This window comes from Methanococcoides seepicolus, from assembly GCF_023684405.1.
Lineage (GTDB): Archaea > Halobacteriota > Methanosarcinia > Methanosarcinales > Methanosarcinaceae > Methanococcoides > Methanococcoides seepicolus.
Genome location: NZ_JAGSOI010000014.1, coordinates 1 through 44,995 on the forward strand (window position 1 = coordinate 1; position 44,995 = coordinate 44,995).

Annotated in this window: 56 protein-coding genes, 1 tRNA gene and 1 pseudogene; 26 read left to right on the plus strand and 32 right to left on the minus strand. The window is 42.2% G+C overall.

Annotated elements, in window-relative coordinates:
* Together KDK67_RS04995 and KDK67_RS05000 are read right to left on the minus strand one after the other, a co-directional pair.
* Positions 1 to 231, minus strand: a pseudogene (locus tag KDK67_RS04995) (IS630 family transposase); the annotation flags it as partial.
* Positions 213 to 716 (minus strand): helix-turn-helix domain-containing protein, encoded by a 504-nt coding sequence (locus tag KDK67_RS05000; RefSeq protein ID WP_250867740.1) that lies wholly within the window; start codon positions 714 to 716, stop codon positions 213 to 215. The pseudogene KDK67_RS04995 and the gene KDK67_RS05000, both read right to left, overlap by 19 nt.
* Positions 717 to 979: 263 nt before the next feature.
* Between KDK67_RS05000 and KDK67_RS05005 the strand changes: the two genes are divergently transcribed.
* Entirely contained in the window at positions 980 to 1,342 is a 363-nt protein-coding gene (locus KDK67_RS05005) for a hypothetical protein (protein ID WP_250867741.1), read from the plus strand.
* Positions 1,343 to 1,361: 19 nt separating this feature from the next.
* On the opposite strand, the gene KDK67_RS05010 is transcribed toward KDK67_RS05005, so the two are convergent.
* The 10 genes from KDK67_RS05010 to ahbD form a co-directional block, all read right to left on the minus strand.
* A complete protein-coding gene (locus KDK67_RS05010; protein ID WP_250867742.1) occupies positions 1,362 to 2,141 on the minus strand; it encodes a dihydroorotate dehydrogenase electron transfer subunit in 780 nt (259 codons plus the stop codon).
* Entirely contained in the window at positions 2,141 to 3,043 is a 903-nt protein-coding gene (locus KDK67_RS05015; RefSeq protein ID WP_250867743.1) for a dihydroorotate dehydrogenase, read from the minus strand. Before KDK67_RS05015 ends, KDK67_RS05010 begins: the two co-directional genes overlap by 1 nt.
* Positions 3,044 to 3,066: 23 nt before the next feature.
* Positions 3,067 to 3,996, minus strand: a complete 930-nt coding sequence (hemC, locus tag KDK67_RS05020) for a hydroxymethylbilane synthase (protein ID WP_250867744.1) — start codon at positions 3,994 to 3,996, stop codon at positions 3,067 to 3,069.
* Between the two features lie 13 nt (positions 3,997 to 4,009).
* The gene (hemL, locus tag KDK67_RS05025) at positions 4,010 to 5,278 is read right to left on the minus strand and encodes a glutamate-1-semialdehyde 2,1-aminomutase (RefSeq protein ID WP_250867745.1); all 1,269 of its coding nucleotides are present in this window, start codon (positions 5,276 to 5,278) and stop codon (positions 4,010 to 4,012) included.
* Between the two features lie 72 nt (positions 5,279 to 5,350).
* Positions 5,351 to 6,325 carry a porphobilinogen synthase gene (gene hemB, locus KDK67_RS05030; RefSeq protein ID WP_250867746.1) on the minus strand — a complete coding sequence of 325 codons (975 nt, stop codon included), beginning with the start codon at positions 6,323 to 6,325 and terminating at the stop codon, positions 5,351 to 5,353.
* A 5-nt stretch (positions 6,326 to 6,330) separates the two neighbouring features.
* On the minus strand, positions 6,331 to 7,605 hold the full coding sequence (gene hemA / locus KDK67_RS05035; protein WP_250867747.1) for a glutamyl-tRNA reductase: 1,275 nt from the start codon (positions 7,603 to 7,605) through the stop codon (positions 6,331 to 6,333).
* Between the two features lie 93 nt (positions 7,606 to 7,698).
* Positions 7,699 to 8,379, minus strand: a complete 681-nt coding sequence (locus KDK67_RS05040; protein ID WP_250867748.1) for a precorrin-2 dehydrogenase/sirohydrochlorin ferrochelatase family protein — start codon at positions 8,377 to 8,379, stop codon at positions 7,699 to 7,701.
* Complete coding sequence (gene ahbB, locus KDK67_RS05045; RefSeq protein WP_250867749.1) at positions 8,380 to 8,859, minus strand: siroheme decarboxylase subunit beta; 480 nt, start codon at positions 8,857 to 8,859, stop codon at positions 8,380 to 8,382.
* The gene (ahbA, locus tag KDK67_RS05050) at positions 8,849 to 9,304 is read right to left on the minus strand and encodes a siroheme decarboxylase subunit alpha (protein WP_250867750.1); all 456 of its coding nucleotides are present in this window, start codon (positions 9,302 to 9,304) and stop codon (positions 8,849 to 8,851) included. Before ahbA ends, ahbB begins: the two co-directional genes overlap by 11 nt.
* 92 nt (positions 9,305 to 9,396) lie before the next feature.
* Positions 9,397 to 10,437 (minus strand): heme b synthase, encoded by a 1,041-nt coding sequence (gene ahbD, locus KDK67_RS05055; protein ID WP_250867751.1) that lies wholly within the window; start codon positions 10,435 to 10,437, stop codon positions 9,397 to 9,399.
* Between the two features lie 175 nt (positions 10,438 to 10,612).
* On the opposite strand from ahbD, the gene KDK67_RS05060 reads away from it, so the two are divergent.
* The 20 genes from KDK67_RS05060 (at position 10,613) to KDK67_RS05155 (ending at position 27,158) form a co-directional block, all read left to right on the plus strand.
* Positions 10,613 to 10,741 (plus strand): CcmD family protein, encoded by a 129-nt coding sequence (locus KDK67_RS05060; protein WP_250867752.1) that lies wholly within the window; start codon positions 10,613 to 10,615, stop codon positions 10,739 to 10,741.
* 12 nt (positions 10,742 to 10,753) lie between these two features.
* The gene (locus tag KDK67_RS05065) at positions 10,754 to 11,134 is read left to right on the plus strand and encodes a cytochrome c maturation protein CcmE domain-containing protein (RefSeq protein ID WP_250867753.1); all 381 of its coding nucleotides are present in this window, start codon (positions 10,754 to 10,756) and stop codon (positions 11,132 to 11,134) included.
* A gap of 39 nt (positions 11,135 to 11,173) precedes the next feature.
* Positions 11,174 to 12,058: a polyprenyl synthetase family protein gene (locus KDK67_RS05070; protein ID WP_250867754.1), complete on the plus strand. Its 885-nt coding sequence runs from the start codon at positions 11,174 to 11,176 to the stop codon at positions 12,056 to 12,058.
* A 5-nt stretch (positions 12,059 to 12,063) separates the two neighbouring features.
* Positions 12,064 to 13,257, plus strand: a complete 1,194-nt coding sequence (locus KDK67_RS05075) for a radical SAM/SPASM domain-containing protein (RefSeq protein WP_250867755.1) — start codon at positions 12,064 to 12,066, stop codon at positions 13,255 to 13,257.
* A gap of 247 nt (positions 13,258 to 13,504) precedes the next feature.
* Entirely contained in the window at positions 13,505 to 13,831 is a 327-nt protein-coding gene (gene ahaH, locus KDK67_RS05080; protein ID WP_250867756.1) for an ATP synthase archaeal subunit H, read from the plus strand.
* Positions 13,824 to 15,764, plus strand: coding sequence for a V-type ATP synthase subunit I (locus tag KDK67_RS05085; RefSeq protein ID WP_250867757.1), 1,941 nt, complete (start codon positions 13,824 to 13,826; stop codon positions 15,762 to 15,764). Before ahaH ends, KDK67_RS05085 begins: the two co-directional genes overlap by 8 nt.
* Positions 15,765 to 15,768: 4 nt before the next feature.
* A complete protein-coding gene (locus tag KDK67_RS05090) occupies positions 15,769 to 16,008 on the plus strand; it encodes a V-type ATP synthase subunit K (protein WP_250867758.1) in 240 nt (79 codons plus the stop codon).
* A gap of 52 nt (positions 16,009 to 16,060) precedes the next feature.
* Positions 16,061 to 16,612, plus strand: a complete 552-nt coding sequence (locus KDK67_RS05095; RefSeq protein ID WP_250867759.1) for a V-type ATP synthase subunit E — start codon at positions 16,061 to 16,063, stop codon at positions 16,610 to 16,612.
* A 7-nt stretch (positions 16,613 to 16,619) separates the two neighbouring features.
* On the plus strand, positions 16,620 to 17,693 hold the full coding sequence (locus KDK67_RS05100) for a V-type ATP synthase subunit C (protein WP_250867760.1): 1,074 nt from the start codon (positions 16,620 to 16,622) through the stop codon (positions 17,691 to 17,693).
* On the plus strand, positions 17,693 to 17,992 hold the full coding sequence (locus tag KDK67_RS05105) for a V-type ATP synthase subunit F (protein ID WP_250867761.1): 300 nt from the start codon (positions 17,693 to 17,695) through the stop codon (positions 17,990 to 17,992). Before KDK67_RS05100 ends, KDK67_RS05105 begins: the two co-directional genes overlap by 1 nt.
* The gene (locus KDK67_RS05110) at positions 17,983 to 19,719 is read left to right on the plus strand and encodes an ATP synthase subunit A (protein ID WP_250867762.1); all 1,737 of its coding nucleotides are present in this window, start codon (positions 17,983 to 17,985) and stop codon (positions 19,717 to 19,719) included. The genes KDK67_RS05105 and KDK67_RS05110 overlap by 10 nt, the downstream gene beginning before the upstream one ends.
* Before the next feature lie 2 nt (positions 19,720 to 19,721).
* Entirely contained in the window at positions 19,722 to 21,104 is a 1,383-nt protein-coding gene (locus KDK67_RS05115) for an ATP synthase subunit B (protein WP_250867763.1), read from the plus strand.
* A 20-nt stretch (positions 21,105 to 21,124) separates the two neighbouring features.
* Complete coding sequence (locus KDK67_RS05120; protein WP_250867764.1) at positions 21,125 to 21,745, plus strand: V-type ATP synthase subunit D; 621 nt, start codon at positions 21,125 to 21,127, stop codon at positions 21,743 to 21,745.
* 453 nt (positions 21,746 to 22,198) lie between these two features.
* Complete coding sequence (locus tag KDK67_RS05125; protein ID WP_250867765.1) at positions 22,199 to 22,414, plus strand: hypothetical protein; 216 nt, start codon at positions 22,199 to 22,201, stop codon at positions 22,412 to 22,414.
* Entirely contained in the window at positions 22,404 to 22,964 is a 561-nt protein-coding gene (locus tag KDK67_RS05130; RefSeq protein WP_250867766.1) for a DUF7287 family protein, read from the plus strand. Before KDK67_RS05125 ends, KDK67_RS05130 begins: the two co-directional genes overlap by 11 nt.
* Positions 22,906 to 23,580: a DUF7288 family protein gene (locus tag KDK67_RS05135; protein WP_250867767.1), complete on the plus strand. Its 675-nt coding sequence runs from the start codon at positions 22,906 to 22,908 to the stop codon at positions 23,578 to 23,580. Before KDK67_RS05130 ends, KDK67_RS05135 begins: the two co-directional genes overlap by 59 nt.
* Positions 23,581 to 23,593: 13 nt before the next feature.
* A complete protein-coding gene (locus tag KDK67_RS05140) occupies positions 23,594 to 24,430 on the plus strand; it encodes a hypothetical protein (RefSeq protein WP_250867768.1) in 837 nt (278 codons plus the stop codon).
* 10 nt (positions 24,431 to 24,440) lie between these two features.
* Positions 24,441 to 24,914 (plus strand): DUF7266 family protein, encoded by a 474-nt coding sequence (locus tag KDK67_RS05145; RefSeq protein WP_250867769.1) that lies wholly within the window; start codon positions 24,441 to 24,443, stop codon positions 24,912 to 24,914.
* Between the two features lie 21 nt (positions 24,915 to 24,935).
* A complete protein-coding gene (locus tag KDK67_RS05150; protein WP_250867770.1) occupies positions 24,936 to 25,718 on the plus strand; it encodes a DUF7289 family protein in 783 nt (260 codons plus the stop codon).
* Between the two features lie 12 nt (positions 25,719 to 25,730).
* The gene (locus KDK67_RS05155; RefSeq protein ID WP_250867771.1) at positions 25,731 to 27,158 is read left to right on the plus strand and encodes a DUF7289 family protein; all 1,428 of its coding nucleotides are present in this window, start codon (positions 25,731 to 25,733) and stop codon (positions 27,156 to 27,158) included.
* Here the strand turns inward: KDK67_RS05155 and KDK67_RS14530 are convergent.
* From KDK67_RS14530 to KDK67_RS05165, 3 genes are all read right to left on the minus strand, one after another.
* Complete coding sequence (locus KDK67_RS14530; protein WP_420846920.1) at positions 27,131 to 27,292, minus strand: ATP-binding protein; 162 nt, start codon at positions 27,290 to 27,292, stop codon at positions 27,131 to 27,133. The two genes, KDK67_RS05155 and KDK67_RS14530, sit on opposite strands and share 28 nt — an antisense overlap.
* A 112-nt stretch (positions 27,293 to 27,404) precedes the next feature.
* Positions 27,405 to 27,992 (minus strand): glycerophosphoryl diester phosphodiesterase membrane domain-containing protein, encoded by a 588-nt coding sequence (locus KDK67_RS05160; RefSeq protein ID WP_250867772.1) that lies wholly within the window; start codon positions 27,990 to 27,992, stop codon positions 27,405 to 27,407.
* A 69-nt stretch (positions 27,993 to 28,061) separates the two neighbouring features.
* A complete protein-coding gene (locus KDK67_RS05165) occupies positions 28,062 to 29,147 on the minus strand; it encodes a mechanosensitive ion channel family protein (protein WP_250867773.1) in 1,086 nt (361 codons plus the stop codon).
* Between the two features lie 270 nt (positions 29,148 to 29,417).
* Between KDK67_RS05165 and KDK67_RS05170 the strand changes: the two genes are divergently transcribed.
* Positions 29,418 to 29,741: a hypothetical protein gene (locus KDK67_RS05170; RefSeq protein ID WP_250867774.1), complete on the plus strand. Its 324-nt coding sequence runs from the start codon at positions 29,418 to 29,420 to the stop codon at positions 29,739 to 29,741.
* Positions 29,742 to 30,140: 399 nt separating this feature from the next.
* On the opposite strand, the gene KDK67_RS05175 is transcribed toward KDK67_RS05170, so the two are convergent.
* The 7 genes from KDK67_RS05175 to KDK67_RS05205 form a co-directional block, all read right to left on the minus strand.
* Positions 30,141 to 30,212 (minus strand) — tRNA-Thr (locus KDK67_RS05175).
* Positions 30,213 to 30,274: 62 nt separating this feature from the next.
* Positions 30,275 to 30,796 carry a chorismate--pyruvate lyase family protein gene (locus KDK67_RS05180; RefSeq protein WP_250867775.1) on the minus strand — a complete coding sequence of 174 codons (522 nt, stop codon included), beginning with the start codon at positions 30,794 to 30,796 and terminating at the stop codon, positions 30,275 to 30,277.
* A 33-nt stretch (positions 30,797 to 30,829) separates the two neighbouring features.
* Complete coding sequence (locus KDK67_RS05185; protein WP_250867776.1) at positions 30,830 to 31,141, minus strand: DUF5611 family protein; 312 nt, start codon at positions 31,139 to 31,141, stop codon at positions 30,830 to 30,832.
* Between the two features lie 51 nt (positions 31,142 to 31,192).
* Positions 31,193 to 31,444, minus strand: coding sequence for a sensor histidine kinase (locus tag KDK67_RS05190; protein WP_276575071.1), 252 nt, complete (start codon positions 31,442 to 31,444; stop codon positions 31,193 to 31,195).
* A 15-nt stretch (positions 31,445 to 31,459) separates the two neighbouring features.
* The gene (locus tag KDK67_RS05195; protein WP_250867778.1) at positions 31,460 to 31,774 is read right to left on the minus strand and encodes a histidine kinase; all 315 of its coding nucleotides are present in this window, start codon (positions 31,772 to 31,774) and stop codon (positions 31,460 to 31,462) included.
* A 16-nt stretch (positions 31,775 to 31,790) separates the two neighbouring features.
* On the minus strand, positions 31,791 to 32,876 hold the full coding sequence (locus KDK67_RS14435; RefSeq protein ID WP_250867779.1) for a PAS domain S-box protein: 1,086 nt from the start codon (positions 32,874 to 32,876) through the stop codon (positions 31,791 to 31,793).
* 420 nt (positions 32,877 to 33,296) lie between these two features.
* Positions 33,297 to 33,992 (minus strand): radical SAM protein, encoded by a 696-nt coding sequence (locus KDK67_RS05205; RefSeq protein WP_250867780.1) that lies wholly within the window; start codon positions 33,990 to 33,992, stop codon positions 33,297 to 33,299.
* 162 nt (positions 33,993 to 34,154) lie between these two features.
* Here KDK67_RS05205 and KDK67_RS05210 point away from each other — a divergent pair, with 162 nt between their 5' ends.
* Positions 34,155 to 34,457 (plus strand): hypothetical protein, encoded by a 303-nt coding sequence (locus KDK67_RS05210; RefSeq protein ID WP_250867781.1) that lies wholly within the window; start codon positions 34,155 to 34,157, stop codon positions 34,455 to 34,457.
* A 38-nt stretch (positions 34,458 to 34,495) separates the two neighbouring features.
* Here KDK67_RS05210 and KDK67_RS05215 read toward each other — a convergent pair whose 3' ends face one another.
* From KDK67_RS05215 to ala, 9 genes are all read right to left on the minus strand, one after another.
* Complete coding sequence (locus tag KDK67_RS05215; RefSeq protein ID WP_250867782.1) at positions 34,496 to 35,491, minus strand: methanogenesis marker 2 protein; 996 nt, start codon at positions 35,489 to 35,491, stop codon at positions 34,496 to 34,498.
* A 40-nt stretch (positions 35,492 to 35,531) separates the two neighbouring features.
* Positions 35,532 to 36,470, minus strand: coding sequence for a nitrogenase cofactor biosynthesis protein NifB (gene nifB / locus KDK67_RS05220; protein WP_250867783.1), 939 nt, complete (start codon positions 36,468 to 36,470; stop codon positions 35,532 to 35,534).
* A gap of 79 nt (positions 36,471 to 36,549) precedes the next feature.
* Positions 36,550 to 36,900 carry a 6-carboxytetrahydropterin synthase QueD gene (gene queD / locus KDK67_RS05225; protein WP_250867784.1) on the minus strand — a complete coding sequence of 117 codons (351 nt, stop codon included), beginning with the start codon at positions 36,898 to 36,900 and terminating at the stop codon, positions 36,550 to 36,552.
* On the minus strand, positions 36,900 to 37,616 hold the full coding sequence (locus KDK67_RS05230; RefSeq protein ID WP_250867785.1) for a 7-carboxy-7-deazaguanine synthase QueE: 717 nt from the start codon (positions 37,614 to 37,616) through the stop codon (positions 36,900 to 36,902). Before KDK67_RS05230 ends, queD begins: the two co-directional genes overlap by 1 nt.
* Positions 37,616 to 38,173: a DUF366 family protein gene (locus tag KDK67_RS05235; protein ID WP_250867786.1), complete on the minus strand. Its 558-nt coding sequence runs from the start codon at positions 38,171 to 38,173 to the stop codon at positions 37,616 to 37,618. Before KDK67_RS05235 ends, KDK67_RS05230 begins: the two co-directional genes overlap by 1 nt.
* Before the next feature lie 13 nt (positions 38,174 to 38,186).
* Positions 38,187 to 38,885 (minus strand): 7-cyano-7-deazaguanine synthase QueC, encoded by a 699-nt coding sequence (gene queC / locus KDK67_RS05240; RefSeq protein ID WP_250867787.1) that lies wholly within the window; start codon positions 38,883 to 38,885, stop codon positions 38,187 to 38,189.
* A gap of 204 nt (positions 38,886 to 39,089) precedes the next feature.
* Positions 39,090 to 39,239 (minus strand): hypothetical protein, encoded by a 150-nt coding sequence (locus KDK67_RS05245; protein ID WP_250867788.1) that lies wholly within the window; start codon positions 39,237 to 39,239, stop codon positions 39,090 to 39,092.
* 12 nt (positions 39,240 to 39,251) lie between these two features.
* Positions 39,252 to 39,872 carry a PEF-CTERM sorting domain-containing protein gene (locus tag KDK67_RS05250; protein ID WP_250867789.1) on the minus strand — a complete coding sequence of 207 codons (621 nt, stop codon included), beginning with the start codon at positions 39,870 to 39,872 and terminating at the stop codon, positions 39,252 to 39,254.
* Positions 39,873 to 40,108: 236 nt separating this feature from the next.
* Complete coding sequence (gene ala, locus KDK67_RS05255; RefSeq protein ID WP_250867790.1) at positions 40,109 to 41,089, minus strand: alanine dehydrogenase; 981 nt, start codon at positions 41,087 to 41,089, stop codon at positions 40,109 to 40,111.
* Positions 41,090 to 41,408: 319 nt separating this feature from the next.
* Here ala and KDK67_RS05260 point away from each other — a divergent pair, with 319 nt between their 5' ends.
* Together KDK67_RS05260 and KDK67_RS05265 are read left to right on the plus strand one after the other, a co-directional pair.
* Positions 41,409 to 41,729, plus strand: coding sequence for a DUF5658 family protein (locus tag KDK67_RS05260; protein ID WP_250867791.1), 321 nt, complete (start codon positions 41,409 to 41,411; stop codon positions 41,727 to 41,729).
* Positions 41,730 to 42,993: 1,264 nt separating this feature from the next.
* Positions 42,994 to 43,155 carry a hypothetical protein gene (locus KDK67_RS05265; RefSeq protein WP_250867792.1) on the plus strand — a complete coding sequence of 54 codons (162 nt, stop codon included), beginning with the start codon at positions 42,994 to 42,996 and terminating at the stop codon, positions 43,153 to 43,155.
* Positions 43,156 to 43,439: 284 nt separating this feature from the next.
* Here KDK67_RS05265 and KDK67_RS05270 read toward each other — a convergent pair whose 3' ends face one another.
* On the minus strand, positions 43,440 to 43,889 hold the full coding sequence (locus tag KDK67_RS05270) for a universal stress protein (RefSeq protein WP_250867793.1): 450 nt from the start codon (positions 43,887 to 43,889) through the stop codon (positions 43,440 to 43,442).
* 438 nt (positions 43,890 to 44,327) lie between these two features.
* Between KDK67_RS05270 and KDK67_RS05275 the strand changes: the two genes are divergently transcribed.
* Complete coding sequence (locus KDK67_RS05275; protein ID WP_250867794.1) at positions 44,328 to 44,774, plus strand: universal stress protein; 447 nt, start codon at positions 44,328 to 44,330, stop codon at positions 44,772 to 44,774.
* Positions 44,775 to 44,995: the final 221 nt, after the last annotated feature.

Sequence of the window (44,995 nt, forward strand, 5' to 3'; positions counted from 1 at the left end):
ATTTTTGTCTTTGATTTCAGCCAAAAATTCACAAACATCTTCTTTTTTTGAATGTTCTTTAAAATCAATAACTGAATTTCCATTCAATGTATAGAATCCAAACGAATTCGCCCTCAATTTTGTAGTATTCTTGTATATCGTTGGTTTTGTAAACGACCACAGTCGCTGAGTGTTTGATGTTGTTTGTGGAGATGATTCATCCAAGAAACCTATTACTGTGTCATCATCCATCTCCGGGACTTTTTTTTAAGTTGTTCTTCTGCATCATCAGGTCTGCGATAATCGTGAGAATAGGGTTTTGCAAGTTTCATTCCAAAATTATGGAGGATCACACGAACCTGCTTTAAACTATATTTGACATCAAATTCCTTGAAAATAAGTTCTCTGGCGGCTTCTGTTGTCCAATCGTCTCGTTTAGTAAGCATGATTTTTAATTGTTCCTTCTGTTTATCTGCAAGTTTTGATCGTCTTCCTCCTGAATATCTTGGTTTTAGTCCATCGTACCCATCTTGATTCCATCGCTCCTGCCATGTATATCCTGTTTGTTTTGAACTCCCTATTCTTTGTATTGATTCTTCAACACTCAATTCCCCATAACGATATTTGATGAAATATAGTCTTTTCAGGAGTGTTGCATTCTTCTCTAATTTTATCTGCTTGTCTAACTCTTCAACGGTCATATGCCGTTCAATAAAGATCCCCTCAGGTCTAACCATGGAACAGTCTATATAACGAATTAGTCTAATAATTTGGGGTTTTAACTATAATTGAACCTCCAAGATCATCCGAGAATTCTCAAATATGCAATTTTTTAGAAAAATGACATTTTCTAGAGATACAATATACCCCCAACCACCGCCAAAATTCCTTCCCAAAGAAAAACATATATATTGTGTGCAAAAGAATGTATAAATAGTACAATTGTCTCTGCAGATATTTCAAATCGTACCTTAAAATGCTAAAAGTGGTGGTGGTAACCATGATAGAAATTGATGGTATAGAAAGCTCTAGTGAAACAAAGACCTATGCAATGACATACTTGCACAACTGTAGGATCTCAAAGGAATACAGGAATCAATTGCTCAATTGGGTAGGCACGTATCTTGATGAGAATATGCTTGAGAACATTATTGTTTACAAGAATTCAGAACACTGGGACCAGCCCTTCGAATCCATAAAGAACGAGGCTGAAAATGACCTGGAAATTGCAGCTCTTTATGCACCTTCAAGTGAACACTTCAACATCGAGATGATGGTCTTTGAAGGTAATTTGCTGTCCATTTTCAACATATTGCTTTCCAAGACAGTAGAACATCTGGAAGAAAGGACAATAGCACACTAAAATAGGTGTACGGGGTCTATCAGACCCGTACTCTCTGACTGCTGGAATTCCTTTTGTGGTCGCCCAGTTCGGAATCAATGAGGAGGGAACCGTTTAGCACCGGGCCATCCTTACATACCCTCAGACCTTGAGGGTCCATACAGCAGGCGCCGCAAACTCCAATCGCACATTTGAAATACCTGTGCATACTGAACTCTGAGCGGTCAAGTGCATCTTTTTCCTGTAACACTTTCATTACATTGGCCATCATGATCTCAGGGCCGCAAACACATATCCTGTCATATACAGAAACATCCATGTCCGCAAGCACTGTAGTAACAAAACCGCATGTTCCGGCAGAGCCGTCATCTGTGGTGATATGAAGTTCACCCGCTGAAGAGAAACGGTCCTCGAAAACCAGTTCGTAACATTCCCTTGAACCCAGGATAGTAGTTACCTTTGCACCACATTCCGATGCATAGTCGGCAAGGGGTCCCAGAGGTGCAGCTCCAACACCGCCTGCGATTATCAGTATGTGCTCATCTTTTTTAGGCAAAGTGAAACCTTTACCGAACGGTCCTCGCAGACCCACAGAATCGCCAACCTTCATATCGAAGAGTTTGGAAGTAGCATCTCCCACCTTCTGCACGGTGATCCCGTTCAGGTATGAAGAGCCCATTGGAACTTCATCCACACCACGTACCCAGACCATGACAAACTGTCCCGGAAGGGCATCATCAAAGGAAACATCGAAACGGAACGTCCTAATGGAAGGGGATTCCTCGACGATCTCAACTATCTTTGCATCTACTGGTTTCATTAGAACACCTCATGGGAAAGACCAATAATATCCTCGACAGCCGAGTAACCTTTGTCCTGAAGGAAAAGGTCGATCCCTGATGCGATATCTGAAAATATATCCACACTTTCATGGACCGCTGAACCGATCTGAACTGCACTTGCGCCTGCCATCATCATTTCCACTGCATCTTCCCATGTGGAAACACCGCCAACCCCGATAACAGGAATATCGAGGGCTTCATAGAGATCATAGACACATTTAATTGCAACCGGTTTTACAGCCGGGCCGGAAAGTCCGCCAAAGCGATTGCCCAGTATAGGATAACCGGAATTGATATCGATGGCCATACCACGAAGGGTATTGATGGCCACCACTGCATCAGCACCGCCGTTCTGCGCTGCTTTTCCTATGGCCTTGATATCGGTCACGTTGGGCGTAAGTTTTACCCACACCGGCACGTCCACAGCATCACAAACAGCGGCTGTAATTGATTCCACCATACAGGTATCGGTTCCTATGGTGGCACCATAACCTTCCGCATGAGGACAGCTCACATTCAGCTCAAAAGCGGCCGGTTCGGAATCGGCAAGCCCTTCTGCGACCTTTACAAAATCCTCGGCATTGCCACCGAAGATGCTTGCTATCACCGGTACATCAGTGCCGGATCTAACTATCTTCATCTCATTATCAAATTCAGTATAGGAAGGATTTGGAAGGCCCATGGCATTCAAAAAACCGCATTCCAGTTCTATCATGCTGGGGTTCGGATGACCTGCCTTGGGCTCCGGTCCAATTGATTTGGTCACAACCCCACCTGCACCACATCCTGCAATGCGGAGCAGGGACGCCCCCGTAGTTCCCATTATACCGGATGCTAGCATGGTCGGATTCTTGAAATCTATACCTGTAATAGTTACCATAAGCTTCTACCTCCCATCATCAATCATTCATCATCGCAGCCGGACATCTGGCAGACCGCAGCCCGCACAAGCTCTTTCCCGCCCATCTCCACAAGCATCCTACCAATACTCTGAGCATGTTCGCGATAGTTCCTTACAGGAATATCATCCTCGATACGGACCTCACGTGTACCATCCACTGCGAGCACTTCCACGAGCACATGGATCTCATCGCCGTCCTCGTTCATCCGTGCAAAGGAACCAATAGGAACGATGCAACCGCCTTCAACCTCCGTAATAAGAAGGCGCTCCACTTCCGTCTCGATCCTTGAGCGTTCGTGGTTCAGAACAGAACATGCTCTCTCGGCTTCATCCTCAGCCCTTGTGACTACCACAATGGTCCCCTGATTCGCAGACGGACAGAAGCTTGAAGCAGGAAGGCGTTGTACATCCATTTCCCAACCCATGCGCTGAAGTCCTGCTTCTGCAAGCATGATTCCATCATACTGACCTGCTTCCAGCTTCTTTATGCGTGTATTGATGTTACCCCGAAGGTCCTCTACATTGATATCAGGCCGATACCTGAGAAGTTGTGCCCTTCTGCGCATGGACGTAGTTCCGATAATAGCACCATCCGGAAGCTCATCCAGAGTGGAACCGTCTGCTGTTAAAAGCACATCGTATGGAGAATCACGTTTCAAGACCGCAGCAATAGCAAGTTCAGGCGGTCTTACGGTTGGAAGGTCTTTCATGGAATGGACCGCAATGTCCACTTCGCCTTCGATCATCCTGTCATCGAGCTCACGTACGAAAACACCCACTCCGGCAACTTCATGGAGCGGACGGTCCGTGAACACATCGCCGGATGTTTTGATCACATTCCTTGTAAGTTCATGGCCTTTCTCTTCAAGCATCCTTGTAACAAGGTCTGCCTGAGCGATAGCCAGAGCACTTCCGCGGGTTCCGAGTATCATCTTGGCCATCTCCTTACTTCAAGTTAGCTGCATAAGCTTCGAGTGTTGTCTCGAGATCAGCTTCTGTGTGTGCGGTTGACAAAAAGTTCGTCTCGAACTGGGACGGTGGGAGGAAGACATTGCTGTCAAGCATGTCGTGGAAGAACTGCAGGTAACCGTCCTTATCACATTTCAGTACATCCTGATAATTCAAAGGTTTGTCACCGAAGAACACCTTGAACATGGATGCAATACCACCCACATGATAATCAAGTCCTTTGTCAGCGATTATATCAGTAAGACCGGCACGAAGCATATTCCCGGTAGCTTCGAGTTTCTCATGGACCTTCTCCTTTTCCAACACATCGACCGCTGCAATACCTGCTGCAACGGATGCCGGACTGCCACTGAACGTACCTGCCTGGTAAACTGAACCTGACGGGGAGATCATATCAAGTATCTCACGCTTACCGCCGAAAACACCGATAGGCAAGCCGCCTCCGACTATCTTTCCAAGAGTGGTCATATCAGGAGTCACACCGAAATATTCCTGTGCTCCGCCCATTGCGAGCCTGAAACCGGTGATGACCTCATCGAATATAAGGACAACATCGTTCTCTTCCGTTACCTTCCTTACTTCCTTGAGATAATCACCATCTGGAAGTATAGGACCAATGTTACCCAGAACAGGCTCCATGATAACAGCAGCCATATCATCCTGATTCGATTCGATGACCTCTGTCATTGCCTCGATATCATTGTAAGCCACTTGAAGGGTGTTCTTTGTGAAATCTTCCGGTATGCCAAGGGAATCCGGCTTACCATGTGTCGTTGCACCTGAACCTGCCTTAACAAGGACAGCGTCATGAGCACCATGGAAACCACCCTCGATCTTAACGAACTTGTTCTTTCCGGTAAAACCACGGGCAGCCCTGAGAGCGCTCATTGTAGCTTCGGTCCCTGTGGAAACAAATCTAAGCATATCAATGCTTGGATAAAGGGAAGCTATCTTTTCCGCAAGGGTCACTTCAAGACCTGTTGGCGTACCATAAAGCCAGCCTTTATCGAGCTGGTCGATGATAGCCTGTTTGATGACAGGATTTACATGTCCCAGAATATTAGGGCCGTATGCCAGACAATAATCAATGTACTCGTTCCCGTCAATATCCTTTATGCGGCAACCATTTGCGGATTCCGTATAGAATGGATATGGTTTGATAGCACGCACCGGACTGCTGACCCCGCCTGGAAGGATTGATCTTGCTTTGTCGAATAGGTCTTTGGACTTGTCTAAAGTAACCATGATAACACCATTTGATAATTTATTGTAAATTTTGTATTCCTTAGAAATATATCGTTTTTATATCCACAAAGCTCATTTAAGCATACGTGCGAGATCCTTTGCGAAATACGTGAGTATCATATCAGCACCGGCACGTTTGATGGACATGAGGGATTCGTACATTACCAAATTCTCGTCAAGCCATCCCTTTTCAGCTGCTGCCTTTAGCATGGAATATTCCCCACTGACATTGTACGCAGCAGTAGGCATCTTGAACTCATGTTTGATGCGATAGATAATATCCAGATAAGGAAGAGCAGGCTTTACCATAATGATGTCCGCACCTTCTAAGATGTCAAGCTCCGCTTCACGGATAGCCTCATTTGAATTTGCAGGGTCCATCTGGTACGTTGAACGATCACCGAACTGGAAAGCGGAATCGGCAGCCTCCCTGAACGGACCGTAGAATGCTGAGGAGTATTTGGCTGCATAGGACATGATAGGAGTGTTCTCAAAATGGTTTTCATCAAGAGCATTACGGATAGCACCTATCATACCGTCCATCATGCCTGACGGTGCAACTATGTCCGCTCCGGCTTCAACATGACTCGTGGCGATCTTGCCGAGAATATCAAGAGTAGGGTCATTTAGTACGTCCTCAGTGTCCATATCGACAATACCACAGTGGCCGTGATCGGTATATTCACACATACAGACATCGGTGATGACCACCATATCTTTACCAAGGTCTTCCTTGATGCTTCGGACCGCCTGTTGTACGATGTCGTCCTCACCATAAGAACAGGTTCCGACAGCATCCTTGTTTTTGGGAATGCCGAACAATACCAATGCCGGAATACCGAGATCTGCTGCTTCCTTTGCATCATCTACTACTTTGTCCAGCGGTAAACGCTGTACTCCGGGCATAGATGAGATATCCACGGAAGAATCAGTGGTCTCATCCACGAACATTGGATATATCAGGTCATCTACGCCAAGTGAGGTCTCCCTCACCAGATCGCGTATCTTACCACTTCTTAACCTTCGCATTCTAACCTGTGGGAACATTAGTATCAACTCTTATTTGTAATTTCATCGTTCTTCTTAATTGGTCGTATATCAAATAAACGAGATACGGAATCAAGGAACTTATCGTCATCATATTCCGCAGCGTTGCGTAATTTCTTGGTGGGTTCTGCAAGGATCTTGTTCGTGATCGCATGCGTGAGATCTTCAAGCACCTTGCGTTCAATATCGCCCATAGTATGGTAGGCACTCAGTTTATTAATGGCATGCTCCATCTCGTTATGCCTGAGGCCGTGGGACTGGCTATAAAGATCTGATATGATAGCATCAGCCTTTTGACGTTTGTACTGAGCCTTCAATAGATCCAATTCATCATCAATGATGACCTCAGCTTTCTTGGCCTCCACCATCCTCATCTGAAGGTTCTTTTCATTAATGACACGTAAACCGTCGATATTACGGAGAATTACATGCGGGATTTCCTCGACTGCAGGATCGATATCTCTCGGACTTGCAATATCTATGAGGAGGAGGTCGTTCTCACGGCCTTCCATCACTTTACCCACGAGATCATCCTTCAATACATAATGAGGAGCAGAAGTAGCACTGATAACCACATCGGCAGCATGGACGTATTTTTCCAGCTGGTCGAACATGACAGCTTCTCCGCCAAGTTCTTCAGCAAGGTCCCTTGCCTTCTCGTAAGTCCGATTTGCAAGATAGATAACATGCATATCCCGGTGTGAAAGTGCTCTCGTGACCAATGTGCCCATTTCACCGGTACCGATCACAAGAATGTGCTTGTCATTCAGACCGTCAAGGATATCCTCTGCAAGATCGACCGCTGCCGAAGCAATGGAAACTGCACCCCTGTTGATGAAGGTCTCTGTACGGACCCTCTTGCCCACCTGGATAGCCTTGCTGAATGCGGTACTAAGCACTTTCCCAACAGTTCCGGCTTCTTTGGCCATCAGGAAAAAGTCCTTGATCTGACCGAGGATCTGGTCTTCCCCGATTATCATAGATTCGAGACCGCATGCAAGCCTGAGCAGATGTCTTAACGATTCATCATGGTCATAGAACTCCACGATCTTTGCAGAAACGCCCATCTCTTTTGCATAATGGAAAAGTACACTGCTACCTTTTGAAGATACCACATATATCTCTACACGATTACAAGTCTTGAGGACTGCACACTCATAAACAAGCTCATTTGAGTAAAGCTGGCTCAGGACAAGCTCTATGTCACCATGCCAGGAATCTTCCATTTCCTCAACAGTAGCCTTTGCGTGTGTAATTACCATACTTGATATTTCTGTCACTCCAAGCCTCCACGAACGGCGTGTGATAAGTGTAACATATTCCCATGAATACGAGCATTGGACTTAAACCTAATGTAATATTTCATGATAACATCAACCTTTCTTGTCTAGGTGCTCCTGAACTATATTGTATGCTACATTATACCCTTTTTCATACGAAACTTCCAGGGCATCCCATATAGCATTGTCCTCAAGTATCTTCCAGAGAAGGGCTTTACGCTCTTTCTGCAAGTCCACTTTACTTTTGAGCAAGGTTCGCATCTCATCCTGCAAGCGTATCATCTCCCCATATTGAGGAGTGATTATAGATTCCAGTTTCCTGCGAGTATATTTTGAGACCGCAGGACTTGAACCAAATGTAGATATGCCTATGGAAAGTCCATCCCGCTGTATAACAGAAGGAATTACGACCTCCCCTGCCATATCAATTCGGTTTACAAGGACCCCACGCCCTTGTGCAAGTTCCCGGATCCGATCATTCAATGAAGGAACGTTCGTTGCAGGAATTACAAGAAAAGCATCTTCCATCAGGGCAAGTATGGATCCATCGGAAACAGAAGAAAGGTCGGACCCGATCAATTCAACCGATGAAGAAGAAGCAAGCTCTTCAAGTTCAGGAGAAAAATCGATGCTTATTACAGCAGTTTCTGCATATTCTGCAAAGAGGGAGGCTTTTCGAAATCCCACAGAACCTCCACCGAAGACCACCACTTTCCGACCTTCCATGTCAATAAAAAGAGGCATATATTTCCGACCAAGGCCTTTCCCTGTCATTTACAGCCTCACGCCAGTCTTTTTGAATTCCCGGACACTGTACAGAAGATTGTAATCGGAGATCCCCGTTGCCATGGATATCTCTTTAGCAACGTGCTCACAGTCATCGCGGGTATATGAATGCACCATTGTGAAGAGGTTGTAAGGCCAGTCCGGATAACGAGGTCTTTCATAGCAATGCGTCACTTCAGAAAAACCTGCCATGACCGCACCGACCTCTTCGACACGTTCATCAGGAACATTCCAGGTACACATTGCATTCGCGGTTATGCCAATGGCACGATGTCCGATAGATGCACCGAACCTTCGAATAAAACCGTTCACCTGAAGATGTTTGATCCTATCGATCACATCCTCTTCGGTCATGCCAAGCTCCTTTGCCACATCAGCAAAAGGAGAATGAGTAAGCGGAATTCCATCCTGGGTCAATTTGAGAAGACGTGTGTCAAGCTCATCCATTTGAACATTATTATCTGACATCAAATTTCACCCCGATCTTAAAAAGACGTTTTGTCGGAAGATCGATCAGTGGACAACCGGTCTCATCCCTGAGATCGTTTATTATCTGCTCCAGACGTTCCCGGTTCGCAGCGGAAACTGTGAACCAGATGTTATAATCTGCCTGACGCAAATAGTTGTGCGAAACTTCTTGATGCCTATTTATCAGTTCTGCGACCTCATCGATGCGGGATTCCGGCACCTTCATTGCAACAAGTGTACTGATGCCACCAACCTTTTTCGTGTTGATGACCGGACCGATACGCCTTATAGCGCCTTCTTCGCTAAGTCGTTCCATGCGTTCCAGCAAGTCCTCTTCAGAAATGCCAAGCTGCTGGCTTAATTTCTCAAATGGGTGAGGATCAAGAGGAAAATCCAGCTGTATCAGGTTCAGGATCGACTTATCGACCTCATCAAGTTCTATCATATAAATTAACACCATTTTTATTTGCAATCGATCTGGATGCTAGGCAGAGTTCATGCCATCATTAGATTATTAATATTTCCCGTAACCAGAGTTCATCTGGGATTATATATACAGTATGGCTCTTCCGCCATGTAGTCACCAGTGGCTGCATAAGCACGGGCACGGCAACCCCCGCAGACGTTGTTGTAGCTGCATTTTCCGCATTTACCACCGAGCTTATCATAATCGCGAAGATCGTTGAAAAGTTCAGAGTCTTCCCATATCTCCCTGAAGCTCTTTTCCTTCACGTTGCCTGCGACCACAGGCAGATATCCGCAGGGCTGGACATCTCCTGTACTGGAAACGAAGCAAAAGCTTATACCTCCGAGACATCCCCGAGTCATTGCCTCATAGCCATGTGTCTTAACAGTGACCTCAGTGCCTTCTCTTTTTGCACGCTGGCGCATTATTCTGAAATAGTGAGGAGCGCATGTGGCCTTCAACTGGATCTTGACGTGCTTCTGCTGATCATAGAACCAGTTCAACACGCGCTCATATTCAGCAGGAGGTATCTCTTCGTTCTCGAGTTCCTTACCCCTGCCGGTTGGCACAAGAAGGAAGATATGATGTGCTTCCGCACCAATTTCGGTTGCAAGTTCAAGAATGGCAGGGATCTCATCGATATTCCTTTTTGTTATGGTTGTGTTTATCTGGAAACCAAGCCCGCCATTTTTGAGGTACTCGATGCCACGCATAGTGCTTTCGAATGCACCGGGAACTCCACGGAAATCGTCATGTGTCTGTGCCGATGAACCATCGATGCTTATACTGACACGCTGCACACCTGCGTCTTTTAGTTTTTTCACAACATCGTCATTGAGAAGGGTTCCGTTGGTCGCAAGAGCTACACGCAGACCTTTGTCAGTAGCGTATCTTGCGATCTCATAGACATCCTTGCGAACAAGAGGTTCGCCTCCGGTCAGAATGAGAATGGGATCTCCCATCTCTACGATCTCATCGACGAAATGTTTTGCTTCAGACGTGGAAAGTTCACCCTCAGGTATCTCCGATGTAGATGAACCTCTGCAATGAACACATGCAAGATTACATCCCCATGTCAATTCCCATGCTATAAGTCGTGGAGGTTTTACCATGTATGATCAAATACTCCTATTTACTTAATATAATGTAAGCTATTATCAAAGGCAATTCTTTCAATTTGCTTAAATAGTATGGAACTATACTACACAGAACCCATATAAATCGTATCGTCAAGATACATAAAATAACAACATATAATGCCCTTTTTGGAGCTAAGGATGATAAGATATGGCAATGGGAGAACAGGCATTTCAGACAGCATTCGCAATTACATGGATAATAATACTTTCCTACATTGTTTATCTGATACGCACACGCATGCGTCTTGCATCCCTGATCCGAAAGCTTAAAGATTGATGGTGTTTGCAAATGGAAAAAAAACGAAAGGCGATCCTCACCATTTTTGCGATAGTAGCAGTTATGGTGATCGGACTTTGGGGCGTTGATGTCGAACAGGGATATATGATGGTCTCTGAGATCACGACCATCCCACAGGATCATGTCGGGCAGAAAGTCAGTACAATGGGACTTGTCAAAAATGGGACATTGAGCATCTCACCGGAAATGGTCTCGTTCACCCTTACGGATGCTGAAGACGAGGAACAGGAGATATATATTGAATACACAGCTGACCTTCCTGCAAATCTTGTAGAAGGGAACAGCGTTAGCCTTACAGGGACCATGATATCAGAATCAAAGATAGAGGCAGACCAGATCGTTATCGGCTGCCCTTCAAAGTATTCCGAATGAAACCTGGAACATATCACATTCATATTATGAGGACATGCGATGAATATCGAACAATGGGATGAATACCGGCAGATCACCGATGCCATGAACGAAATGATAAGCGACATGGATGATTCACCCCAGATGAAAAACGTCGTCGGACATATTTGCAGATCGGGCGGAAAGAAGGTCAGACCTATTATATTACTACTGGCTTCCCGAATATGCGGAGGAGACTCCGACAATAGTATAAATGCAGCACTTGCCATTGAGCTTATCCACTCCGCATCCCTTATACACGATGATATCCTGGACGAAGGGGTCATACGAAGAGGAGTAGAGTCCGCACATAAGAAGTTTGGACCAGCAGCTGCCATGCTTGCTGGGGATTATATGATCTCAAAATCCATTGAGCTTATTTCAATATACAGTACACCGGTAGTGCGGGAGTTCGGACGTGCAGGAATGGCAATGGCAGAGGGCGAGACCATTGACATAAAAAGCACATCCGAGGATTTTGCAGAGATGAACTATTTCGATTGCATCGACAAGAAGACCGCATCCCTCTTTGCGGCCAGTGCGGCAATGGGTGCATATATCGTAGGTGCTGATGAAAGGACTGCAAGTAAATTGAAGGATTATGGAGAAAAGCTCGGAAGAGCATATCAGATCGTTGACGATATTCTGGAATATACCGAGAATGTCGATGATAAGAGATCCGAGAATGAATCCATATCGATCTTGCAGATATATAGAAGGGCCATACCACATGAGAGCGCTGTAGAAAAGGCGACCTTACTGGCAATGGAGAACGTGAGAATGGCAAAAGACATATTGGAAGAGTTCGAGCCTTCCGATTCAAGAAGCAAGCTCATGGAAGTTACAGACCACATAACAACGGAAATGCTTCCGAAAACATTGAAAAATACTATCAGATCCAGGTGAACATTATGCGGGTATATGACAAATCAGTTATCAAAGTAAATGCCAGTACAGAGAATGGAAAAGTCGTTCTCGATACAGAAGGACCACTATCAGCTGTATCAAAACCTGTGATAAAACGCATTAATAAGATATTCCGGGAAGAGAAGCCAATATTAGTGGACGAAGAGAATATCATTTTTTCCACATGGGTGCCACCGGTCCCAAGTCCCGCATTCAACAGGGTCATAAGTGCACAGATCGGCGCAATTATGAAAAAACGTATCCCTGACCAGTTCTCGATCGGGATAACAGACAGATGCCCATACAATTGCATACACTGTGGTGCTGCCGGCATTGTTGCAGACCCTGAATTTGCGCTTGAAGAAATAAACAGAGTGGTCGATGAGGCAGTAGACCTTGGAGCATACCTGATATCTTTCGATGGTGGCGAGACCATGCTTCGAAGCGATATTGTGGACATGGTCGCCAGTGTTGATAAAACAAAGGCAATAGCCACCTGTTTTACATCAGGTTTCAAGTTGACACCTGAAAGGGCACGGGACCTTAAGAATGCAGGCCTTTATTCAGCACATATCAGTGTGGATAGCCCGGATGAGAAAGAGCATGACCGCGTAAGGGGTTGTGAAGGGGCATTCCAGAACAGTATGACAGGTATCAAGAATACGCTGGATGCAGGGATCATGGCAGATATGTTCGTTGTGGCATCACCGGATAATATTGATGACCTTGAGGAGTTCTATACCCTGGCAGATGATCTTGGCATGCAGGAAATGTCGATATATGAGATCATTGCCGTGGGAAGGTGGCTAGACCATGAAGACGAGACCCTCACCAAGAAAGATATTGTAAAGCTTGAAAGGTTCCAGAAGAGCAAGAACAAGGAAACTGACGGACCCAGGGTCACCGCGTTCCCGTATTTCAACGGACCTGAGCAGTTCGGTTGCTTTGCAGGCAGGAGATGGATGCATGTTGCTGCGGGCGGAGACGTTATGCCATGCGCTTATACACCGCTCTCCTTCGGAAACGTTAGAGAAGATGGTCTTGCAGAAATATGGAAACGTATGGGAAAACATGCGGCATACAAGGGATCTGCAGATTATTGTATGATGCGTAACCCGGAATTCAGAAAGGAGTATATACACACCATACCAAAGGATGCTCAAATTCCTTTAAGGGTTGACCTGCAATACAAAAACTAGTTATAAATAGAGCTAAAATAAAGAGAATTGAATATTCCCCTACTTTTTTAGTGCATATTTGTTCTGGCAAACTGCACATGAGGTTTGCAGATAGTCAGAACTTAAGTATTTTTTATATAAATTTCCATGATAAATTATTAACATTACCGCAAACAGAAAAGCATAACCGAATAACTTATATGCAAGTTTGCTATTAGGAATGTAAATTACGCCAAGTTATCATTTTATAGATGTATCGAGGATTTACATGGCCAAAGACAAAATCTTATCCGAAATCAAGGAAGCAGAACAAAGTGCGGCCAAAATGGTGGATGAAGGGCTTAAGAACAAGAGCGAGCGCATTACAGCAGCTCGTGCTGAAGCCAGAGAGATCATCAAACAGGCGGAAACTGATGCAGCACAATCTGCCCAGAATGCACTGAAGTCAGCTGAAGAGACTATTAAACACGAATCTGAAGATATTATCTCCAAAGGCGTGAACGAAGCCAAAATGATCAGCGACAAAGCTGAGGGTAACGTTGACAAAGCCGTTGAAAATCTGGTCACAGAGTTTGAGAGGACAATACATGCTTAAGCCAAAACAGATGAGTCGTGCCGTCATTGTAGGACACAAGGACATCATGGAAGCTACCGTGGAAGCAATTCACGGCAGCAACTTGTTCCACCTTGAAGATTACAATGAAGACGGTTCCGGACTTAAGCTTGGCAGACCATTCAAAAATGCAGGCGAAGTTTCTAAGAAACTGATCCAATTAAGATCTATCTCATCCTTCCTTGGTGTTAAGAAAGAATCAATACCAAAAAAGAAGGAGACAACTGTTATCAATGAGCTCGATTCAATGCTGGACCAGCTTGATATCGAGGTTAGTACTAAAACAGAGAAAAAGTCTGAACTGGATTCACGACTCAAGGAACTTGAAACACTGAAAAAGGACATTAGTCCATTTTCAGCGATCCCTATAGATATGGAATTATACCATAACTATGAGAGCATTAAGGTCTTTGCAGGAACTGTCAAGGAAAACATTGGTTCTGCTGTCTCACAGGTAACATCGACCTATGAGATGGAATATGACCAAAGTACCGGAACTGTGGCATTATTCATTAAGAAAGAAGATGAAGCTAAGATATCAGAGATCCTTTCAAATTTCGAGTTCAGAGAGATAAGGATACCAGAGATAACCGGAACCCCTTCGACCCTGATAGCAGATATTACAAGGGAAGAAGAGGGAATCCAGAAGCAGATCACTTCACTGGAAACGGATATTACATCTATCAAGGATAAATATTCAGAGTTCATACTTGCCAGTGAGGAATTGCTTACTATCGAATCTGAAAAAGCAGAGGCTCCAGTAAAGATAGCAACATCAGAACACACATTCATCATGGATGGATGGATACCTGATGATCAATTTGCAACTCTTGAAAGGACAATTGAATCTGCTACAAACGGACGAGCTTTCGTTTCAAAGCAAAGGATCACAAACGCTGATACAGACATCATACCTATCGAATATGATAATCCAAAGATCACCCAGCCATTCCAGGAGATCATGGACCTTTATGCACGTCCAAAGTACAAGGAGATCGATCCAACTTCTCTGATATTCATATCATTCCCACTTTTCTATGGAATGATCCTTGGAGACATAGGATATGCACTGATCCTCCTAGCACTTGCATTAGGTATCAAAAAGATGGTCAAGTCAGATGCAGTAAAGCCTTTGATGAATGTACTTATCTATTGTCAGATATCAACATTGATCTTTGGTGTTCTGTATGGTGAGTTCCTTGGGTTCCCACTTGCAAGTTTGCATACAGACCACGGAATTATACCTGGATTAATAGCAGGGTTCGAGACCATAACTCTCTTCAACTCCCCAGTTGGAGGAGAAGTTATCACATATCCGATACACCGCACACACATTGTGATGACGATGATCATTGCAACGGCACTTATCGGTTCACTTCATGTCAATTGTGGATATGTAGTTGGATTCATAAACGAAAGAAGAAAGCACGGATTCGCTGCAGCTATGTTCGAAAAGGGCAGCTGGCTTGTAGTCGAACTCGGAATAATCCTGGGTGTACTTGGTTATACAGGTTACGCACCTACGGCGATCATAGGAATTATAGTGTTCCTTATAGGATTCGTCATGCTCATTAAAGGAGAAGGCGCAAAGGGAGCTATAGAATTGCCTAGCTTATTAAGTAATGCACTTTCCTACACTCGTTTAATAGCTGTAGGATTGTCATCAATCTATATTGCATCAACTGTCAATCTCATAGCTTTTGATATGATCCTTCCACAGGGCGGGATCGTGGCAGTGATCGGTGCAATAATCGTATTCATATTCGGACATGCGTTAAACACAGTCCTGAGTATAATAGCCCCTGGATTGCATTCACTAAGATTGCAGTATGTAGAGTTTTTCGGTAAATTCTACGAAGGTGGCGGAAGAAAATACAGCCCATTCGGATACATTAGGAAATACACGGAGGAATAAACAAATGGTAGACGCAGCAGCAGCAGTAGTATATATGGACCCAGCAGGATTAAAAGCAATTGGAGCAGGACTCGCAGTAGGACTTACTGGACTTGCATCCGGAATTGCAGAAAGAGATATTGGTTCAGCAGCAATCGGCGCAATGGCAGAGAACGAGAGTCTATTTGGTAAAGGTTTGATCCTTACCGTAATTCCAGAAACAATCGTTATCTTCGGACTTGTCGTCGCACTGCTTATCAGCTAAGTTAATTTAAGAGCAAACATATTGCTCTTAAATTCTTTTAAGGTGTCAGAGCATGGGACTCGAAACAGTTATAAAAGATATCATGGGTGCTGCCCAGACAGAAGTAAACATGATCAATGCAGATGCTGATGCAGAGGTATCACAGATACTGGATGATGCTAGGCAGACTGCAAAGAAGATCATGGGCGAACGTCTGGCGAAAGCAGAAGATGATATCAAGCGATTACGCCAACAGGAGATCTCCAGCGCAAATCTGGAAGTCAAACGTACAATGCTTAATGCTCGCAAAGAAGTCCTTGACAAAGTATACGATAATGCAATAGAAACTATTGCATCCCTTCCTGAAACAAAGCAGGAAGAGCTGCTAAAAGCGATCATTGATGAAAATGATAGCAATGGCAGTAAAATATACTCAAACAAGGACTCAGAAAAACTTGTCAAAAAGTTGTCTTCCCTTGAATATACCGGCAATATCGATTGTATTGGCGGATTGATCATGGAGAACGATGATGGAACAGTTCGTTTAGATTATACATACGATATAATCATGAAGAATGTTAATGAGCAATCATTGAAACAGACATCTGATATCTTGTTCGGGTGATATCCAAATGGGGCTTTTGCAAAAATTCACAAGAAAAAGTAGTCCGAAGCAGAGCGGAAGTGGCTCAAATTACGCTTATGTGACTGCACGCGTTCGCGCGATGAAAAGCAATCTTCTCCCTAGGGAAACATATCCTCGATTAATGAACATGGGAATCGACGAGATCACCCGTTTTATCGGAGAGTCACAGTATAAGCAGGATGTCGATGAACTGGCAAGAACATATGACGGTGTGGATCTGTTTGAACACGCATTGAACAGGAATCTTGCGGTCACTTTTACAAAATTGATCAATATCTCCGAAGGAGAGTTGAACTATCTGATCTCTGAATATCTTAGGAAATATGATATATGGAGCATCAAGACCATTCTACGTGGAAAGTACTGTGATGCATCAGTAGAAGAGATCAATGATAGCATAGTTTCCGCCGGACAACTGTCTTATCCATTTTTGTCAAGCCTTTCAGAAAAAGAATCATATGAAAGCATCATCGATGCTCTCAGTGGAACCGATTATTACCCAACATTAAAAGGATATGATGGGACAAACCTCTCTGAGATCGAAAACCAGCTTGATAAGATGTACTATACCGGACTGTCCACTACAGTAGACAATCCAAAATCCAATGATAGTAAACTGTTCTCAAAGTTCATCCGTACTGAGATCGACATAAAGAACCTGAGTACCCTTTTCAGGTTGAAGAATGCCGGTGCGGAAAAGGATGAAATTGCAGACCTGATTCTTGAAGGCGGTCTTCATTTAAACATTAAAGAGATTGAAAAGCTATTACCACTTCCATTCAGTGAATTTGTTCAGTCACTTGAGAAGTATCCTTATTGGGAGGATATATCTGGAATAGTGAAAACTGAAATGGATTCACTGGTAGAACTGGAAACTCAACTCACGAAGTCCAACATCAAATCCGCTTCAAGCTTTTCACATGTGTACCCATTATCCATTGTTCCGATCATGGATTATGTACTGAACAAGACGAACGAAGTACACAACTTGCGTATAATTCTGCGCGGAAAAGCAGCAGATCTTGATGAAGAAATAATCAGGAACCAGTTGGTGATCTAATGGAATTAGCAGTAGTAGGTAGCAGCGAGTTTGTAACAGGATTCAGACTAGCTGGTATTAAAAAGATATACGAAGCTAAAAGTGATGAGTTGGAATCTGTTGTCACAAAAGTGCTCAATGATTCAGATGTAGGTATCTTTGTGATACATGAAAATGACTTTAATAAACTACCGGAAATTTTGAGAGATACTCTTAGTGAGTCTGTTGACCCCACAGTGGTCACTCTCGGAGGAACTGGTGAAAGTTCAAACTTAAGGGAAAAGATAAAACAATCGGTAGGTGTAGATCTGTGGAAGTAAATGGTGAAATTTATCGTGTGGCAGGACCTGTTGTTACGGTTATAGGAATTAAACCGAGAATGTACGACGTGGTCAAAGTAGGTCACGAGGGACTGATGGGAGAAGTCATCAGGATCAAAGGCGAACAGGCTACTGTTCAGGTATACGAAGATACTTCCGGTCTCAAACCGGGAGAACCTGTAATGAACACCGGACTGCCTTTGTCCGTTGAACTTGGACCCGGATTATTAGAAAGTATTTATGATGGTATTCAGAGACCTCTGCCAGTGTTGCAGGAACAGATGGGCAACTTCATTCAGAGAGGAGTTACCGCAAACGGACTGGACCGTGAAAGGGTCTGGGAGTTCAAGCCAACAGCAAGCAAAGGCGATGAGGTAAAAGGTGGTAACATACTCGGTTTGGTCCAGGAGACCAAAAATATCGAGCACAAGATCATGGTCCCACCATCGATCTCTGGTACTATCGAAGAGATAAAAGCAGGCAGCTTCAAAGTAGATGAGACTATCTGTGTTCTCACAGATGGAACAGAGATCTCAATGATGCAGAAGTGGCCAGTACGAGGACCACGCCCTGTAGCAAAGAAACTCATGCCAACCAAGCCTCTTATCACAGGACAGAGGATCCTTGATGGTATGTTCCCTATAGCAAAAGGCGGAACAGCTGCAATTCCAGGTCCATTCGGATCAGGAAAGACAGTTACTCAGCAGCAGCTTGCTAAGTGGAGTGACACTGATATTGTGGTTTACATCGGTTGCGGAGAACGCGGCAATGAAATGGCTGATGTATTGAACGAGTTCCCGGAACTCGAGGATCCAAAGACAGGTCGTCCACTCATGGAAAGGACAGTTCTTATCGCAAATACATCCAACATGCCTGTAGCTGCTCGTGAAGCATCTGTTTACACTGGTATCACAATTGCAGAGTATTACAGAGACATGGGATACGATGTATCACTCATGGCAGACTCAAGTTCAAGATGGGCAGAAGCAATGAGAGAAATTTCTTCAAGGCTTGAAGAAATGCCTGGAGAAGAAGGTTATCCAGCATACCTCTCTGCAAGACTCTCTGAATTCTATGAGCGTGCAGGAGCAGTTAACTCCCTTGCAGGACTTGACGGTTCAATCACTGTAATTGGTGCAGTATCACCACCTGGTGGTGACTTCTCAGAGCCTGTTACCCAGAACACACTCCGTATCGTAAAGGTATTCTGGGCGCTTGATGCAAAGCTCTCACAGAGAAGACACTTCCCATCCATTAACTGGCTTACAAGTTACAGTCTGTACACCCAGGGACTTGCTGACTGGTACAGCGAGAACGTTGGATCTGACTGGACACAGCTCAGGGACGATGCAATGGACCTTCTTCAGCAGGAATCCGAACTTCAGGAGATCGTGCAGCTCGTAGGTTCTGATGCACTTCCGGAAGATCAGCAGCTCACACTTGAAGTTGCACGTATGGTAAGGGAATATTTCCTCCAGCAGAACGCATTCCACCCTGTTGACACATACTGTCCGTTCGACAAGCAGTACAAGCTTCTCAAATCCATCACAAGATATGGAGAGATGGCAACAGCTGCACTTGAATCAGGAGTTCCAATGAACAAGATCATCACCATCAAATCAAAGGATGAACTCGCAAAAGTGAAATTCGAAGAAGACTTCGATGCAGCACTTGATGTAGTCATGAAGAAGATGGATGAAGAATTTGCACAGATCGGAGGCAACTGAACATGACCAAAGAATACAAAACGATCGTAGAGGTCTCCGGACCACTTATTTTCCTTGAGAAGACCGAGCCTGTAGGATATGGTGAACTTGTCCAGATCAACCTTCCTGATGGAACCACCAAGAGAGGACAGGTACTCGATACCTCTGCAGATATGGTAGTCGTGCAGGTCTTCGAAGGTACAGTAGGACTCAACGAGGAATCCGGTGTAGTATTCAGTGGCGAGACCATCAAACTCCCTGTATCAAAGGATATGCTTGGCAGGATCCTTTCAGGAGCCGGTGAACCACTGGATGGCGGACCAAGGATCATACCTGACAAGAGAGTAGACATCAATGGTGCATCAATGAACCCATATTCCAGGATGCCACCAGAAGATTTCATTCAGACAGGTATTTCCACCATCGACGGTACAAACACCCTTGTAAGAGGACAGAAACTTCCTATCTTCTCCGGATCAGGTCTCCCACATAACGAGATCGCACTTCAGATTGCAAGGCAGGCTAAAGTTCCTGGTAGCGATGAACCTTTTGCGGTAGTTTTCGCTGCAATGGGTATCACTAACGAAGAAGCACAGTACTTCATGGACGATTTCGAGAAGACCGGCGCTCTTGAGAGAGCTGTTGTTTTCCTGAACCTTGCAGATGACCCTGCTGTCGAGCGTATCGTTACTCCAAGGATGGCTCTTACAGCTGCAGAGTACCTTGCATACGAACATGATATGCACGTACTCGTAATTCTGACAGATATCACAAACTACTGTGAAGCACTCCGTCAGATGGGAGCAGCAAGAGAAGAGGTTCCAGGTAGACGTGGTTACCCAGGTTACATGTACACTGACCTTGCATCACTGTATGAAAGGGCAGGAGTTATCAAAGGAATTAAGGGATCTGTTACCCAGTTCTCCATCCTTACAATGCCTGGTGACGATATCACCCACCCGATCCCTGATCTTTCCGGTTACATCACCGAAGGACAGATCGTGGTTTCCCGTGAACTTCACAGGAAGGGTATCTACCCACCGATCAATGTATTGCCATCACTCTCACGTCTTATGAACTCCGGTATCGGAGACGGTAAGACAAGGGACGATCACAAGGCAGTGTCTGACCAGATGTATGCAGCATACGCAGAAGGCCGTGACCTTCGTGGACTTGTTGCTATCGTTGGTAAAGAAGCACTGTCCGAAAGAGACAGGAAGATGTTGGAGTTTGCGGACTTGTTCGAGGACAGGTTTGTACGCCAGAGCAGAGACGAGGACCGTACCATCGACGATACATTGAAGGTCGCATGGGAGATCCTTGCAGAGCTGCCTGAAGCACAGCTTACCAGGATCGATAACAAGTACCTTGACAAGTACCACCCTGCTCACCAGAAAAGCGAGTGAATCGGTAGTGAGGGATCACAATGGGCGCAAAAGAAGTAAAACCGACTCGTTCAGAACTCATTGAGCTGAAGAAGAAGATCAAACTTTCAGAAGGCGGTCACAAGCTGCTTAAAATGAAAAGGGACGGTCTTATCCTTGAGTTCTTTGAAATTCTTAGCAAAGCAAAGGACGTTCGCTCCGAGTTGGATGCTGCCTATGAAAAGGCCAATGTGAAGATCGGTATCGCAGAAGCAGTGGAAGGCAGAATAACTGTAAAATCCACTGCATTTGCAATGAAGGATGCACCACAGATCGAGCTCGAAAGCCACAATATCATGGGCGTAGTAGTGCCAAAGATCGAATCCTCAAGTGTGCGTAAACCCATAAACAAGCGTGGATACGGACTTCTCGGAACAAGCTCTTACATTGACGAAGCTGTCGACTCATATGAAGAACTGGTTGAAAAGATAATTCTGGCAGCAGAGATCGAAACAACCATGAAGAAGCTTCTTGATGATATCGAAAAGACAAAGAGGCGTGTCAATGCTCTTGAGTTCAAGGTCATACCTGAACTCACAGAAGCAATGGTATTCATTCGCCTGCGTCTTGAAGAAATGGAAAGAGAAAATACATTCCGCTTGAAGAGAATCAAAAAAGCATAAGGCTTTCTCATGCAACAAAACTCATCTGATCGGCCAAACCTGGCCGACAGAGCTTTTTCTTTATTAACTCGACCTGAAAATCTGGCACGCATATTAAGATGGGCGTGGCTAGTTTCACTTGGGATGTTGATCTTAGGCTATCTTATTATTTACTTCAAAGTAAAATCCCACATCAACTTCTTACCATAAGAAGATCTTTCCTGTTTCTCCAGCTCTTGTATCGAGCGAATATAGTTCTGATAAGGATAAACTGAAATTATATCAGTAATACTTAAATAAATATCAGACATATAATAGATGAAATATAGAAATACTTTCGATCTGTGGAGCAAAACGCTTTTTCAAATTAGAGATAATATTTTCTCCCAGATAATAAATTCATCGAACTCAAAAGTTGATCCACAATGAATGAACTACCCTGGGAAAATAAAAAAGAAAATGCAAATTTCTCTAATGAGCATTCACCTGAGCCCGAACTACCCTGGAAATCTGAAAAGAAGAACGACATATCTGCTGATGTGGAGTCTGAAGTCACCCCCTGATGACCATGTAAAATCTATCTGGTTCATTGAACAGCTTGCAGGTCTTAAAGTCGATAAGAACAGGCTTTCAATAATAGAAAAGGACATTAAAAAAGTGATAAAGGGTACAGAGATATATGGGATCTGATCAACCGATTACCGTAGATCGTATTGAACACACAGACCGGATAAATGAAAGACCATTCAAACGATCAGATAATAAACACCTGAGAACAGACAGGGCTCAGATAACTATTGATTATCTGATAGCAATTACCATATTCCTGTTTGCTGTCTTTTTTGTTTTCCAATACACATCTGGTCTTTTCACCCCCTTCCAATCAGATTCAGATGAAGTCACACTCGTAGCAGATCGCGTTGCAACGTCGATAACAGAAATAGAATTAGCTTCCGGAGATATCAACACCCCGAATCTCGTAGACCAGAACAATACTGACACATTATTCTATTCTTTAACATATGATTATGAAGATACAGTATCAGGTATGGGATTAAGAGGCGGGTTCCAAAGCTATGAACTCAACATAACCATGGCTAATAGCACCTCTCTGATGTACATTGCTGGCAAACCATTACCAACTACTGGAAATATAGGACAGACCAGAAGAGTTGTCCTTCTTGAAGACATCGATTCCGGTAAAAGAGAAAATGCAATACTGTCAGTGCGGGTGTGGTAAGGTGAGAAACTGGAAATATCCCGACATCAAAAAAGACGAACAAGGCCAAATGCATACCCTTGAAGCTATCATGGCCACCACCATAATGATCGCAGTACTCGTATTTGCCGTACAAGCAACTGCCCTTACCCCACTTACATCTTCCACTGCAAACGCTCACATCGAATCACAGATACACACTATCGGACAGGACATGTTAACAGTTCTTGACCACTCAGCGTATGGAACGAATTCATACCTGAAAGATCAAATAATCGATTGGAATGGCGATGAATACGTTTGGACTGCGACAAGTTATCGTTCTAGAACGAATAGCAGTGATATTTTGACCGGTCCTTTAACAGAAATGCTCGAACTTGTAGTGATAGAAAATGGAATTGCCCACAATATAGAGTTTACTTTCAATACCGAGACAGGATCAAGCCAAACAATGTCTTTCATTTATAATGGTGATCCGTCCGACAATGCAGTGATAATTTCAAGAAAAGTGCTGATCTCTAATACAGACATAGAAGATGCTGTCATCTTTGCATCAAATGCCGGCATACCTGACGTAGACGGTTCAACTGATTACTATAACATAATTGATGTCAAACTTACCATGTGGCGTATGTGAAAAACGAAACGAGATGAAAAAAATGAAACATTGCGATGAATCCGGACAAATATTGTTACTTGCAGCCTTTGCAATAGGTTTCATGATAGTAATATCAACAGTGATGTTAAATAACATAATATATGCAAGCAATATGGCATCTGAATCAAGCAACGACATAAACCATTTTGAAATATCGAACATTGCCCAGATCACACAAGAAGCATCAAATGCTGCCTATTATAACGCCACAACTGGTGATCAATTTGATAATGATGTTTATTTCAATTATCTTGAAACTTATAGTCAGGAGATCTCAACTCTTTATGCTTATCGAGGTTTTTCATTTTCCTTTGGAAACAGTACACTTCATGATGCATACTTTACAAAAAATGGATTAATTACAGGAAGATCGAACTGGACGATCATAGATAACATCAACCAAACAAGCACATTTACAATAGAGATGGGAGATACAAGCAAACTTTCAAACTCATCGAATCCCTTTGAAATAAACGCCATAAACCATTCAGGTGTTCCCATATGGAAAATGGAGTTGTACGATGATGGTAGCAACATAAATGTATCCGTGAACGATCAAACGCACATTATAGGAGCATCCAATAGCAGTATTTATCTCAACATAATTGATAACGAAACAGTGTTCCATTTTGCTACATCAACTGCAAGTGAGAGCTACAGGATCGATTATTTCAATTCAAGCAATGCCATGGGTCTGTATTCGATCACCGGAACTCTGTCCGATGGACATGATTTTACCCGTGAAAGGTATAAAGTGATCAATACGACGATCAGTATCGCTTCCAGCAAGAACAGGATCAATGTATCCCTTCCAATTACCGTACCCTGAAGTGTGAAAAATGAAGCAGTTCTATACAGATAATAAAGCAGTATCAACGTCAGTTGGATTCATACTTACATTTGTAATAACAATTATAACCTTCATACTTGTCATGCAATCCTCATATGACCTAATGGACCAGGCAGAACATACGGTCATGCGAGAAGAATTTGAGATACATGGAAACAATATCGCACTTCAACTCGCGAAGATCGACACAATGATAGGTGTAGTAAACAACGGCGGTGGAGAGATCATTGATCATAGGTCAGAACTCATGATACCAATAAGGATTGCAAATGAATATTATTATGTTGAATTCTCGAACCAGACCCGAGAGATCATATTTGAATCCAATGAACGTTCTGAAACAAGAGTACAGGTCGCTTTCAACATTGAAAATACGAACATAATGTCCACAACATTAAGTAGTGCTTCAGGCGACCATTTCCTACTTTACAATAGTACCTCGAATATGATCGAGATATACTGAAGAAAAAAAGGTACTTAAACAATGATACCAAAAAAGCTGTTCAATTCAGAAAATGCAGTATCAGAGGTCATCGACGTAGTGTTCATACTCGGCGTAATGTTCTTTGCAATATCTTTAATTGGAACCTCAGGATATCCATTTCTTCAGAACATGCAAGAGAATGGTCACACAGAGAACATAAAACAAAGCTATATCGTTCTTTCAGAGAACATGAACAAAGTTGTTTTTGGCAATGCGCCTTCCCAATCAGTAGAACTGAAAATGTATGGAGGGGGAATATGGGTTACCGGAGATAGTGTCATCAACATAACCGTTCAAACATGGAACTCATCGCTTCTGCCTCCGGCTATCGAATCACAGACATTTTCGCATCAGACAAGGGAAATACAGAATGAGTATGAGGGGACTCTTATTTCCTATGAGAATACAGGAGTCTGGGCCAAATATGAAAACGGTGGAACTGTGATGGTAAAAGAACCAGAATTTGTGTTCTCTGATAACACGCTGTTCATACCTTCCAGTACGATTTCCGGAGTTGGCGGTCATGCCGGAGAGGGACTTGTGCGTGCAGTTGCGGATGGAGGAGAATCTTCAGTATATAAATACACAAATGTTTCCGCAGTAGATATCACCATAATGAGCCAGTACTACGATGGATGGGAAAAATATCTTGATGATACTTTTGGAATGAAAATTATAAGCAGGGATGAGAACAACAATACTATCCAAGTACGAAAAGATGATTATTTGGAGAACATTGATGTCTATATTCTGTATTCACCCCTGAGTGTCAGAATCGAATAAGGAGGAGAAAGGATGGAGAAGAACTGTAAGATACATGAATGCAACTGTGGTGCATCAGCCGTTATCGGAGTACTGCTTATGTTCGCACTCACCATCGTTTCAATAAGTGCAATGCTTGTTTACAGTGTACCTATGATCTCTGACCTACAGGATAGTGCACAAGCCCAGAAAATAGAACAGGGGTTCACTATTCTGGACTCCCGTACCAGTAAAGTTGCCCTTGGAGAGTCACCCCTTCAGACAACATCAGTTTCACTTATGGGTGGAAGTATTAACGTGAACGATGATACTGTGGATGATAAGAGCAGTATTAGACTTGTCATTACCAATCTAACGAACCCCGGCTCATCAGAGGAGTTCAACTGCTCTTTTGGTACAATCGAATATACAAAAGATAACCGAAAGATAGCATATGAAGGCGGAGGGGTCTGGTCTAAATATGAAGGTAGCGGAGGAGCTGTTATGATCTCACCACCAGAGTTCCATTACAATGGAGAAACACTCACGCTTCCAATAATGTCCATCACTGGCAGATCATCATCATCCGGCAAAGGTGACACCAGTATTGCAGTTTCATCGGACAATAGACCTTCCATACTATTTCCTAACACCTCAATATCATCTTCGAGGACCAATCCCGTTACTTCAGATAAAGTATATATATACATCAAGAGCCAGTATTATGATGCCTGGGCAGATTATGCTGATACAATGATCTACACAACTGCAACTCTCGACCACGAGAACACGACCGCGATCATCGAACTCGATGTCATGCCCCCAATGGGAACATCGACACTTACCAACATGATAAAGGTCGGTGTAGTGAATACATCAAGCCCATTGCCAATATACAATTTTTCTTTTGATCTTGAAGCAGAGAATTCCAATAATAATGGATTGAATCCTGCAAAATATGAGATCGGAGCAACATCCGGTACAAAGACGCTCACATACAGCCTTGCAAAAAAAAGTGGTGCAAATCAGCTTGAAGTCCATGTAACTTATAAGGATACAGCAGCTGGAACTGAATATATTGAAGAATGGGAAGGGGTGACCACTTACCCCGTAAGCGGTAGTAAGGCAGACCAATATGCTACTGTAGATTTTCTGGATCCTGCATTCATGATGATATATGATCCACCTGGCACAGATGGCGCTAGCCCTGACTTTTCATGGAATACTTCCAGTCCCATAAGTGAACTTCCTGATGTGGAGATCTATATTACTAATGCTTCATTCTCGATGAACGACCTGACACAACATTATCTGAAACTGCTAACAAAGGATGGAGCGATCACATTCGATATTGATGGTGGGAAGCAAGACCCTGTGGATTATGAAGAATCCACAATAACGATAAATTACGATGGAAGGCCAGGAGCGATCACTTACCTGCACGTTACCAGAAATTATCTGGATGTTGCAATAATAAATTGAAAAAATAGCTTAATAGGAAGTTTGATGTGAATATCAGTTCCAACACCTTCCTCGCTTTCCATCCATATCTTTCCTTCATATGAATTAAAAGTATGTTTGCAGACATACAGACCGATACCAAATCCCCTTTTCACAAAAAGATCTTTTTACTCAGAAGTGTGTGGCGATAATTTCCCATGAAAACAATATGCAGAAACGAAATAAATTAAAAAAGATGAGGATATAGATATCCACATCTGTTAAAGATCACTGATTTTCATCATCCTGATCTGATACATCAGTATATTCAGCAGTATAATTACCCTCAGTTCCGACATAGGACACAGTGGCTGCAACCAATGCAAGTGTTATGATCGGAATGGTTACAAGGGATACGATGTAGGTAATTCCACCAATAGCACTGATGATAGCCACAATGATAAACAATACCAGACTGTCCACAAAATTCTGTTTTGAAATATCTATACTTTCCTTTATTGCATCCATGGCGCCATAGTCCTTTATGACAAGCAGAGGAAAAGAATAGATAAGGAGAATTGAAAGGATCAGACCTGGAAGTATCAGGAGCATGTAGCCTATACCAATAAGGATAACGGAGACAAGCAAAAGGACCCAGCTTTTCACAAAACGATTGAAACCCTCGAACACATCATTGATCTCGACCTTTTCTCCCCTCAGACCTTTCACAGCCATATAAGTAAGACCATAGAATAGCGGAGCTATTGTCACAATGAAGATGGAACCGAATACCACGATGATCGTAGCTACGATAAAGGCAGCAACGTTGTCCTTGAAAGCGTTCCAAGATCTACTAAATATATCTTCATAATCCAAAATGTCACCTCAAAAATAGATTGGTTCCCACACATATATAATTTTGTTAATGAGGGAACTTATAGTGGATCATTCCGGCTTCAACAAGGTATATGTGGGAAATGGTATCCCGATACCTGCTTTTTTGAACTCGATATCTATCATAGTATTTACTTCGTTGATGACACTGAACTTTTCGGAAGGATATTTTACCCAGAGTATCAAAGCAAAATCAAGACTGAAATCCCCATGATTATCAAAACGAACAGAAGGTGCCGGATCATCCAGAACGAGATCGATATCATTTCCGATCTTGAGCAGGACCTCCTTTACCTTTGAAACATCCGAACCATACTCGACCCCTATCATTATTTTTACCATCATCTGTGGTTGGGGAGAAGTGTAGTTCACGATCTTGTTGTTCGCAATGATACTATTCGGGATTATTATCATATTGTTGTAAAAATCAAGTATACGGGTACTTCTGATACCTACTTCCTGTACGAGCCCTATCTGACCATCACCGATCTCGATACGATCACCATTCTTGAACGGCTTGTCATAATAGATGGAAAGCCCACCAAAGAATTGGGATATAGCATCCTTTGCGGCAAAGGCAATGGCAATACCAACGATCCCGGCAGATGCAAAGAGAGGACCTACACTGATGCCCCAGACACCTTGGAGGATCATACCCACACCGACAAGGATGATGATGATATCAGACAACCCTTTTAGCAAGGGCAGAAGCTCATCATCCATTTTGGTTTCCGTTTTCTGCACAAGTCCGGGGAAAACATTGTCAAACAATATCTTGTTTATATTGACCAATGTAAACAGCCACATCAGAGCCAGAAGTGTCAGTAGGAGATTATTGGTAGCAATAAGGAAATACTCCCCAATACCCACTACGGAAAGGGCAAGAAAGATCCCAAAGAATATCAACGTGTAGTAGATCGGACGTTTTACAGCCCTGAGAACAAGATCATCGATCTTGAACCTGGTCTTTGCCGTGTAATGCAAAAGCACTTTCTTAAAAATAAAATCCACAGCGAAAGCAAGGATTATTGAGGAAATAATTATCAGTGCAGCCACAGCCAGCTTAGATCCCGTTGTATCAAAAAGCGATCCTGCAACCTGCTGGACGTACAAAGATATGGTATTATTGATTTGCATAACAATGGTACAATTGAAAAGAGAGTATATATTTATATGGATACACCATCCGAAACAATATTCAGCGTTTTTCTAAGTATCTCTTTGCTTGTTGCAGTAGCCCTCTTATTTTCAACCCAAAAGTCTGAGGTGCTGTCCATGTGCAACCGCATCCAAGTGCCACAGATAACATAGACCCCACAAAGCATCATTAAAGACAGAGGCTTGCGAATCCTTGAAGTAGCTATATTATATAATCATAGAACTAATAGCTTCATAGAGGATTGGAAAATGTACACCGTATATATAAAAGCAGCTAAAGATGAAAATATCTTCACCCCTTGCAATGTCAATGTTGATGCCATCAAATACATACATTGCATAGAGAACAAAGTATTCCTGGCTTTAAATCCTGAAGACGTAGGGTCCATGATCTGCATATATGCTGGAGAGCCCATCAATGCAGAAGAACAGATCGATAACATCGTATCTCTTATTGCATCAGCAAAAGCAGAGTCTGAAACATATGATATGCCCGTTATACTTGACTTTTCAGAACAGATCGACCAGCCAAAAGCCACCATGATGCGTGGTCCCCGTGCTGTTGTAAATTGAAATTCTAATTTTTAGTTGTGCCAATGGCACAACTCTTTGTTGTTAATGTAAATGTAGGTTTGAATATCATTTCAAATATTCAATAAATAGTCTTTTTTGTGATTTTTCAGCAGCAGAACAAGGAGTTCAAGGAGCTTGGTATTAACAAGCGTGCTTCTGTTCTGTCTACTCATAACACAATGAGGTATAGTCGGGTTGTTGGCTGAGCGGTAGCTATGCAGTTGTGATCTTGTCAGTCTTTTGACAAACGTTCTTTAGGCGGTGGGTCCCCCTTCCCCCCAAAGCACCATTAAGTATCCATCAGAGTTATGGATTACAAATAACCAACATAAAACAAAAAACCTTGAGAATTACGATGAAAATCTGATACAACAAAAAAACCAAACAAAAAGATAAGAAAGCCTCGGGTGGGATTTGAACCCACGACCTCGTCCTTACCAAGGACGCACTATACCCCTAAGCCACCGAGGCATCATTATTAATGGGTACAACTCCCTGATACACAAAATCAAATATGAAGCTTTCGGTTGGGTTTATAAATCCCAGCGTTCATCCACCGGGAACCTCTCATTTATCCACATCATGGTACTGTTGTCATGTACTATGTGATAGGAGCGTGAAAGTACTCTACTGGTATCGAAAATAGGCTCATTTTCGGCAATATTGATATTATCGAAATCCCTGCGGGTCTCAATGCCGCTGTTCCTCAATATCTTGCCAATGGGGATATCTGCGCGCATCAGGTCCTGGCGTATATTTTCGGGCATCCTCTCGATGGGAGATAGGGACAACGCCCTCACAAAAGGAGTGTCACCTGCTAAAAGGGTGACCAGACGATAGTTCACGTCTGACCCTTCAGGGACCTTCAACAGAGAAGACATCTCAGCATCCGCTTTAACGATATGTTGTGCTTCAGTGACCACTGAAACGTCCTTACAGGTCATGATCTCCAAAAGGAAGGTCACAGAACCATCTGTACCGGCACATACCCTCAGGCATGTAGGGATATCAAATGCCTTGAGATCCCTTAAGAATTCCGAATTAACGAATGTCACTACTGATCAATATCCGAACTTTTTTTAATATCATCACTTTGAAACTGCTTTCTTTGCTTGGTTACGGCGTTCCTTAGCAGTATATCCTGTCGCGAGCAAAAGGAAATCCCGGAAACGTTTGTTCGTATCAAGGATAAGCTCATCGTCAACAGAAGAAACATCCATGTCCGTATCCACTACAAGTTTTTTGCCATCCATATAAACAGATAACTCCTTGATAACACCATATGAAACAGAGAGCTTATCGCCATCTCTCTTGATGTCAACTGGGAAACATTTGCCTACTTCTTCATAGATCCGTTCGATGTCCGGAGAAAAACCACGTTTTAACTTATATTCCTGCATTGCAATCCCTTTCGTAAATACATTGAACACGAATAAATATTCCGGTGAAAATCAGCCTAATTTCTTCAAAGTCACCCAAAAAGCACAACCTTTTCCATCAGGACGGTCATCGACACCCACCTGACCCTTATGAAGTTCAGCTATTCTCTTAACAATTGCAAGCCCCAGACCCGCACCTTTGATATGATCAGAATTAAACCTTGTGAACCTCTCAAACAAAAAGGGTTTGTCAGCATCAAGAACTCCAATACCATTATCCCTGACCATCACTTTCCAATGATCACCAAGTTCCGCGACATCCAGCTCTACCTTGGAGCCTTACGGACTATACTTTATCGCATTGGAAAGATAGTTGACAAACACCGTATCAACCATCGGATTCGCATAAGCATGGCATTCCCCTTTAAAAACTAACGAGACATCTATCGACTTCTTGCGTGAATGAGGTCCAAGGTCCTCGATCACATTCTTCAAAATGGAAATAATATATATCATCTTAAAGTCAATATCTTCGATCGACTCCAGCTTTGCATATTTCGATGAAGATTCAATGAGATCGATCATCTTATTGTTGCTTTTGCGGATCAGCCGTACCGATCTTTCCATCACAGGATCATCTACTTTATTGGACAAGAACTCGGAATAACCCTTAATAATTCCAGCCGGTCATCAGATCATGACTTAAGATATCAACGAAAACATCCTTGGTATCATGCAGGCACTTCAACTCCTCATTGACGCGTGACAAATGTTCAATACGTTTTCTTTCGGAAAGATCTCTGGAAGTAATAAGGACTACTGGTTTTTCCTCATAATCAATAAGCCTGCAATTGAGTTCGACAGGAATACATTTTCCATCTCTTGTATTGCAGCAAGACTCTAAAAGAATAGAATGGACATTCTCGGAATTGTTCAGAACATCTATCGTTTCCATAATTAAGGCATCATCAAAAATTATAGAGTTATCCATACCAAGTAACTCGAAATACGAGTGGTCCAGCCCATCACATGCAACCTGATTGATCTCCCATATCTTACCATCAAGATCAAGGATGATCATGGGATCAGTTGCTTTTTCGAAAAAGGTCTTGAACTTGAATTCGGTCTTGCTCACATACATAGTAGCAGACAGAACAAGTCCGTTCAGTTTTTCAGAATTTGCTTGTATCGCTTCGATCGCACGTATTCGTTCTTCATTGACCTCACCATCAAGGAGAAGATCAGTATATTTTTTGATCGAAGCTGAAGGACTCAGAGGATAACACTCTGACCGCTCACAAAGGGATGTATCAAAAGAAATTGGCTCTTGCTTTTCAAAGAACGCTACAGGATCATTGTATTTAATCTGCCCTGTTATATCATAGAAATAACCAACCCAGCCTTCATTATAAATATCAGAGTCAATAGGATATAATCGGTGTTCCAACCACCTGTGGACTGCACCTTTTTTTGGGGGTATATGTAGAAATATCTTTTCACCTTTGCAAAGCTGACCGGTAACATTCGAATAACCGGAACTTACCCCGGATCCTGAGACCGAGGAAAGTATCTGGCATAGATCCATCCCAACAACAGGATCATTCTGCCCACATAGATCATGGATCAAGAAGTGATTTGCCCATTTTACCTTCAGATCACCATCTAGTACGACCACACCGACTTTCAGGTGATCCAAAACATCACTGGTCAATAAGCTGTAGATGCATTCTATATGTTTTAATGCATCGGATTCCACCTTTCGACCTCCCAAATTATAATTAAAGAATATTAGCAAACTGTTTACTTAAAATAAATAAATGCATCTTAATATTAAAACAGATCAATTTAACTTTAAGTGTCATCCGCGTGTACAAATTGTAGCATTTCATGTACATGCGTATATATCCCCTTCACGTCCATTGGACAAATATGATATTAATAACTACATATAACACCCCGTAGCACAACATAAATAAATAAGTTATTACATATTGTTATACTGAGTAAGGTTATATGATCGTTTCATACCGTACCAACACCAATCACCACAACAATTTTTTCCGTCGTTCAAAACCTTGCTCATTTTTAATTCGATCTTTTAAATATTGAAATAAATTATTACCCATATTGAACTGATTTTGCACAGGTCTTCGGAAACTTGTGGTCAGAACCAGCCTTATTTTTCAAGGACCACTTTCCCATTTACACCCATCAGAATAACGCGAGGTACGACCAGAAGGGCCTTCTTTCCGATCTTTTCCATATCCACCCATCCAGGGACAGCACTGTCATAGTCTTGAAATGGAAGATCGAAATCGGGATTGCTCAGGAACTGATAGAACAGTACTTCAGAAGCACCCTCCATATATGGGAACAAAGAAGGTAAAGTAACAAGGTTCACATAACCTGGAATTACGCGCATCCATATACGCAACCACTTTTTGCGAGCGATCTCAAGGGAGGCTCTTAACAAGGTCACATATTTATTAGTTCTCTCTTCAGACATGCCCGTCAGCTCCATAATAGCCTTCAAGTCATCAAGGGGTGCTTTCAATTCTAGGACAAAAACATGCACGTAAGGCAATGCTCCTTCCAGAACCTCAGGTTTCATCCCATTTGATTTTAACAGAACCTCTTTTCCAGCATCATTAAGTGCCTTTATGAGAGGGATAAGCTCTTTTTGCAATGTCGGCTCAGCCCCACCAAGGTGAACGGTCTTAGAATGAGAATTTTTGGCAAGATCGACAACTTCCTCCACAGACATTTCTTTGAAAGGCTGATGAATGTGAACACAATAAGGACATTTCATATTACAACCAAAAAATTCCACACGCATCATTCCATTAGAATCAGATATATCGACCAAACGCATCCATACCCTCCAGTTACAACATTAACTACCTTGAATAGTAAGTTTTTCGACAAAGGATATTAACCTATGTAACTACCTCCCCCCAGCCTTTCAAATAGGCATCACAGCGATTACTATTTATGCAGAACATGACATCAATTCATTAAATCCAAGGTGACCATAATGCCAAAAAAACTAACAATTGAAGATCTCGAAAAAAGGAAAGAGAAGATAGAGATAGAGGAAGAACTTGGCGAAAAGCTCGAAGACCTTTATGACATCATAATGCCTCCGGGAACTCCATCTTACATAATGTATGATATGATCGAAGAGTTCGAACTGGAACCGGTCGAAAGGAAACTTACTGTCAACATCGTGGAATGTGACGAAAGGAACGTTATCGCCCTTAGAGGAAAACTCGAGGTTGTAAAGGAAGCAGAACAGTATTACTTCAAAGAGATGGAAGAATATATCAACTCAAACTGATCTAATAAAAGGAATGACCTGATGGCAGTGCCACAGAGTCATTCAACATCTTCTGCACTCAATTCAATTCCGGTTATAGTATCAGAGTTCAGGTCAAAGACAACTGCTTTTTGCTCACCCGAGTATATATCCACGAGACCGGAATCATTGATGCTTCCAACTACCGCTGCAGTAATACCGACCTCTTCAAAGATACGTATACATTCATCACAGTTCTCCGGTTTTGTGCTAATGACATAACCAGTAGCAGGGTATATCTTAAGCCATTGTTCAAGCTCAAGCTCGTCAGGGATCGGGATCATATCGAGGTCCACGGATGCACCTACCTTGCTGGTCTCACATAACATACCCAGAGTTCCGATAGTACCGGGATTACTGATATCCTTTCCTGCGATCGCCAATTTCTTTTCAGCAATGGTCTGCATTACAAGGAAACGGTCACGAACTGTCTGAGCATCTTTGAAAGATGTGGTATCCCAGCTGTAAGGGGAATTTTTCCCGACCCGACCATCCATATCATAGGCAACTATTATCGAATCTCCGGGTTTTGCCATATCACTTCTGATAAGACAGTCCTTTTTGGCGACCCCGATTATTGCAACCCCAAGGGAATTGTAAGGGGTGTCAGGGTGAATGTGACCACCCACCATGGGAACACCGAACTTCTTCACGCCGTCCTTTATGCCCCGCATCATCTCTTTGCAGGCTTCAGTGTCACAAGAGGACATGACGTTCACCATTGCGACTGGCCTTCCACCCATTGCTGAAATGTCATTGACATTGACAACGACGGAAGTGTACCCGGTCCACCATTGGCTTTCCATTGCGATCTTGCCCCAGATAGCATCAGCAGCAAACAAGATCACTTCATCGCCACCAGTATCCAACACCGCAGCATCATCGCCAAAGTCAACAATGGTCTCGCCGTATTCACTACGGACATCCTCGAACATATTCACGATATCAGCAATGGACTTTTTGCGGATTACACCTTCAAAATTCCGAAGGTTCACAGCTAATTGTTCAATATCCAATCCAATCCACCCTTTAATGTCCTTAAAAATGAATGAAAGATCATTCACTGTGATCTTTCTTTTCGATCGACTCCATCTTAATGACGTTCCTGCGCTCTTCGCTCATCTGTGAGAGGTCCTTACCGATAAGACCGTAAGCATCAGACCTGCATTGGCGACAGTGCCTCATCTGCTGCACGTAAGGTTCACAGGAATCCTGCAACTCTTTACGTACTTCATTGGTTGGAGGTTCCATGTCCACGAACTTTGCCTGACATATGAGAGGCATGACGTTCATGATGAAAACACCCATTTCACGTATTTTCTTTGCAACCTCTATAATATGATCTTTATTGATCTCAGGGATCAGGACAGTGTTCACCTTTAATACCATCCCCGCCTCAACCGCTTTTTCTATTCCTTCAAGCTGGTTGGCAATGAGGATCTCTGCAGCTTCAACGCCTGTATAGGATTTGCCTTTGTAAGAGATATGGTCAACTATCTGTGCCTGAATTTCAGGATCGATGGCATTAAGAGTTACAGTAAGTGTACTTACCCCTACCCTTAGAAGCTCATCCATTTTTTCCGGCAGAGCAAGACCATTGGTACTAAGACAAAGAGTTACATTCGGGAACTCGTTCTTGATAAGTTCGAGGGTCTCAAAGGTCTCATCGTTAGCTAAAGGATCACCCGGACCTGCTACAGCTACCACCTTAATGAAAGGATGGTCTTTGAGAACCTGACGGGTCTTTTCAAGGGCTTCCTGTGGATTTAATACTTCACTTGTAACACCAGGGCGACTTTCGTTTACACAATCGAACTTACGGTCACAATAGTTGCACTGTATATTGCATTTTGGAGCAACAGCCAAATGTATTCGGCCAAATTTATGCTGCGCGTTCTTATCATAACAAGGATGTTCTGAGATCTTACGCAGAATTTCACGATCCAAACCATTTACATCATGACATTCTTCAGTGATTTTATCAGTATCAGGCAAAATATGTCCTCCGGCAGTAATAAAGCATCTGAACTTAAATTAAGACCCTTAAAGATATAGATATAGGTTTTGGAATATCTCACTCAAAACCGTTCAATTCGCACCATTTTCCATGACCTTCCCATACCTTCACAGACACTGGAAACCCAAGCTGCTCAAAAAGCTGACCATGCATGTGTTCACAGATATTTTCGGCACTTGGGAAAGGAAGAACGTCATTCAAAAGCTTATGGTCATATGTTTTGAGGATTTCCTTTACGATCTTCTTGATAATGTAAAAATCCATGACCATTCCATTCTCTTGTTTTTCGCCTTCCAGAACGATCTCTATTTTATAAGTGTGACCGTGGACTATACCACAGGTCTCGTGTTCCGGCAAATAGTGTGCACTGTCAATGTATTCTATTATTCCAAGTCTCATTTTTGTCATTATAAGCAACCCCACATTTTGTGTGTCTGAGGAATTATTAATGTATCCACTGAATCAAGCAGGTCTTTTTGCAATTGAAGCAAAAATTCAATGCCTGATGAAAAATGTTTTTGTGTAACCGGTTGAAGCACAACACAGGAAACATAGTCGGATATAGCATCCACCATCCTGTATACATCATCCGGAACAGTATCCTTTGTGACCACCAGTTTACAGAAACATTCCCTGTCCTTTGTCTGTCTGAGTGTCCTGAAACATTCGATGGTCCGTTCGAGATGTGAAACAAGGTCCTTACCTTCGAACTCATCTATGAGCTTTATGTCCCCTGAAACGTAAGAGATCTTATCCTTGATCTTTTCCGCCATATGAGGCAATGTCATGTTCGATTCCAGATACAATGGATGAGGTATATCCATTTCAGAAATGAAATCCGCATGGAGAAGAGGTTCACCACCGGTCAGGGAAACTGAATGGATATTGCCATAATTACTAAGGAGTTCACTGACCTGAGAGGTCACAAGAGGATTAGGGATGTTCTCAAAGCTGTTCGAACCCGGTGTTCTTTCAAACATGCAGACACTCGGGTCTGCCGGCTGGGTATCACAATAAGAACAATTCAGATTGCATCCAATGAAACGCACGAACGCCTGTCTCACACCAACATGAGGACCTTCGCCCTGAACGGAACAGAATATCTCACTTATGGGAGCTTCCATTAGATCACATCCAAAGGCCGTGATTTTCGCAGGTCCTTTTCAATATCATCGATCTCAGCGACATAACGTTGGCCAATGTCGGCAAGTAAGCTTACTGCCCTGGCCTCATCGATCCCGACATATTTCAGATTTCCATAGAAGTCGTGGTAGACATTGATACCAAAATGGATCTTCTGGGATACTGCCGAAGTGCTGGCTATCGAGATCGTCAATTTTTTGCCATTTACAAAAAGATCATCACCTTGACGGGTAGTCACGACACCATTAGCAGAGAGAGATTCTGCAACAATTGAAGTAAAGAGTCGCTGTCTTGCGTATACCAATTTAAGGTCAGTGGAATCGAAGTGCTCTATTAAGAAATGCAGCATATCCGTAGAATAGATCGAATCGCCCATCCTTTTGTCCTCAAGGTCTATCATATGTTCTATCTTGACATCGCATCCTCCCCGGAAGGCAACGATGGAATCATACTGAACCCCTTTCAGGTTATACGCCCAGAGAGAAGATATCTGGCTGCCATCATAATGTACTTTTTCATCTAGAACGATACATTCCATTACAAACACCTTATCATTTTAAGTCAGCTCGTTTTTTAATAAGTGGATCTTCAAACTCGGAAGCCAGGAATGCACGCTTCCTTCTCATGCAACTTTCACATACACCACAAGGCTCTTCAGCCCCGTGGTAGCAACTCCAGCTCCATTCCAGAGGTGCACCCAATTCCATTGCTTTGCGCACTATTGATACCTTATCCATATCGATCAGTGGCGCGAGTACTTTTACACCGTTAGCGGTTGAATAGGAAAAACATTCATCCACTGCGTTCACGAACTCTTTGGAATTATCCGGAAATGTTTTTGCCTCTTCACCATTGAAGCCTGCAATGACATATTCACATCCATAACTTTCAGCAAAGCTTGCTGCAATATTAATGAAAACCCCATTTCTGTTGGGTACCCACACGTTCTTTGCAGAATCCGCAGTGATGTTAGAAGGATCATCTACAATGTCTTCGATCGACAGTTCAGGAACATCCAGGTCCTTGTTCACAAGAGATGTATTCGTGATGGAACCAAGCCATTTCAGCGGAATGATCCTATGCTCGATACCATAGTGTTCACAGACAGCTCTGGAATTTTCGATCTCCTTTTCAACGGAGCGTTGACCATAATCGAATGTCAGCGCCATTACAACTTCATGGTCCTGTAATGCAATTGCAAGAGCAGCTACTGAATCAAGACCACTGCTCAGTAATAGTATTGACTTCATGACAAAACTCCGAAATAATATAATATATAGATAATACCTTAGTAATACCCCAGTATTATTTAAAGTTGCCGAGAACAAAAAATAGTAGGAAATCGATTCATGAAAACGTGGCCAATAGACATTTTTTAAAAGAAGGGAAGAAATTACTAAACCTATTATTAAATATTTAAAAAATAAATTCGAACAAAAAAGAAGAGAAAAGGATCAGCATGCCATCCTGACTGGAGTGATCCCTGACTGATCCACCATTGCGGATTCAAGACAGCGGATCGTACAATACTGCTCCTTCATGCGAGTATCATAAACGATCATCTCGCTCCCGCAAGTCTTACATTTTACTTTTACAAGCTCCATATCAAACCACCTTCATTTTCTTCTTTGTAAAAGGAACATCAATCCCAACACAATAAGCACAGGAAGTGCAATCGTTGGGAATTCAGGGATCTCTTCTGGAGAATTTGCTACCACCGTGTCAAACTTGACATCATTACCATTGGAATTGGTAGCTGTCAATGACACATCGTAAGTACCTGGAGTATTGTACACATAGATGAACTCCGATACCCTGGAATCCTCAACACCATCGCCATTCACATCCCAGGAAATGCTGGTAGCATTTTGGGACAGATCAGTGAACATGACACTGAATGGAGGAACCCCAACGGTCACATTGGAAACAAAGTCAGCCATAGGCAGGATATTTGCAGTAACCGGACCCAATGGACTTACAGGTTCTGGAGAAACATAGTCTCCATTTGACACTCTGATCTCAGGAACTACATCGTCATTTGATGTAGTTTGATTAGACAACTCTGAGAAATTACTTTCATGGCTGTCTTGCTCATACAACTCTGAGAAATTACTTTCGTGGCCGTCTTCACCTGTATTCTTAGGAAGCTCAGGAGGAGCATCCGTGATAATAGTGAGACCACTCAAAAGTAAAGTGATTAACAATAAGAGACCTACAGGTTTTATAACTGGATTCATATACACCACCCCATACAATTTTTAGTTATTACCTAATTGAAACTATGCCTATAAATAATATATAAATATATCCATACTAAATAATATAAGTATTATGATTATTATATCATTTGGAATTTCTTCTTCTCAAAAAGTAAGCACATGCCATAAAGATATATTTTCACCAGGAAAATTTCACTCGATCAATTCGTTGGCATAAACTATGAAATGATATTGCTTGATGAATGTAACATAGTTTAGAACATTGAAAGAGATCTACCCAACCCCCTTTCCTTTGCGGCAGTATAAACGATGGTTGCAGTGGCAATATCCTGAATTGCAAGCCCTGTCGAATCAAAAACAGTAATTTCCGACTCGTCCTCCCTACCAACTTTGATCCCGGCGATCACTTCCCCTATTTCAGCCCAGATACCACCGGAGGTTATGACCCCATCTGACAAAGGAACATTCACTTCCCCTGAATGTGATGCCTGAACAATATCATCCACGACCACTTTTGCACGGGTCAGAAGCATCGGGTCAAGTTCTTCCTTACCAGCTGCATCCGCACCTATGGCATTGATATGGGTACCAGGTCTGATCCATTCGGACCTGACGACCGGTTCCCTGACAGGAGTCACAGTAACAAGGATATCACAACCACAGACCTCCTCCACAGAAGATGCCACAATTATTTCAGCACCTATCTTTTGCATCATATCCCCCCTGAACCCTTCAGCCCGGTCCGTGCTTATATCATAGACCTTTACCTGATGAATATCAAAGACAAGCGACAATGCCATCAACTGTGTCTTTGCCTGATTTCCGGCACCAACAATGCCTACAACATGTGAATCCTTACGCGCAAGATATTTTGCAGCGACCCCTCCGGCAGCACCGGTACGCAGATCAGTAAGATGAGTACCATCCATCACCGCAAGAGGCTGACCGGTCTCTGTGGAGTTCAGGACGACCAGAGCCATCACCGAGGGCAGGCCTTTAGCACGATTATCAGGGTGAACATTGACTATCTTCACACCCGCAACATCCTGCTCCTCAAGATAGGCAGGCATGGTCCGAAGATCACCGTTGTGTTTATCAAAATACAGATAGGATTTAGGAGGCATTTGAACTTTCTTTTTACCATGTTGTTCAAATGCCTTTTCAACAGCTTCCATTACCGCAGAAAGCTCGAGAATAGATCTTACGTCATTCTGATCCAACCATAGAATATCCATGTCATATAACCCCAATAATCAAATGCCCGTGAAAGCTATAAACTTACTGGAGAATTTTTATTTCTCGGTTTTAACTATAATATGCATAATTGGCGTATTTATATGAGTATATGTATATTTTCAGTTTTTTTGAATGTAATAAGACATAAATAGAATTTGCAACATAGTTAATTTATCCGACTAACTATCGGAGAGTGGTGTGGTTGATTACGGCATTAAACAATTTAGAGAAGAATTGAAACATGTTTTAGTAGAGATTCTACTCTCGATAATGGCAATACTACCCGTAGCCAACTGGCTCTTTCCCGGAGGCAATGTTATGAGTAAGTTATTATCTTTCTTGCATGACATCCGATACGTCCTTTTGTTCTACATAGTCGGGGATCTCCTGACCACATACATAGGAATAAACGGAGGACATGGGTTCGAATCGAATCCATTCCTTCCATCCTTTGGCCTGACCTTTCTATTAAAGCTCTTATTCCTATGCCTGTTAGGTATCCTCTACATAAGAACGCTTGAAAGACCGATCTTATGGGATTTCACAAGACACACAATAGTATTGATCGGCATATTTGCCACAGTGAACAATCTAATTGTCATTTATTATGGGTATTCACCCATTCAGCTGGTTATCTAATGGCAAAGATCAAGTATTGAATTCACCAGAAGGGGAATCGAACCTTTGCCACACTTCCTCAAAAGCTCGCATCATCTAGGTGACAAGACATGTTCAAGATCATGAGAGACATGAAGCTGAAAAGCTTAACAAAGAATTTAGGGAGCTTGGTATTAACATGCATACACTGAACTTGACAAATTTTAAGTCGTGCACAGGTGGTAACAATTCAAGAAGAGGATGCGGCGCAGAAATAGCTATATACAAAAGAATAGTATATTAATTCAGTCATATACGCATATTTCTTTGCGTATACCGTATTTGTTCAAATCGATAGACAAATGCCTCCATATTTGCTTCTAATGTAAAAGAGGATAACAATCATGAAACTACATTTATTTATTTTACTTTCAATTATGCTGTCGGTATGTCCGGTATCCGGTGAACCTCTTGAACCTCTTGAACCGTTTCAGGACAATAATACTCAATTGATTATTGATTCTTTAAATCTCGAATCGATTAATTCGACTTCGGACTTATTTGATTCTAATTTGAGCTTGTCGGATTCCCTTATTTTAAGCTTTAAATCAATTGCCTCGAATCTGGAATTGCTAGTTTCAACTGTCGAATCAATAAATTCTCTATTAGAATCAGAAAGCTCAAATTATCCATTCTTAGATTCAATTGCGGAATCTACAAATTCAAGTCTAGCCCCGCTAAATTCGATTCTGGATTCGGTAAGATCGATTGAAGATTTGATATCTGATTTAGGCTCTATAGAAATCATTGATTCAACAAAATAACATAGTATAAATTCAGTACTTCACTAATATTTTTCCATTTGCCATATCAACGCATTTCGATAGCCTTTGTTGATAGTTCACAATATATCCTTCCTGCAGCTACACAGATGTTCCTGGTATCTTGGTGTTTTGCGATCCTAACATAAGACCATGGTTAAAACTTGGTGCTGTAGGTTCCCAAGGATACCTTTCACACCCATTGCTTATCTAAACCAATACATAACATAGGTTTTACACAACAAACACTCGTCACTAAATTAGATTCAAGACCATTGATAATAGACAAATCCGGAGATCTTAATAAATGATGGCAATTCTGGAAGTAACAAAATACACATTTTGATTCCTTTTAGTTTATCCTGGTTGATTTCCGGACATTACACACATTCCTGATTATCAATCGTATTGATAATATGACTTAATTTCTTTGAAAAATTAACTTTAACCTTTTACACATAAATGACAGTATTAAGGTGATAGAAATGTATGATTTGATAGAACAAAATAAGTCTGTGATTTTTGGGATTTGGTTCTATTTCCTAATTTCACAAATTTTGTTTCATTTCGGAGTTGCATTTATTCCTGGAATGTTAATTGGTTTTGTGTTTGGTGTTGCTACTATGGCAATAATTGAAAGAATGTAATAATTTACATTCCTACTAAAAGTGTCAAATATTAGAGATCTACAATTGTACATATAAGGTAAGATATAGGGAGAACTTATGAAAGTATTATTAATTGATGTGGATAGCAAAATCCCAAATTTAGCCTTAATGAAATTCAGCAGTTCACTAATATTTAACCCCTTCTATAATAATCCCCATTTATCTACAATATTCAACTGTTAACATCGGTTTTAGCTTCCGTCTCACCCATTCCGCAACAGTTTTTACATATGAAAATTAACAGATTTTCATGATCCCACATATCATCGCACAACCAGCACCGGTACCTTGGAATGTCTAACAACATTCTCTGCTACACTACCGATTAAGAACCTCTTAACTCCCGTCAAACCAAGTGTGCCCATCACTATCAGGTAAATATCATTTTTCTCTGCATAATCGATGATCTCTTCAGCTGGTCTGCCTTTGAGCAATACAGATTCCACCTGAACTTCAGCTTCCTTTCCAGCTTCTTCTACATATGCAGTTGCACGTCCTCCACTATCAACTAACTTATCTTCAATTCCCTTCGCCCAGCTTATGCCCCTTCGTGCAACCAGGGCATACTCATCAGAAACAACATATACTGCATAAACTTCAGCCCCAGTCCCTTTTGCAATTTCAATACCATAAGAAACTGCGTTTTTGGCATTATCTGAACCGTCGGTTGCAATCATAATTTTCTTACAAATATTTCCTTTCGTCTTGTCCACTCCCCTTTAGTCCCATAATCTAATAGAGACAGTTTATATACTCATTTTGTAGCATTTTAACTCATGAGTCTTGATAGATGCAATTTACACAACTGAAACTTATCCTAAATATATACTTTGGGCACATCTTATAAAAGTGATTTGTCAATTGATAGATAATATATAACCCTGACAATATTAAAACTTCATTTCAAATCGAGTAGTAGAGGCTTTCTTTTGCGATTGGAAATACATGCGGAGGGAATTTTACCACATATAAATGTATCGTATGATGTCGTTTATATGAGTTTAAACTGAAATTAGCGAACTACTGTAGTTGTAAATTTAAGATAGTATTAAGATTTCTACAGAGTCGGAACGTTGATATATTATTGAAGTTTATATTTATGTGGTAAAGTGCACCATGCACAGCTTACATATCAACAAGGGGGTAATTGTGTGACTGGTAAGAAATATAAGAAGATCCTGATAGCTACTGACGGATCAGAGTATGCGGATAGAGCAAGGTTATCGGGTATCGATATTGCAAAAAAACTTGATGCAAAGGTATATGCGGTTTGTGTAGTACCTACACACCCATCTTCTTCAATGCCTATAGGTTCCAGGATGATGCGATGGGATGTACCATTCAAGATCATGATGGAGGAGGCTACAAAAGCTGTTGAACAGATTGCAGATGCCTGCTCTTCGAGTGGTGTTGAGGTTGAAACTGTGATTCTTGAGGGTCATCCGGCAGAAGAGATCATCAAGTATGCAGAAGATAGCAACATGGATCTTATTGTAATGGGCAGTCTTGGAAAGACAGGATTGACAAGATTACTTATTGGAAGTGTTGCAGAGGAAGTGCTGCGTCACTCTAAGGTAGATGTTATGGTTTCAAAGTGAGTTTTCTTGCTCACCATTTTTTGATTTCTTGCATTTAGTAAATCTTTCAGATATTATCTTTTGTGACTTCTAATTATTTTAAAAATTATAGAATAGTAATTGCAATCCAATGATTATTGGGTATTGATCACATATATTATGTAAGTGAGAAGAGTGAGTTACACGTTAATTCCAGATAATTCCCTCTTCTCTCCTTCTCTTTTGTTAGTATGTACATTCCT

Excerpts from the sequence above, each read along its gene's own strand:
- KDK67_RS05185 (WP_250867776.1), bottom strand. The coding sequence starts at position 31,141 with ATGCAGGAATATAAGTTAAAACGTGGTTTTTCTCCGGACATCGAACGG.
- ahbB (WP_250867749.1), bottom strand. The coding sequence starts at position 8,859 with ATGTCAGATAATAATGTTCAAATGGATGAGCTTGACACACGTCTTCTC.
- KDK67_RS05125 (WP_250867765.1), top strand. The coding sequence starts at position 22,199 with ATGAGCATTCACCTGAGCCCGAACTACCCTGGAAATCTGAAAAGAAGA.
- KDK67_RS05210 (WP_250867781.1), top strand. The coding sequence starts at position 34,155 with ATGCCAAAAAAACTAACAATTGAAGATCTCGAAAAAAGGAAAGAGAAG.
- KDK67_RS05230 (WP_250867785.1), bottom strand. The coding sequence starts at position 37,616 with ATGGAAGCTCCCATAAGTGAGATATTCTGTTCCGTTCAGGGCGAAGGT.
- hemL (WP_250867745.1), bottom strand. The coding sequence starts at position 5,278 with ATGGTTACTTTAGACAAGTCCAAAGACCTATTCGACAAAGCAAGATCA.
- KDK67_RS05115 (WP_250867763.1), top strand. The coding sequence starts at position 19,722 with ATGACCAAAGAATACAAAACGATCGTAGAGGTCTCCGGACCACTTATT.
- KDK67_RS05145 (WP_250867769.1), top strand. The coding sequence starts at position 24,441 with ATGAAGCAGTTCTATACAGATAATAAAGCAGTATCAACGTCAGTTGGA.
- KDK67_RS05260 (WP_250867791.1), top strand. The coding sequence starts at position 41,409 with ATGAGTAAGTTATTATCTTTCTTGCATGACATCCGATACGTCCTTTTG.
- queD (WP_250867784.1), bottom strand. The coding sequence starts at position 36,900 with ATGACAAAAATGAGACTTGGAATAATAGAATACATTGACAGTGCACAC.
- queC (WP_250867787.1), bottom strand. The coding sequence starts at position 38,885 with ATGAAGTCAATACTATTACTGAGCAGTGGTCTTGATTCAGTAGCTGCT.
- KDK67_RS05005 (WP_250867741.1), top strand. The coding sequence starts at position 980 with ATGATAGAAATTGATGGTATAGAAAGCTCTAGTGAAACAAAGACCTAT.
- hemC (WP_250867744.1), bottom strand. The coding sequence starts at position 3,996 with ATGATACTCGGAACCCGCGGAAGTGCTCTGGCTATCGCTCAGGCAGAC.
- KDK67_RS05245 (WP_250867788.1), bottom strand. The coding sequence starts at position 39,239 with ATGGAGCTTGTAAAAGTAAAATGTAAGACTTGCGGGAGCGAGATGATC.
- KDK67_RS05095 (WP_250867759.1), top strand. The coding sequence starts at position 16,061 with ATGGGACTCGAAACAGTTATAAAAGATATCATGGGTGCTGCCCAGACA.
- KDK67_RS05015 (WP_250867743.1), bottom strand. The coding sequence starts at position 3,043 with ATGGTAACTATTACAGGTATAGATTTCAAGAATCCGACCATGCTAGCA.
- KDK67_RS05250 (WP_250867789.1), bottom strand. The coding sequence starts at position 39,872 with ATGAATCCAGTTATAAAACCTGTAGGTCTCTTATTGTTAATCACTTTA.
- KDK67_RS05075 (WP_250867755.1), top strand. The coding sequence starts at position 12,064 with ATGCGGGTATATGACAAATCAGTTATCAAAGTAAATGCCAGTACAGAG.
- ahbD (WP_250867751.1), bottom strand. The coding sequence starts at position 10,437 with ATGGTAAAACCTCCACGACTTATAGCATGGGAATTGACATGGGGATGT.
- hemB (WP_250867746.1), bottom strand. The coding sequence starts at position 6,325 with ATGTTCCCACAGGTTAGAATGCGAAGGTTAAGAAGTGGTAAGATACGC.
- KDK67_RS05150 (WP_250867770.1), top strand. The coding sequence starts at position 24,936 with ATGATACCAAAAAAGCTGTTCAATTCAGAAAATGCAGTATCAGAGGTC.
- KDK67_RS05170 (WP_250867774.1), top strand. The coding sequence starts at position 29,418 with ATGTACACCGTATATATAAAAGCAGCTAAAGATGAAAATATCTTCACC.
- KDK67_RS05010 (WP_250867742.1), bottom strand. The coding sequence starts at position 2,141 with ATGAAACCAGTAGATGCAAAGATAGTTGAGATCGTCGAGGAATCCCCT.
- KDK67_RS05235 (WP_250867786.1), bottom strand. The coding sequence starts at position 38,173 with ATGGAATGTATCGTTCTAGATGAAAAAGTACATTATGATGGCAGCCAG.
- KDK67_RS05120 (WP_250867764.1), top strand. The coding sequence starts at position 21,125 with ATGGGCGCAAAAGAAGTAAAACCGACTCGTTCAGAACTCATTGAGCTG.
- KDK67_RS05065 (WP_250867753.1), top strand. The coding sequence starts at position 10,754 with ATGGAAAAAAAACGAAAGGCGATCCTCACCATTTTTGCGATAGTAGCA.
- KDK67_RS05140 (WP_250867768.1), top strand. The coding sequence starts at position 23,594 with ATGAAAAAAATGAAACATTGCGATGAATCCGGACAAATATTGTTACTT.
- KDK67_RS05265 (WP_250867792.1), top strand. The coding sequence starts at position 42,994 with ATGTATGATTTGATAGAACAAAATAAGTCTGTGATTTTTGGGATTTGG.
- KDK67_RS05130 (WP_250867766.1), top strand. The coding sequence starts at position 22,404 with ATGGGATCTGATCAACCGATTACCGTAGATCGTATTGAACACACAGAC.
- KDK67_RS05205 (WP_250867780.1), bottom strand. The coding sequence starts at position 33,992 with ATGCGTTTGGTCGATATATCTGATTCTAATGGAATGATGCGTGTGGAA.
- ahbA (WP_250867750.1), bottom strand. The coding sequence starts at position 9,304 with ATGATAGAACTTGATGAGGTCGATAAGTCGATCCTGAACCTGATACAG.
- KDK67_RS05060 (WP_250867752.1), top strand. The coding sequence starts at position 10,613 with ATGGCAATGGGAGAACAGGCATTTCAGACAGCATTCGCAATTACATGG.
- KDK67_RS05070 (WP_250867754.1), top strand. The coding sequence starts at position 11,174 with ATGAATATCGAACAATGGGATGAATACCGGCAGATCACCGATGCCATG.
- KDK67_RS05165 (WP_250867773.1), bottom strand. The coding sequence starts at position 29,147 with ATGCAAATCAATAATACCATATCTTTGTACGTCCAGCAGGTTGCAGGA.
- KDK67_RS05100 (WP_250867760.1), top strand. The coding sequence starts at position 16,620 with ATGGGGCTTTTGCAAAAATTCACAAGAAAAAGTAGTCCGAAGCAGAGC.
- KDK67_RS05085 (WP_250867757.1), top strand. The coding sequence starts at position 13,824 with ATGCTTAAGCCAAAACAGATGAGTCGTGCCGTCATTGTAGGACACAAG.
- KDK67_RS05000 (WP_250867740.1), bottom strand. The coding sequence starts at position 716 with ATGGTTAGACCTGAGGGGATCTTTATTGAACGGCATATGACCGTTGAA.
- ala (WP_250867790.1), bottom strand. The coding sequence starts at position 41,089 with ATGGATATTCTATGGTTGGATCAGAATGACGTAAGATCTATTCTCGAG.
- KDK67_RS05105 (WP_250867761.1), top strand. The coding sequence starts at position 17,693 with ATGGAATTAGCAGTAGTAGGTAGCAGCGAGTTTGTAACAGGATTCAGA.
- KDK67_RS05155 (WP_250867771.1), top strand. The coding sequence starts at position 25,731 with ATGGAGAAGAACTGTAAGATACATGAATGCAACTGTGGTGCATCAGCC.
- KDK67_RS05040 (WP_250867748.1), bottom strand. The coding sequence starts at position 8,379 with ATGACAGGGAAAGGCCTTGGTCGGAAATATATGCCTCTTTTTATTGAC.
- KDK67_RS05090 (WP_250867758.1), top strand. The coding sequence starts at position 15,769 with ATGGTAGACGCAGCAGCAGCAGTAGTATATATGGACCCAGCAGGATTA.
- ahaH (WP_250867756.1), top strand. The coding sequence starts at position 13,505 with ATGGCCAAAGACAAAATCTTATCCGAAATCAAGGAAGCAGAACAAAGT.